Origin of the sequence: Delftia sp. UME58 (assembly GCF_014170385.1) — a bacterium.
Taxonomy (GTDB): Bacteria; Pseudomonadota; Gammaproteobacteria; order Burkholderiales; family Burkholderiaceae_C; genus Comamonas; species Comamonas acidovorans.
Genome location: NZ_LZZV01000090.1, coordinates 1 through 57,059, shown reverse-complemented (window position 1 = coordinate 57,059; position 57,059 = coordinate 1). Strand labels below are relative to the sequence as shown.

At 66.9% G+C, this 57,059-nt stretch carries 48 protein-coding genes (1 of these 48 running past the window's edge); 30 read left to right on the top strand and 18 right to left on the bottom strand.

Annotation, left to right across the window (positions count from 1 at the left end; genetic code table 11):
- The 3 genes from A9976_RS22815 to A9976_RS22805 form a co-directional block, all read left to right on the top strand.
- Positions 1-104: the final stretch of a lytic transglycosylase domain-containing protein gene (locus tag A9976_RS22815; RefSeq protein WP_183020896.1), read on the top strand. It extends 769 nt beyond the left edge of the window; the window shows 104 of its 873 coding nt (coding positions 770-873); its start codon lies beyond the left edge, outside the window; its stop codon occupies positions 102-104.
- A 39-nt stretch (positions 105-143) separates the two neighbouring features.
- Entirely contained in the window at positions 144-2,531 is a 2,388-nt protein-coding gene (gene parC / locus A9976_RS22810) for a DNA topoisomerase IV subunit A (protein ID WP_183020895.1), read from the top strand.
- A 127-nt stretch (positions 2,532-2,658) separates the two neighbouring features.
- Positions 2,659-4,440 carry a methyl-accepting chemotaxis protein gene (locus A9976_RS22805; RefSeq protein WP_183020894.1) on the top strand — a complete coding sequence of 594 codons (1,782 nt, stop codon included), beginning with the start codon at positions 2,659-2,661 and terminating at the stop codon, positions 4,438-4,440.
- Positions 4,441-4,480: 40 nt separating this feature from the next.
- On the opposite strand, the gene A9976_RS22800 is transcribed toward A9976_RS22805, so the two are convergent.
- Positions 4,481-4,939 (bottom strand): RidA family protein, encoded by a 459-nt coding sequence (locus A9976_RS22800; RefSeq protein ID WP_012206880.1) that lies wholly within the window; start codon positions 4,937-4,939, stop codon positions 4,481-4,483.
- A gap of 174 nt (positions 4,940-5,113) precedes the next feature.
- Here A9976_RS22800 and A9976_RS22795 point away from each other — a divergent pair, with 174 nt between their 5' ends.
- From A9976_RS22795 to A9976_RS22785, 3 genes are all read left to right on the top strand, one after another.
- Complete coding sequence (locus tag A9976_RS22795) at positions 5,114-7,603, top strand: DNA internalization-related competence protein ComEC/Rec2 (protein ID WP_183020893.1); 2,490 nt, start codon at positions 5,114-5,116, stop codon at positions 7,601-7,603.
- A gap of 143 nt (positions 7,604-7,746) precedes the next feature.
- Positions 7,747-9,216 (top strand): circularly permuted type 2 ATP-grasp protein, encoded by a 1,470-nt coding sequence (locus A9976_RS22790; RefSeq protein ID WP_183020892.1) that lies wholly within the window; start codon positions 7,747-7,749, stop codon positions 9,214-9,216.
- A complete protein-coding gene (locus A9976_RS22785) occupies positions 9,217-10,185 on the top strand; it encodes an alpha-E domain-containing protein (protein ID WP_183020891.1) in 969 nt (322 codons plus the stop codon). It begins immediately after the preceding gene.
- A 73-nt stretch (positions 10,186-10,258) separates the two neighbouring features.
- Here the strand turns inward: A9976_RS22785 and A9976_RS22780 are convergent, their stop codons facing one another.
- A complete protein-coding gene (locus tag A9976_RS22780; protein ID WP_183020890.1) occupies positions 10,259-10,801 on the bottom strand; it encodes an ureidoglycolate lyase in 543 nt (180 codons plus the stop codon).
- Positions 10,802-11,004: 203 nt separating this feature from the next.
- On the opposite strand from A9976_RS22780, the gene A9976_RS22775 reads away from it, so the two are divergent.
- From A9976_RS22775 to A9976_RS22765, 3 genes are all read left to right on the top strand, one after another.
- A complete protein-coding gene (locus A9976_RS22775) occupies positions 11,005-12,339 on the top strand; it encodes an MFS transporter (protein WP_183020889.1) in 1,335 nt (444 codons plus the stop codon).
- Positions 12,340-12,437: 98 nt separating this feature from the next.
- Complete coding sequence (locus A9976_RS22770; protein ID WP_183020888.1) at positions 12,438-13,157, top strand: FadR/GntR family transcriptional regulator; 720 nt, start codon at positions 12,438-12,440, stop codon at positions 13,155-13,157.
- A gap of 98 nt (positions 13,158-13,255) precedes the next feature.
- Positions 13,256-14,554, top strand: coding sequence for a sensor histidine kinase (locus tag A9976_RS22765; RefSeq protein ID WP_183020887.1), 1,299 nt, complete (start codon positions 13,256-13,258; stop codon positions 14,552-14,554).
- A gap of 94 nt (positions 14,555-14,648) precedes the next feature.
- Here A9976_RS22765 and bfr read toward each other — a convergent pair whose 3' ends face one another.
- The gene (gene bfr / locus A9976_RS22760) at positions 14,649-15,125 is read right to left on the bottom strand and encodes a bacterioferritin (protein ID WP_016447611.1); all 477 of its coding nucleotides are present in this window, start codon (positions 15,123-15,125) and stop codon (positions 14,649-14,651) included.
- Between the two features lie 369 nt (positions 15,126-15,494).
- Here bfr and ahpC point away from each other — a divergent pair, with 369 nt between their 5' ends.
- The 5 genes from ahpC (at position 15,495) to A9976_RS22735 (ending at position 21,967) form a co-directional block, all read left to right on the top strand.
- Entirely contained in the window at positions 15,495-16,058 is a 564-nt protein-coding gene (ahpC, locus tag A9976_RS22755; protein WP_012206871.1) for an alkyl hydroperoxide reductase subunit C, read from the top strand.
- A 103-nt stretch (positions 16,059-16,161) separates the two neighbouring features.
- Entirely contained in the window at positions 16,162-17,718 is a 1,557-nt protein-coding gene (gene ahpF / locus A9976_RS22750) for an alkyl hydroperoxide reductase subunit F (protein WP_183020886.1), read from the top strand.
- A 401-nt stretch (positions 17,719-18,119) separates the two neighbouring features.
- The gene (locus A9976_RS22745; RefSeq protein WP_183020885.1) at positions 18,120-20,381 is read left to right on the top strand and encodes a TonB-dependent hemoglobin/transferrin/lactoferrin family receptor; all 2,262 of its coding nucleotides are present in this window, start codon (positions 18,120-18,122) and stop codon (positions 20,379-20,381) included.
- Positions 20,382-20,447: 66 nt separating this feature from the next.
- Complete coding sequence (locus A9976_RS22740; protein WP_259649276.1) at positions 20,448-20,846, top strand: hypothetical protein; 399 nt, start codon at positions 20,448-20,450, stop codon at positions 20,844-20,846.
- A complete protein-coding gene (locus A9976_RS22735) occupies positions 20,843-21,967 on the top strand; it encodes a hemin-degrading factor (RefSeq protein WP_183020883.1) in 1,125 nt (374 codons plus the stop codon). The genes A9976_RS22740 and A9976_RS22735 overlap by 4 nt, the downstream gene beginning before the upstream one ends.
- Positions 21,968-22,015: 48 nt before the next feature.
- On the opposite strand, the gene A9976_RS22730 is transcribed toward A9976_RS22735, so the two are convergent.
- On the bottom strand, positions 22,016-22,297 hold the full coding sequence (locus A9976_RS22730) for a DUF2798 domain-containing protein (protein WP_183020882.1): 282 nt from the start codon (positions 22,295-22,297) through the stop codon (positions 22,016-22,018).
- A gap of 144 nt (positions 22,298-22,441) precedes the next feature.
- Between A9976_RS22730 and A9976_RS22725 the strand changes: the two genes are divergently transcribed.
- Entirely contained in the window at positions 22,442-23,386 is a 945-nt protein-coding gene (locus A9976_RS22725) for a LysR family transcriptional regulator (RefSeq protein WP_183020881.1), read from the top strand.
- 15 nt (positions 23,387-23,401) lie between these two features.
- Here the strand turns inward: A9976_RS22725 and A9976_RS22720 are convergent, their stop codons facing one another.
- The gene (locus A9976_RS22720; RefSeq protein ID WP_012206864.1) at positions 23,402-24,223 is read right to left on the bottom strand and encodes a pyruvate, water dikinase regulatory protein; all 822 of its coding nucleotides are present in this window, start codon (positions 24,221-24,223) and stop codon (positions 23,402-23,404) included.
- Between the two features lie 209 nt (positions 24,224-24,432).
- On the opposite strand from A9976_RS22720, the gene ppsA reads away from it, so the two are divergent.
- The 4 genes from ppsA (at position 24,433) to A9976_RS22700 (ending at position 30,016) form a co-directional block, all read left to right on the top strand.
- The gene (ppsA, locus tag A9976_RS22715) at positions 24,433-26,823 is read left to right on the top strand and encodes a phosphoenolpyruvate synthase (RefSeq protein ID WP_183020880.1); all 2,391 of its coding nucleotides are present in this window, start codon (positions 24,433-24,435) and stop codon (positions 26,821-26,823) included.
- Between the two features lie 17 nt (positions 26,824-26,840).
- Positions 26,841-27,221 carry a DUF4212 domain-containing protein gene (locus A9976_RS22710; RefSeq protein WP_012206862.1) on the top strand — a complete coding sequence of 127 codons (381 nt, stop codon included), beginning with the start codon at positions 26,841-26,843 and terminating at the stop codon, positions 27,219-27,221.
- Positions 27,214-29,304, top strand: coding sequence for a VC_2705 family sodium/solute symporter (locus A9976_RS22705; protein ID WP_183020879.1), 2,091 nt, complete (start codon positions 27,214-27,216; stop codon positions 29,302-29,304). The genes A9976_RS22710 and A9976_RS22705 overlap by 8 nt, the downstream gene beginning before the upstream one ends.
- 187 nt (positions 29,305-29,491) lie before the next feature.
- On the top strand, positions 29,492-30,016 hold the full coding sequence (locus tag A9976_RS22700; protein ID WP_183020878.1) for a hypothetical protein: 525 nt from the start codon (positions 29,492-29,494) through the stop codon (positions 30,014-30,016).
- A 106-nt stretch (positions 30,017-30,122) separates the two neighbouring features.
- On the opposite strand, the gene A9976_RS22695 is transcribed toward A9976_RS22700, so the two are convergent.
- From A9976_RS22695 to A9976_RS22655, 9 genes are all read right to left on the bottom strand, one after another.
- The gene (locus tag A9976_RS22695) at positions 30,123-30,476 is read right to left on the bottom strand and encodes an FKBP-type peptidyl-prolyl cis-trans isomerase (RefSeq protein ID WP_012206859.1); all 354 of its coding nucleotides are present in this window, start codon (positions 30,474-30,476) and stop codon (positions 30,123-30,125) included.
- A 108-nt stretch (positions 30,477-30,584) separates the two neighbouring features.
- Positions 30,585-30,890 (bottom strand): helix-turn-helix domain-containing protein, encoded by a 306-nt coding sequence (locus A9976_RS22690; protein WP_012206858.1) that lies wholly within the window; start codon positions 30,888-30,890, stop codon positions 30,585-30,587.
- A 220-nt stretch (positions 30,891-31,110) separates the two neighbouring features.
- Positions 31,111-32,184, bottom strand: coding sequence for a tripartite tricarboxylate transporter substrate binding protein (locus A9976_RS22685; RefSeq protein ID WP_183020877.1), 1,074 nt, complete (start codon positions 32,182-32,184; stop codon positions 31,111-31,113).
- A 138-nt stretch (positions 32,185-32,322) separates the two neighbouring features.
- Complete coding sequence (locus tag A9976_RS22680) at positions 32,323-34,899, bottom strand: TonB-dependent siderophore receptor (RefSeq protein WP_183020876.1); 2,577 nt, start codon at positions 34,897-34,899, stop codon at positions 32,323-32,325.
- Between the two features lie 127 nt (positions 34,900-35,026).
- Complete coding sequence (locus A9976_RS22675; protein WP_183020875.1) at positions 35,027-36,040, bottom strand: DUF4880 domain-containing protein; 1,014 nt, start codon at positions 36,038-36,040, stop codon at positions 35,027-35,029.
- A 4-nt stretch (positions 36,041-36,044) separates the two neighbouring features.
- Entirely contained in the window at positions 36,045-36,596 is a 552-nt protein-coding gene (locus A9976_RS22670) for a sigma-70 family RNA polymerase sigma factor (RefSeq protein WP_183020874.1), read from the bottom strand.
- A 66-nt stretch (positions 36,597-36,662) separates the two neighbouring features.
- Positions 36,663-39,179, bottom strand: coding sequence for a TonB-dependent siderophore receptor (locus tag A9976_RS22665; protein ID WP_183020873.1), 2,517 nt, complete (start codon positions 39,177-39,179; stop codon positions 36,663-36,665).
- Between the two features lie 126 nt (positions 39,180-39,305).
- Complete coding sequence (locus A9976_RS22660) at positions 39,306-40,337, bottom strand: FecR domain-containing protein (RefSeq protein WP_183020872.1); 1,032 nt, start codon at positions 40,335-40,337, stop codon at positions 39,306-39,308.
- Positions 40,334-40,885: a sigma-70 family RNA polymerase sigma factor gene (locus A9976_RS22655; RefSeq protein WP_183020871.1), complete on the bottom strand. Its 552-nt coding sequence runs from the start codon at positions 40,883-40,885 to the stop codon at positions 40,334-40,336. Before A9976_RS22655 ends, A9976_RS22660 begins: the two co-directional genes overlap by 4 nt.
- A gap of 190 nt (positions 40,886-41,075) precedes the next feature.
- Here A9976_RS22655 and A9976_RS22650 point away from each other — a divergent pair, with 190 nt between their 5' ends.
- The 8 genes from A9976_RS22650 (at position 41,076) to A9976_RS22615 (ending at position 50,023) form a co-directional block, all read left to right on the top strand.
- Positions 41,076-41,714, top strand: a complete 639-nt coding sequence (locus A9976_RS22650) for a PepSY-associated TM helix domain-containing protein (protein ID WP_183020870.1) — start codon at positions 41,076-41,078, stop codon at positions 41,712-41,714.
- A gap of 20 nt (positions 41,715-41,734) precedes the next feature.
- Positions 41,735-42,262 carry a DUF2271 domain-containing protein gene (locus A9976_RS22645; protein WP_183020869.1) on the top strand — a complete coding sequence of 176 codons (528 nt, stop codon included), beginning with the start codon at positions 41,735-41,737 and terminating at the stop codon, positions 42,260-42,262.
- Between the two features lie 172 nt (positions 42,263-42,434).
- Positions 42,435-43,253 (top strand): DUF4198 domain-containing protein, encoded by an 819-nt coding sequence (locus A9976_RS22640; RefSeq protein WP_012206854.1) that lies wholly within the window; start codon positions 42,435-42,437, stop codon positions 43,251-43,253.
- Between the two features lie 17 nt (positions 43,254-43,270).
- Positions 43,271-44,347 (top strand): FAD:protein FMN transferase, encoded by a 1,077-nt coding sequence (locus A9976_RS22635; protein WP_183020868.1) that lies wholly within the window; start codon positions 43,271-43,273, stop codon positions 44,345-44,347.
- Positions 44,348-44,390: 43 nt separating this feature from the next.
- Positions 44,391-45,776 (top strand): sulfite reductase subunit alpha, encoded by a 1,386-nt coding sequence (locus tag A9976_RS22630; RefSeq protein ID WP_183020867.1) that lies wholly within the window; start codon positions 44,391-44,393, stop codon positions 45,774-45,776.
- Positions 45,777-45,988: 212 nt separating this feature from the next.
- A complete protein-coding gene (locus tag A9976_RS22625) occupies positions 45,989-48,163 on the top strand; it encodes a TonB-dependent receptor domain-containing protein (RefSeq protein WP_183020866.1) in 2,175 nt (724 codons plus the stop codon).
- A 213-nt stretch (positions 48,164-48,376) separates the two neighbouring features.
- Complete coding sequence (locus A9976_RS22620; protein ID WP_183020865.1) at positions 48,377-49,072, top strand: hypothetical protein; 696 nt, start codon at positions 48,377-48,379, stop codon at positions 49,070-49,072.
- Positions 49,073-49,075: 3 nt separating this feature from the next.
- Positions 49,076-50,023 carry a hypothetical protein gene (locus A9976_RS22615; protein ID WP_183020864.1) on the top strand — a complete coding sequence of 316 codons (948 nt, stop codon included), beginning with the start codon at positions 49,076-49,078 and terminating at the stop codon, positions 50,021-50,023.
- Positions 50,024-50,081: 58 nt separating this feature from the next.
- Here the strand turns inward: A9976_RS22615 and A9976_RS22610 are convergent, their stop codons facing one another.
- The 3 genes from A9976_RS22610 to gabT form a co-directional block, all read right to left on the bottom strand.
- Positions 50,082-51,017 (bottom strand): ketopantoate reductase family protein, encoded by a 936-nt coding sequence (locus A9976_RS22610; RefSeq protein WP_183020863.1) that lies wholly within the window; start codon positions 51,015-51,017, stop codon positions 50,082-50,084.
- A gap of 105 nt (positions 51,018-51,122) precedes the next feature.
- Complete coding sequence (locus A9976_RS22605; RefSeq protein WP_183020862.1) at positions 51,123-52,580, bottom strand: NAD-dependent succinate-semialdehyde dehydrogenase; 1,458 nt, start codon at positions 52,578-52,580, stop codon at positions 51,123-51,125.
- Positions 52,581-52,609: 29 nt separating this feature from the next.
- Entirely contained in the window at positions 52,610-53,920 is a 1,311-nt protein-coding gene (gene gabT / locus A9976_RS22600; protein WP_183020861.1) for a 4-aminobutyrate--2-oxoglutarate transaminase, read from the bottom strand.
- A 127-nt stretch (positions 53,921-54,047) separates the two neighbouring features.
- On the opposite strand from gabT, the gene A9976_RS22595 reads away from it, so the two are divergent.
- Genes A9976_RS22595 through A9976_RS22585 form a run of 3 tightly spaced genes read left to right on the top strand, consistent with a single transcriptional unit; the run spans position 54,048 to position 56,807 of the window.
- Positions 54,048-55,577 carry a PLP-dependent aminotransferase family protein gene (locus A9976_RS22595; protein ID WP_183020860.1) on the top strand — a complete coding sequence of 510 codons (1,530 nt, stop codon included), beginning with the start codon at positions 54,048-54,050 and terminating at the stop codon, positions 55,575-55,577.
- A gap of 5 nt (positions 55,578-55,582) precedes the next feature.
- On the top strand, positions 55,583-56,269 hold the full coding sequence (locus A9976_RS22590) for a class I SAM-dependent methyltransferase (RefSeq protein ID WP_183020859.1): 687 nt from the start codon (positions 55,583-55,585) through the stop codon (positions 56,267-56,269).
- Positions 56,270-56,303: 34 nt separating this feature from the next.
- Positions 56,304-56,807 (top strand): GNAT family N-acetyltransferase, encoded by a 504-nt coding sequence (locus tag A9976_RS22585; protein ID WP_183020858.1) that lies wholly within the window; start codon positions 56,304-56,306, stop codon positions 56,805-56,807.
- Positions 56,808-56,838: 31 nt separating this feature from the next.
- On the opposite strand, the gene A9976_RS22580 is transcribed toward A9976_RS22585, so the two are convergent.
- Positions 56,839-57,059 (bottom strand): integrase core domain-containing protein (locus A9976_RS22580; protein WP_183017419.1); only part of this gene is annotated, 221 nt, incomplete at its 5' end.

Genomic DNA, 57,059 nt, shown 5'->3' with positions numbered 1-57,059 from the left:
GGCGCGAGCGCGCGGGCCCTGCAGCGCCTGCAGCAGCGGCGTTGCCGGGCACCACGCCCCGGGTGCGCATGACGCTGCCCACAGGACTGCCCACGCCGCGATGAGCGGCATTCATTGCAATTTTTGAGATCACGAATTTCTTCATGAGCGACCAAACTTCTCTGGATCTGGCACAACAGGCGGCCGGCGATGCACTGGACCTGGGCCAGTACGCGCAACGGGCCTATCTCGAATACGCGCTGTCCGTGGTCAAGGGCCGGGCACTGCCCGATGTGACCGACGGCCTCAAGCCCGTGCAGCGGCGCATTCTGTACGCCATGGACCGCATGGGCCTGAGCTACAGCGGTCCCAACCACAACACGGCGGCCAAGCCCGTCAAGAGCGCACGCGTGGTCGGCGACGTGCTGGGCCGCTTTCACCCGCATGGCGACCAGTCGGCCTACGACGCGCTGGTGCGCATGGCCCAGGACTTCAACCAGCGCTATCCGCTGGTCGACGGCCAAGGCAACTTCGGCAGCCGCGACGGCGACGGCGCAGCCGCCATGCGCTACACCGAGGCGCGCCTGTCCAAGATCACGGGCCTGCTGCTCGACGAAATCGACATGGGCACGGTGGACTTCGTGCCCAACTACGACGGCAGCACGCAGGAGCCGCAGCAACTGCCCGCGCGCCTGCCGTTCGCCCTGCTCAATGGCGCCAGCGGCATTGCCGTGGGCCTGGCCACGGAAATCCCCAGCCATAACCTGCGCGAGGTGGCCGACGCCTGCGTGGCCCTGATCAAGCGGCCCCAGCTCAGCGACGAGGAACTGTTCCAGATCATCCCCGGCCCCGACTATCCGGGTGGCGGCCAGATCATCAGCAGCGCCTCCGACATCCAGGACGCCTATCGCACGGGCCGTGGCAGCCTCAAGCTGCGCGCGCGCTGGAAGATCGAGGAGCTGGCGCGCGGCCAGTGGCAGATCGTGGTGACCGAGCTGCCGCCCGGCGTCTCGGCGCAGAAGGTGCTCGAAGAGATCGAGGACATCACCAATCCCAAGGTCAAGACCGGCAAGAAGGCCTTGAGCCAGGAACAGACCCAGCTCAAGGCCAGCATGCTGGCCGTGCTCGACGGCGTGCGCGACGAGTCCAGCAAGGATGCGCCCGTGCGCCTGGTCTTCGAGCCCAAGACCGGCAAGGTGCCGCAGCAGGAACTGATCACGGCGCTGCTGGCGCATACCAGCCTGGAGTCGTCCAGCTCCATCAACCTGACCATGATCGGCCTGGATGGCCGCCCGGTGCAGAAAAGCCTGCGCCTGATGCTGGAAGAGTGGGTAGCCTTCCGCCAGACCACGGTCACGCGGCGCAGCCAGCACCGGCTGGCCAAGGTGCTGGACCGCATCCACATCCTCGAAGGCCGCCAGGCCGTGCTGCTGAACATCGACAAGGTCATTGCCATCATCCGGGCCAGCGACGAGCCCAGGCAGGCGCTGATCGATGCCTTTGCACTGTCCGAACGGCAGGCCGATGACATTCTGGAAATCCGCCTGCGCCAGCTGGCGCGGCTGGAGGCCATCAAGATCGAGCAGGAACTCAAGGAGCTGCGTACCGAACAGGGCAAGCTCGAAGACATCCTGGGCAGCGAAAGCACCATGCGCCGCCTGATCTGCAAGGAGATCGAGGCCGATGCCAAGCAGTTCGCCGATGCGCGCCGCACGCTGATCCAGGAGGAAAAGAAGGTCGTCGCCGAAGTCAAGGTGGTCGATGAACCCACCACGGTCATCATCTCGGACAAGGGCTGGGTGCGCACGCGCCAGGGCCATGGCGTCGATGCGGGCACGCTGAGCTTCAAGGCCGGCGACAGCCTGCACGGCACCTTCGAGTGCCGCACCGTGGACCAGTTGCTGGCCTTCGGCAGCAACGGCCGCATCTACTCGGTGCCGGTGGCGCAATTGCCCGGCGGGCGCGGCGATGGCCAGCCCGTGACCACGCTCATCGAGCTGGAGGCCGGCACCCAGATCCTGTACTACTTCGCCGGTGCCGAGGGCACGGCGCTGCTGCTGTCGGGGTCGGGCGGCTACGGCTTCGTGGCCATGGTGAGCGACATGGTCTCGCGCCAGAAGGCGGGCAAGGCCTTCGTCACGCTGGCCGACGGCGAGACGCTGTGCGCCCCGTCCACGGCCTACGGCGTGCCCATGGGCGCACGCGCCGAGCCACAGGAGGGCGAGCAGGGCGCGGGCCTGCTGCTGCCGGCCACGCATGTGATCTGTGCCTCCACGGGCGGGCGCATCCTCACCTTCGAGATCGCCAGCCTCAAGCACATGGCCAAGGGCGGGCGCGGACTCATGCTGCTCGACCTGGAGGACAAGGACACCCTGGCCGGTGCCGCCGCCTATACGCGCAGCATCCGCATCGATGGCGTGGGCCGTGGCGGCAAGGAGCGCAGCGAGACGCTGGAGATCCGCAGCCTGAACAACGCCCGCGGCACGCGCGGGCGCAAGGGCAAGTCGGCGGACCTGGGCTTCAAGCCGCACAGTGTGACGCGGGTGGAGTGAGTCCGCGACCAGAATCCCCGCGGCTGCAAAGGTAGCGAAGCGGGGGGGTTCTGTGGGTTTTTCCGGACTCCCGGGGCTATTGCAGGCCTCAACATGGAGTCTTCCAAAAGAATGAGGGGGACTGAAGATGTTGAGACTTCGCATGGCGCACAAGCTATGGATTGCCGTGGCAGCCATCGTGCTGGCGCTGATGGCAGTCGTGGGTGTATCGGGCTACCGCTCGGCCCAGGTGCAGACGCAGTCCGAGGCGGTTGCCAGGGAAATGGAGGCGCGGGTCCAGGCCGCCGTGCGCTGGATGGGGCTGACCGAAACCAATGCGGCGCGCACCCAGGCCGTGGTGGTCAGCAGTGATGCCGCCGTTGAGGCCGAGTTCAAAGACGTGATCCCCGCCACCTCGGCGCGGATCACTGAGGTGCAGAAGTCGCTGGAGTCCATGCCTTTGTCCGATGCCGACAAGGCGCAGATGGCCAGGATTGCGGCTGCCCGCAAGACCATGACCGATCTGCGTGGCCAGGCGCGCCAGCTCAAGGCCGATGGCCAGCAGGAACGGGCCGTGGCCCTGGTCCGAGAGTCCTACAACCCCGCCGTGGCGGCCTATCTGCAGTCGCTGCGCGACTTCGTGCAGATGCAGGAGCAGGCCGCGCGGGACAGCCAGCAGGAGATGGCGTCCTCACGCAGGCTCACCGTGGCCTTTGCCGCCGTGGCCGTGGGGATCCTGTTGCTGTGCATCGTCATCGGCGCGCATTTCCTGATCACCAGCATCCGCAGGCCCCTGGCCGAGGCCAGCGCACTGGCCGAGCGCATTGCCTCAGGAGACCTGAGCACCGGCACGCAGGGGCAGGCGCAGCGATCCGATGAATTCGGCGACCTGCTGCGCTCGCTGCAGGCCATGAGCGAATCGCTGTCGGGCATGGTGCAGCAGGTGCGCCAGAGCACGGACAGCATCGCCATCGCCAGCGCCGAGATTGCCACCGGCAACCACGACCTGTCCGTGCGCACCGAACAGACCTCCAGCAACCTGCAGGAGACGGCTGCCGCCATGGAGCAGTTCACCAGCACACTGCAGCAAAGCGCCAGCAGCGCCCAGCAGGCCAGCAGCCTGGCGGCCGGCGCGTCACAGGTGGCGCAGCGCGGCGGCGAGGTCGTGGCCCGGGTGGTCCAGACCATGAAGGGCATCAACGACAGCAGCCGGCAGATTGCCGACATCGTGGGCGTCATCGACTCCATTGCCTTCCAGACCAACATCCTGGCGCTGAATGCCGCCGTGGAAGCGGCACGCGCGGGCGAGCAGGGCCGGGGCTTTGCCGTGGTGGCGAGCGAGGTGCGCACGCTGGCGCAGCGCAGTGCGGCGGCCGCCAAGGAGATCCGCCAGCTCATCGGTGCTTCTGTGGAGCGGGTGGAGGACGGCGCCCGCCTGGTGGGCGACGCGGGCACCGCCATGGACGGCATCGTGCAGTCCGTGCAGCGCGTGGCCGACACCATCGGCGAAATCACGGCGGCCTCTTCGGAGCAGAGCGCGGGCGTGGCCCAGGTCAACCAGGCCGTGGGACAACTGGACCAGATGACCCAGCAGAACGCGGCCCTGGTCGAGCAAAGCGCGGCAGCAGCGCAAAGCCTGCGGGAGCAGGCCGAGCATCTGTCGCGCACGGTGGCGGTGTTCAAGGTGGGGCACCTGGCGACGCATCCGGTGACACACCTGGCGCCACATCCGGCGCCACGGTCGGCGCCGCAGGCAGCGGTGCAAATGCCCAGGCGCCCTGCGGCGGCCTCTGTTCCTGCGCCTGCTGCCGCACCTGCCCGTTCGGTTGCCGCCAAGCCTGCAGCCGCCAGGGCGACAGCGCCCAAGCTGGCTTCGGCGCCCCGGCCTGCCGCACCGGCGGCCGAGGATGGCCAATGGGAGAGTTTCTAGCCGCCTGCGAGTACCAGGGCACCGTGCGGCGGCATGCCGATCAGGCCAGTTCGGCGATCAGCTCGATTTCCACGCAGGAGCCCAGCGGGATCTGGGCCACGCCGAAGGCGCTGCGCGCATGCGTGCCGGCATCGCCGAAGACCTGGCCCAGCAGCTCGCTGCAGCCGTTGGCCACCAGGTGCTGCTCGGTGTAGTCGCCCGTGGAGTTGACCAGGCACATCAGCTTGACGATGCGGCGCACGCGGCCCAGGTCGCCGCCGGCGGCATGCTGCAGCGTACCCATCAGGTCGATGGCGATGGCGCGCGCGGCCTGCTGGCCGTCGGCGGTCTGCAGATCACGGCCCAGCTGGCCTGCCCAGACCTTGCCGTCCTTGCGCGCGATATGGCCGCTCAGGAACACCAGATTGCCCGTCTGCACATAGGGCACGTAGGCCGCCGCCGGGATGGCAGGCGACGGCAGTTCGATGTTCAGGGCCTTCAGTTGTTCGTAAACGCTCATCGTTGATTCCTTCGAGACATGAAAAATCCGGCACCAGTGCCGGGGTGGCGGACAGTGTGACACAGCCCCTGTGCACCCTGGCACGTCAGGGCCTGGGCGTGCGCCAGTCTGATTGTTGTCTGAATCTGAGGCGGTGCATGGTGGCTGTGCGGCATACGCTCCTAGCATGCGTGGATGCACGCTGCGACACCTGCCCGAACCCTCTGGCCGTCTTCCTTGACCCCCCTGCTGCTCGGTTGCGTGACCGGTGCGGCCTGGCAGGTCACGCAGTCGCACCTGTGGCCGCTGTGGATGTATCTGCTCTTGGCGGGCATGGGGCTGGCAGGCCTGGCCTTGCGGGCATGGGCAGGCCGGCGCGGCCGTGGTGTACACCGCCTGTGGGCCGCCGTCTGCGCCGCCTTGCTGGTGGGCGGGTTGACCGGCTGGAGGGCCCAGGACTTTGCGGGCCAGGCGCTGTCGTCGGAGCTGGAGGGGCGTGACCTGCGCATCGTCGGCGTCGTTGCATCGCTTCCCCAGAACCTGGCCCAGGGCATGCGCTGGCGCATGGAGGTGGAGCAGGCTCGGATCGCCGGCAGCGAAGAGGTCTTGGCGCCGTTTCCTGCACTGATCGAACTGTCCTGGTATGCCCCCCGGGGCCGGCAGTCCAGAGGTGTTGCCATGCTGCCCGACCTGCGTCCCGGCCAGCGCTGGGCGTTGACCGTGCGGCTCAAGCGCCCGCATGGCACGCGCAATCCCCATGGTTTCGACTATGAGCTGTGGCAGTGGGAGCAGGGCGTGCAGGCCACGGGCCATGTACGCGAACAGCCCGCTGCACGCCAACTGGCCGACACCGGCAGCCATGCCCTGCAGCGCTGGCGCCAGCAGATGCGCGACGCCATCTTGGGCCGCACATCCGCGCTTGCGGCATCCCTGCAGCGCATCGGCCTGGACCCTGCCCATGCGCCGCGCATGCTGGGTGTGGTGGCCGCCCTGGCCATGGGCGACCAGCAGGCCATTGCGCGTGATGACTGGGCGCTGTTCCGACATACAGGCGTTGCCCATCTGATGAGCATTTCCGGCCTGCACATCACCTTGTTCGCATGGCTGGCAGCACTGGTGGTGAGGCGGCTGTGGCGCTGCAGCGCACGGGCCTGCCTGTGGTGTCCGGCGCCGCAGGCGGCGCTGCTGGCCGGCGTGCTGTTGGCGTGCGGCTATGCGCTGTTCAGCGGCTGGGGACTGCCTGCGCAGCGCACCGTCTGCATGCTGGCCAGCGTGGCTGCGCTGCGCGGCGCCGGACTGCGCTGGCCCTGGCCCGCCGTGTGGTGCCTGGCGCTGGCCGTGGTCGTGGTGCTGGACCCTTGGGCCCTGTGGCAGGCCGGCTTCTGGCTGAGCTTTGTGGCCGTGGGCGTGCTGCTGGCCACCGATGCGCGCATGCAGGGCGCGCAGCGGCCTTCGCTGCCTGCCCGTGCGCTGGCCTTGTGGGGCGAGCAATGGCGCATCTCGCTGGCTCTGGCACCGCTGGGCCTGATGCTGTTCGGCCAGCTGTCGCTGTCGGGGCTGCTGGCCAATCTGGCAGCCATTCCCTGGGTGACCTTCGTGGTCACGCCGCTGGCCCTGCTGGGGGCCTTGTGGCCGCCATTGTGGACAGGCGCTGCGCTGGCGCTGGCCCCGCTGCTGGAGCTGCTGCAATGGCTGGACCAGTGGGCCTGGGCCGTGGTGCAACTGCCGCAGCCGCCGCTGTGGGCGGGGCTGGCTGCGCTGTGCGGCGGCCTGGCGCTGGTGGCGCCGGTGCCTGCCGGATGGCGCTGCTGGGGCCTGGCCATGTGCCTGCCGGCCCTGTGGTGGCCGTCGCCGTCACCGGCGCATGGCGAGTTCGATCTGATGGCCGTGGACATAGGCCAGGGCAATGCCGTGCTGGTGCGTACGGCGCGGCACAGCCTGCTGTATGACACGGGGCCGCAGTACGGCCTGGACAGCAACGCAGGCGACCGGGTGCTGGTGCCGCTGTTGCAGGCTCTGGGCCTGAGGCTGGATGCCCTGTGGCTCAGCCACCGTGACAGCGACCATACCGGCGGCGCGTTGGCCGTGCGGGCCGCGCAGCCGCAGGCGGAGGTCTGGGGATCGGATTCCGTGATCCTCGACCCTGCGCTGGCCGGCCTGGGCGCTGTGCGCCGCTGCCAGGCGGGCCAGCACTGGGAATGGGATGGCGTGCGGCTGGAGGTGCTGCATCCGCCTGCCGGCGAGCTGTTGCCGCCCGCACGGGCGCTGGCCCATGCCAATGCGGGCAGCTGCGTGCTGCTGCTGCGCTCGGCATCTGGCGTGCAGGCCTTGCTGGCCGGTGACATCGAGGCTGCGCAGGAGCGGTCACTGGCAAGGGCTGGCGCCCTCACGCCCGTGCAGTGGCTGCTGGTGCCCCACCACGGCAGCCGCACTTCATCGAGCACCGCCCTGGTGCAGGCCCTGGCACCTCGCTGGGCCATGGTGCAGGCGGGATATCGCAGCCGTTATGGCCATCCTGTCCCCGAGGTGGTGCGCCGCTATGAGGCCCATGGCGCCGGCGTGGTGCAGTCGGCCCGCTGCGGCGCGGCGCACTGGCGCTCTTCGGACCCCGCGCACCTGGTCTGCGAGCGGGAAAGGGCGCGCCGCTATTGGGATGTGCACGTCACGCAGGGGCAGGGCGGATAGGGCGTGCGCCGATGGCGGAACAGGATGCATATGCTGGATACCGCTTGTCCGGATTGAGGTTACCTATCGCTACACTGGTGCGATACGAGGGCTGGCCCGTAGCTTGCTAGACCCCGTACACATGCAGCGACAGGAGGTGACGAATGCATCCATTTGACGAGATGTACACGATGACGCCGTTCGACGGCAGCGATGTGCGCCTGCACTACAAGGACTACGCGCAATGGCTTGCGCGCCAGTCCGAACAGACGCTGCGAGCGCGCAGCGCCGAGGCCGAGATCATCTTCCGGCGCGTCGGCATCACGTTCGCCGTCTACGGCGACAAGGACGAAAGCGGCGCCGGCAACGAGCGCCTCATCCCCTTCGACCTGATACCGCGCGTCATTCCCGCACATGAGTGGTCGCGCATGCAGGCGGGCCTGGTGCAGCGCGTGACCGCGCTCAACCGCTTCCTGCACGATGTCTATCACGACCAGGAGATCCTGCGCGCGGGCCTGGTGCCGCGCGAACTGGTGCTGAACAACAGCCAGTACCGGCCCGAGATGCGGGGCCTGGCGGTGCAGGGCGGCATCTACGCCCACATTGCCGGCATCGACATCGTGCGCGCTGCCGATGCCCAGGGCGAGGGCGTGTACTACGTGCTGGAGGACAACCTGCGCGTGCCCTCGGGCGTGTCGTACATGCTGGAGAACCGGCGCATGATGATGCGGCTGTTCCCGGACCTGTTCTCGCGCCATCCCGTGGAGCCCGTGGCCCACTATCCCGACATGCTGCTGGAGACGCTGCGCGCCAGCGCGCCGGCCGGCACGCCCGAGCCCACGGTGGTGGTGCTGACGCCCGGCATGCACAACAGCGCCTACTTCGAGCATGCCTTCCTGGCCCAGCAAATGGGCGTGGAGCTGGTCGAGGGCCAGGACCTGGTGGTGGACAAGGACGTGGTCTACATGCGCACCACGCGCGGCCCGCAGCGCGTGGACGTGATCTACCGGCGCGTGGACGATGATTTTCTCGACCCCGAAGTCTTCCGCCCCACCTCCACGCTGGGCTGCCCCGGCCTCATGCGCGCCTACCGTGCCGGCAACGTGAGCATCTGCAATGCAGCGGGCACGGGTGTGGCCGATGACAAATCGGTCTACCCCTATGTGCCGGAGATGATCCGCTTCTACCTGGGCGAGGAGCCCATCCTGCAGAACGTGCCGACCTGGCTGTGCCGCAAGCCCGATGACCTGCGCTACGTGCTCGACCACCTGGACGAGCTGGTGGTCAAGGAAGTCCACGGCGCCGGTGGCTACGGGATGCTGATCGGGCCTGCCGCCTCGCGCGGCGAGATCGAGGATTTTCGCCGCGCGCTCATCGCCAATCCCGGCGGCTATATCGCGCAGCCCACGCTGGCGCTGTCCACCTGCCCCACCCTGGTGGAGCAGGGCATCGCGCCAAGGCACATCGATCTGCGGCCCTTCGTGCTCAGCGGCAACCGGGTGCGCATGGTGGCCGGCGGCCTCACCCGCGTGGCGCTCAAGGAGGGCTCGCTGGTGGTCAATTCATCACAGGGCGGCGGCACCAAGGACACCTGGGTGCTGGGGGCCGGTGAGTCAAACGAGGGAGGACATTGAATGCTCAGCCGTACTGCCGATCATCTGTACTGGATGTCCCGCTACACGGAGCGTGCGGAGAACACCGCCCGCATGCTCAACGTCTCCTATGACACCTCCATGCTGCCCCAGGCGCCGCAGGTGGCGCGCAAGGCCTGGCAGGGCGTGCTGTCCATCAGCGAGCTGATCCCCGCCTACGTCTCCCGCCACGGCGAGGTGCAGCGCGAGGCCGTGCTGCACTTCATGGTGTGCGACGAGAGCAACTCCTCGTCCATCGCCTCCTGCCTGCGCGCTGCGCGGGAGAACGCGCGCGCCGTGCGCGGCGCCCTGACCACCGAGGCCTGGGAGACCCAGAACCAGACCTGGCTGGAGCTCAAGCGCCTGCTGGCCGAGGGCGACTGGGAGCGCGATCCGGGCCAGTTCTTCGAATGGGTCAAGCACCGCTCGCACCTGTCGCGCGGCGTGACGCTGGGCACCATGCTGCAGGACGAGGCCTTCCACTTCCTGCGCCTGGGCACCTTCATCGAGCGCGCCGACAACACGGCACGCCTGCTGGACGTGAAGTTCCACGCCATCGAGCGCGACTACCACGGCAGCGCACGCAACGGCGCATCGGGCAAGGCGGCCACGCCGTTCGACTTCTACCACTGGAGCGCGCTGCTGCGCAGCGTCTCGGCCTTCGAGGTCTACCGCAAGGTCTACCGCGACGTGATCACGCCCGAGCGCGTGGCCGAGCTGCTGATGCTGCGCAGCGACATGCCGCGCTCGCTGCTGGCCAGCCTGCTGGAGGTGGTGGCCAACCTGGAAAGCGTGGCCAACGGCCAGTCGCGCGAGACCCAGCGCAAGGCAGGCCGCCTGCTGGCCGACCTGCGCTATGCGCGCATCGACGAAATCCTGGCCACGGGCCTGCACGCCTATCTCACGCAGTTCCTGGACCGCGTGCACGACCTGGGCCAGGGCATCAGCCGGGACTTTCTGGTGCCGGCCTGAGTCCGCCGGCCGCCATGCAGCGCAAAGCCGCCCTCGGGCGGCTTTGTTCATTGGTTCATTAGGCGGGCCGAATTCAGGCCTGCGCGCTGCCCAGGTCCAGCACAACGCCCTCGGCGCCGCCGATGGGCAGCACGTCGCAGTTGTCGCCAGGGCCGCCACGGTCGATCACGATGAAGCGCGCCGGCGCATTCAACGCGATCAGCGAGTGGTGCCAGACGCCGCGCCGGTAGTTCACGCCCTGGCGGCCGTCGGTGATGAAGGCGCGCAGGTCGCCGGTTGCCACCTGTTCGCCCAGGGGGGCCACCACCACGATGAAGGGCTGCGCATCCAGCGGCATGAAGGCCTGGCTGCCCAGGGGGTGGCGCTCCATGCTGGTCAGCCGCAGGGGCAGCGCATAGGGCCGGGCATGGAACAGGTTGATCAGCCCATGGCCTTCGCTTCCGCCCGTGTCCACGCGGGCCAGGGCGTGGTAGCGCTCGGTCATGCCATCGTTGATGAGCAGCGGCGTGTGGCCTGTGCTGTCCAGGACCTCGCCAAACTCGGCAAAGGCCTCGGCGGTCAGCGGCTGGGCGCGCAGGCAAAGGCTGGCGGGGCGGGTCTCTGACAAAGTGTTCACGAAGTTTGGCCTCTTGTTTTCATACTGGTAATACCAGTTTGCAGTTGGACCGGATTTTTGTCAAACCTCGGGGAATTGGTTTTGCTTGCGTTGAATTGGGGTAAATGCGAGTGCACACGGTAAAGCGCTGGGGGTACCGTTCGCTTCGTAATTTCATACCGGTAATACCAGTTGGTCGCAACTCCTCAACCAAGGACTCCCTGATGTCATCTCTTCCCGCATCTGCCGAGGTCGCCGGCGCGGCGCCGGCGCTGGCCAGCGAAACGCCGGCCGAGGCCGCCGTCTACCGCAAGGTGGCCTGGCGCCTGCTGCCCTTCATCATGGCCTGCTATGTGGCGGCCTACCTGGACCGGGTGAACGTGGGCTTCGCCAAGCTGCACATGCTGGCCGACCTGCAGTTCAGCGAGGCCATGTACGGCCTGGGTGCGGGGCTGTTCTTCATCGGCTACTTCTTCTTCGAGGTGCCCAGCAACATGCTGATGCACCGCATAGGCGCCAAGGCCACCATCTCGCGGATCATGATCATGTGGAGCCTGATCTCGGCGGCCATGATGTTCGTGAGCACGCCCACGCAGTTCTACGTGCTGCGCTTTCTGCTGGGCGCGGCCGAGGCGGGCTTCTACCCCGGCATGATCCTGTACATGACCTACTGGTTTCCGTCGTACCGGCGCGCCCGCATGGTGGCGCTGTTCATGTGCGCGATTCCGGTCTCGGGCATCCTGGGCGGCCCGCTGTCGGGCGGCATCATGGACCTGATGCAGGGCGTGGCGGGGCTGCGCGGCTGGCAATGGCTGTTCCTGCTCGAGGCCATCCCCTCGCTGATCCTGGGCCTGGCCGTGCTCTGGTACCTGGACAACGGCATCCGCGCCGCCCGCTGGTTGACCGAGGCGGAAAAGACCCTGCTGGAGCGCAACATCGCCCGCGAGAACGCCAGCAAGAGCGATAGCTATGTGACGCTGCGCGCGCTGTTCTCCGACCCGCGCATCATCAAGATGGCCCTGATCTGCTTTTGCACCGTCATGGGCCAGTACGGCCTCACGTTCTGGCTGCCCAGCCTGATCCGCCAGTCGGGCGTGGAAGGCGCCTTTCACATCGGCCTGCTGACGGCCGTGCCGTTCTCGGTGGCCGTGGTGTCCATGAACCTGGTCAGCCGCAGTTCGGACCGCATGCGCGAGCGCCGCTGGCACCTGATCGTGCCGTTCTGCGTGGGCGCAGCGGGCCTGATGCTGTCGGCCATCTTCAGCGGCAACGTCTATCTGTCGCTGGCCGCCCTGGCGCTGGCCGCGGGCGGCAGCCTGGCGACCTCGCCGCTGTTCTGGAGCCTGCCCACGGCCATCCTGTCCAGCGCGGGTGCGGCAGCCGGCATTGCGCTGATCAACTCCTTTGCCAACCTGGCCGGCTTCATCAGTCCCTACATGATCGGCCTCATCAAGGATGCGACGCAGAGCACCAATGCCGCCATGTTCGTGCTGGCCGGCGTGCTGCTGTTCGGCGCCTTCCTGACCTATACGGTGCCGGCCAAGCTGGTCAACAAGTAGAGGCACCGACGCCGCACGACCACACGACCATGCGGCAGCGGTGCGCAGTCGCTAAGATCAGCGCACCTGCCGCCCCCGACCCCGAGACCTGCCAACGCATGGAACCCAGCACCGCTTCCAGTCCTTCCTCCAGCACCGCCGTTGCCGGCAATGCCGCCCGCGTGATCCGCGAGTGGATCGAGGGCGGCGTGTATCCGGTGGGCGCGCTGCTGCCGTCGCAGCGCGACCTGTCGGAGCAACTGGGCATCAGCCGGACCTCGCTGCGCGAGGCGCTGTCCACGCTGCAGGGGCTGGGCTTGGTCGTGGCGCGGCCCGGCAAGGGCATGTACGTGACCGAGGCCACTGACGCCCCGGCCTCTGCCGCAGAGGCCTGGCGCTTTGCCGACTCGCATGCGCTCACCGATGTCTATCAGCTGCGCTATGCGCTGGAGGGCTTTGTCGCGCGCCTGGCAGCCTTGGTGGTGCAGCCCGAGGACGTGGCGGCCCTGCAGGCCAACCTGCAGGCCATGCAGCAGAGCATCGAGCTGGCCGATTTCGTGCAGGCCACGCGCCTGGATTTCGAGTTTCACCTGCAGATCGCCACCATCTCGGGCAACCATGCGATTGCCGACGTGCTGCGCGGCAGCGGCGAGGTCATGCAGGAAAGCCAGCGCCTGCCGTACTACAAGCGCGGCGCGCGCCATGCGACCGCCGAGGAGCATGCCGCCATCATCGATGCCCTGTCCCAGGGCCGGCCCGAGCTGGCCCAGCAGGCCATGGCCACGCACATCGTGCAGGCCGCCCAGCGCGCGGGCGTGCACTTTCCCACCGGCCTGTAGGCGAGCCAGCGCGTGCCCGATGGGCCGTGTTTTTGGCCTTACCATCATCGGCGCAACGCATTTTCCCCCTATCTACAGACCGCCACGGATGCCGATCCATGACAAGCCAAGGAAATGAACTCTGCATACTGGCAGATGCCCTCGCGGCGCAGCGCGAAGGACTCTTGCAGACATGGCGCAAGGCCGTCAGGCGGGACCCGGCACTGACCGCCGGCGAGGCGCTTCCCCGCACCCAGTTGAACGATCACATTCCGGCCGTGCTGGCCGCGTTCGAGCAGCAATTGCGGGCCCTCGGCGGTGCCCCGGCAGGCGATGCCGAGCCGCCGGTCGATGGCGAGCAGGCCGCCGCCCATGGCCTGCACCGCTGGCAACAGGGCTATGACCTGCATGAAGTCGTGCGCGAGCTGGGCCTGCTCAACGAAGTCATGGTGGCGCAACTGGAGGCCTATGCCGAGGAGCGTCCCGATGCGCATGGCGCCATGCCCGTTGCGCGCAAGGCCTGGGCCGCCACCTATACGCGCGATGTGCAGGACAGCAGCACCCAGTATTTCCGCCTGCAGCAGCAGGAGGCAGAGGGCCATGTGCGGGACCTGGAAGCGGCGCTGCATGACGTGAGCGCGCTGGACCTGCAGCGCTCGCAGCTGTGGGAGCAGGTCGCGCATGACCTGCGCAGCAACGTCGGCGTGGTGGCCAATGTGACGCATGGCCTGGGCATGCAGCATGCGCCGGCGCACTCGCGCGAGAAACTCCTGCGCATGCTGGACCGCAACGTCCAGTCGCTGCGTCATCTGCTGGATGACGTGACGGAACTGGCCAAGCTGCACGCCGGGCGCGAGCATCGCCAGCTGACCTCCTTTGACGCAGCCGAGGTGATCACCCATCTGTGCGAGGGGCTGCAGGCCCTGGCCAACGATCGCGGCCTGTACCTGCATCTGCAGGGGCCGGGGACGATGCCGGTGGAAGGGGATGCCTTGAAACTGCGCCGCATCGCGCAGAACCTGATACTCAACGCGCTCAAGTACACCCAGGAGGGTGGTGTCACGGTGAAGTGGGCTCTTTGCGATGGGGAGGATCGGCGCCGCTGGATGCTCTCCATCGGGGACACGGGTCCTGGCATGGCGCCTGCGGCGCCCTTGGTTGCCGCCCTCAAGCAGGCCACGGACATGGACCCTTCGGGCCACCTGGCGTCGGGTGCGTCCGGAGAGGTCCGCACCGGGGGCGTGCCGCAGCAAGGCGTTGCGGCGACCAGCTACCGCAGCGGTGCAGGCGAGGGGATAGGCCTGTCCATCGTCAAGCGGCTGGCGGAATTGCTGGACGCCACGATCGAGGTGCAGTCTGCCGCGCAGGCCGGCACGACCTTTCTTCTGTTGTTTCCGCTGCGATATGCCGACGAGTGACCGATAGCTGGGCCAGAAGATGAAAAAACGGGCACACAGGCCCGTCGTTTCGAGTGCGGGGTGCGGCCTGTGCCGCCGCCCCTGAGTCCGATGCTCAGGACTCTTCGTCCATTTGCGACTGCAGGTAGTTCTGGATGCCGACCTTGTCGATCAGGTCCAGCTGGGTCTCCAGGTAGTCGATGTGCTCCTCGGTGTCGTCCAGGATCTTCTGCAGCAGGTCGCGCGAGACGTAGTCGCGCACGCTTTCGCAGTGGGCAATGCCGTCCTTGATGGTCTGCTGCGCGGTTTTCTCGCTGCTCAGGTCGCAAGCCAGGGCTTCGGGCACGTCCTCGCCGACTTGCAGCTTGCCCAGGTCCTGCAGGTTGGGCAGGCCGTCGAGCACGAAGATGCGGTCCATGAGCCAGTCGGCATGCTTCATCTCGCCGATGGATTCCTTGTATTCCTTCTTGGCCAGCTTGTCGAAGCCCCAGTGCTTGTACATGCGGTAGTGCAGGAAGTACTGGTTGATGGCCGTCAGCTCGTTCTTGAGTTGGGCTTGCAGCCAGGTGATGACTTGTGCGTCGCCTTGCATGGGGGACTCCTTTGTTGTGCGTGGGGCGACCGCGCCGGGTGCTGATCGCTATAGGGATGGATTGTCTAGGGTTTCTGCGTCAGATCAAGCAAACCCCTGTTACCGCGCATTGGCTGCTTATGAGGCGCGTTCTCGTTCGCGGCCCTGCAGGCCGACGCGGCTGCGGGGTTGCTGCATTGCCTTGTCATATTTCGGCCCAAAATAGACTCTTCAGGCCGTTAGCGGGTTGGCTAAGCCCGCAGGCCTGGAGACAAGGATGTCCGCATAGTTTTTGGCAATCAAATGAATTCAATCAATTCATTGGATCAATTGACTGCCTGGGCCTAGACTTCGTCCTGTGTTCACTCACCAACCACAAAGGAAACAGCAATGTCCGTGATCAACACCCAAATCAAGCCCTTCAAGACGCAGGCCTTCAAGAACGGCAAGTTCATCGAAGTGACCGAAAAGGACGTCCTGGGCAAGTGGGCCGTGTTCTTCTTCTACCCCGCTGACTTCACCTTCGTGTGCCCCACCGAACTGGGCGACGTGGCCGACCACTACGACGAACTGCAAAAGCTGGGCGTGGAAGTCTTCTCCGTGTCCACCGACACCCACTTCGTGCACAAGGCATGGCACGACACGTCGGACACCATCCGCAAGATCAAGTACACGATGCTGGGCGATCCCACCTGGGAAATCAGCAACAACTTCGAAGTCCTGCGTCCCGGCCAGGGCCTTGCTGACCGTGGCACCTTCATCGTCGACCCCGATGGCGTGATCCAGGCCGTGGAAATCACCGCCGAAGGCATTGGCCGCAACGCCGTCGATCTGCTGCGCAAGGTCAAGGCTGCCCAGTACGTCCGCAACCACCCCGGTGAAGTCTGCCCCGCCAAGTGGGAAGAAGGCGACAAGACCCTGGCTCCCTCGCTCGACCTGGTCGGCAAGATCTAAGCGGTACACCGCTTCCTGTTCACAGTTGAACTGTTGAAGACGCCCGGGTGCCTGGCGCCCGGGCTTTTTTTTCCGAAAATTCGTATTTCCCTAGGAGTCCGACATGCTTGACAACAACCTGAAAGCCCAATTGCAGGCCTACCTGGAGCGCCTGCAGCGTCCGGTGGAGCTGGTGGCTTCGCTGGATGACAGCCAGGGTGCGCGCGAGCTGAAGGAACTGCTGCTGGAAATCCGCGAGCTGAGCGACAAGATCACCGTCGTCGAGCACAACGACGCCGAGGTGCGCAAGCCCTCGTTCCTGATCACCAATCCCGGCGTGGACAGCGGCGTGCGTTTCGCAGGCGTCCCCCTGGGCCATGAATTCACCTCGCTGGTGCTGGCCCTGCTGCAGGTCGGCGGCCATCCGTCCAAGGAATCGGCCGAGCTGCTGGAGCAGGTGCGCAATATCGACGTGCCGCTGCACTTCGAGACCTATTACTCGCTGTCCTGCCACAACTGTCCCGACGTGGTGCAGGCGCTGAACCTGATGTCCGTGCTCAATCCCAAGATCAGCCACACCGCCATCGACGGCGGGCTGTTCCAGAAGGAGGTCGAGCAGCGCGAAGTCATGGGCGTGCCCACCGTCTTCGTCAACGGCCAGCGCTTCGGCCAGGGCCGCATGGAACTGGCCGAGATCGTGGCCAAGGTCGACACCGGCGCCGCTTCGCGTGAAGCGGCCAAGATTTCCGCCAAGGACGCCTTCGATGTGCTGATCGTCGGTGGTGGCCCCGCCGGCGCGGCCGCTGCCATCTATGCGGCGCGCAAGGGCATCCGCACCGGCATTGCCGCCGAGCGCTTCGGCGGCCAGGTGCTGGACACCGTGGACATCGAGAACTTCATCTCGGTCTCCAAGACCGAAGGCCCGCAACTGGCCGCCGCCATGGAGCGCCATGTGCGCGACTATGAGGTGGACATCATGAACCTGCAGACGGCGTCCAAACTGATCCCGGCTGCCACGGAAGACGGGCTGATCGAGGTGCAGACCGCCTCGGGCGCCAGCCTCAAGGCCAAGACCGTCATCCTCTCGACCGGCGCGCGCTGGCGCAACATGAACGTGCCGGGCGAGGACAAGTACCGCACCAAGGGCGTGACCTACTGCCCGCACTGCGACGGCCCGCTGTTCAAGGGCAAGAATGTGGCCGTGATCGGCGGCGGCAACTCGGGCGTGGAAGCGGCCATCGACCTGGCCGGCATCGTGCGCAGCGTGACGCTGCTGGAGTTCGCCGGCGAACTCAAGGCCGATGCCGTGCTGCAGAAGAAGCTCAAGAGCCTGCCCAATGTGACCGTCATCCTCAACGCCCAGACCACCGAGGTCAACGGCGATGGCAAGAAGGTCACCGGCCTGACCTACAAGGACCGCACGACGGAAGAGGTCAAGACCGTGGCGCTGGAAGGCATCTTCGTGCAGATCGGCCTGCTGCCCAACACCGACTGGCTCAAGGGCACGGTGGAGCTGACGCGCTTCGGCGAGATCGTGATCGACGCCAAGGGCCACACCAGCGTGCCCGGCGTGTTCGGCGCAGGCGACTGCACCAACGTGCCGTACAAGCAGATCATCATCGCTGCCGGCGCCGGCTCCACCGCCGCGCTGTCGGCCTTCGACCACCTGATCCGCCACTGACCAGCTGCTGACCAGCCGCTGCTGCGCCATGGCGCGGAGCAGGCCATGGAAAGGGCCCGGATGCCAAGGCATCCGGGCCCTTTTTTCATTGCCCGGCCAGGGGCAGAAGACCTTGCGCGGCAAGGGGAGTGCGGGTTCCATTTTTCATGCCTGCGGCTTCAGGCGCGGGCCTTGTCGCTGCGCGTGTCGTACCGATGGCTGCCTGGCGGCACGCGGCGCCAGCAGGGTTTGTTCCGGGTTCCATGCGCCAAGTCAAACCAATAAATGAGAACTATTCGCATATAATTTTTCTTCATCCAGCCAGCACATGACGCGCCAACGGCTGGCGGGCCGTCCGCCAGCTGCTGCAACCAGAAGCCAGCTCTCGCAAATCCATGTCGATCAGAGAGAGGGTTTCTGGAATGGCTGACATCTTCGCGACGCAACCACGCGCCTTGCTGGCGCGCCGTCCACTGGCCGCAGCCTGTGCGCTGCTGTGTGCCTCCATCGCCGTGGCACAGGAGCCGGGGCAGGCCGCCGCAGACGCCGAGACGCAATTGCTGGCGCAGGCCGCGTCCGGGGCACGGACCCGTGCCCCGGCCCTCAAGGAGATGGTGATCAGCGCCTCGCGCGAGGTGCAGGACCCCGACATCCTGCCCATGAGCATCGACGTGATCGACGCCGACCGCATGGAACGCGAGCAGGCCAGCGACATCCGCGAGATGGTCAACCTGCTGCCCAATGTGGAGGTGCCGCGTGCCCCGGCCCGCTTCTCGCTGGCGGCCTCTCCGGCCGGGCGCGACCAGAACAGCGGCTTCAACATCCGTGGCCTGGATGGCAACCGCGTGCTCATGCTGGTCGATGGCGTGCGCCTGCCGCGCAGCTACAGCTTCAGCGCCAACAGCTTCGGCCGCGACTACCTGGACCTGGGCCTGGTGCAGCGCGTGGAAATCCTGCGCGGCTCCACGCCCGCGCTCTATGGCTCGGACGGCATGGGCGGCCTGGTCAACTTCGTGACCGTGCAGCCGGACGATCTGCTGGGCAAGGACAAGCGCATCGCCGGCCGCGTGGCTGCCGGCCATGACGGCTCGGACAACGGCCGCAAGCTGGGCGCCACCGTGGCGGGCCGTGCCAGCCCCGAATGGGCATGGCTGCTGTCGGCGGGCCTGGGCCGCTCGCACGCGCTGGAGAACATGGGCACGAACAACGTGACGGGCGCGGCGCGCACCACGCCCAATCCCGAGAAAGACCGCAGCGAATCGCTGATGGGCCGCCTGGTCTTCACGCCCAGTGCCGTGCAAAAGCATGTCTTCACCTTCGAGAACGTGGACAAGCGTGCCGACTACGCCCTGCTGTCCGCGCGCTCGGCCACCGTGGCCAACTCGGATTCGCGTACCGACATGAAGCGCTGGCGGGCCAGCTGGCAGGGCCAGTGGCAGCAGCTGGGCACGGCGCTGGCCGACGAACTGCAGCTGATGGCCAGCTACCAGAAGTCCGACGCGCGCGAATTCGTCACCGAGACGCGCATCGGCCTGCCCTACCGCGAGCGCGACGTGACCTATGACGAGGACGCGATCCAGCTGCACGCCCAGGCCAGCCGCCTGCTGCGCTGGAGTTCCTCGGCCAGCGGCAAGTTCACCTACGGGCTGGACTACCTCCGCAACAAGGTGGTCAACGAGCAAAACGGCATCACGCCGCCCGTGGGCGAGAGCTTCCCGCTCAAGCGCTTCCCCGACACCACCGAAAGCGCCACCGCCCTGTTCGCCCAGGCCGAACTGCACAACGGCCCCTGGAGCGTGACCCCGGGCCTGCGCGCCGAGCACTACAGCATCAAGCCCCGGCAGAACGGTTTTCTGCCCACCGTGGTCAGCAACTCCGACTCCGCGCTCTCGCCCAAGCTGGGCGTCATGCTGCAGGCCAGCCCGGCCTGGTCCGTCTATGGCAACTACGCGGCAGGTTTCCGGGCGCCCAATGCCGGCCAGATCAACGCCTTCTTCGAGAACCCGGTGGCGTTCTACCGCAACATCCCCAACCCCGACCTGCGGCCCGAAAAGAGCCAGACCTTCGAGCTGGGCCTGCGCGGGCGCATGGACAGGCTGCGCATGGATGCGGCCGTGTTCACTGGGCGCTACAAGGACTTCATCGTCGACCAGCAACTGGTCTCGGGCCAGCCCGGCAACGCGGCCAACCCCGCCATCTACCAGTCCATCAACGTGGGCCGCGCCCGCATCAGCGGCTTCGAACTCAAGGCCGACTACGACTGGGGCCGCTGGGCCGGTGGCGACTGGCAGACGCGCCTGGCCTACGGCTATACCGATGGCAAGGACACGCAGTCCGACAAGCCGCTGGACACCATCTCGCCCCAGCAAATTGTGCTGGGCGTGCGCTACGAGCACTCTGCCGTGGGCGTGCAGTTCAACGTCTCGCACTGGAGCGGCAAGAAGGCCGGCGACGTGTCCAACGGCAGCGCCGCCTGGCTCAGCCCCTCGGCCACCGTGGCCGACCTGAGCGCCCAGTGGCGCATACGCCCCGACCTGCGCCTGAACGCAGGCATCTACAACCTGACCGACAAGAAGTACTGGCGCTGGGCCGATGTGCGTGGCCTGGCTGCCAGCACGGCGATTGCCGACGCCTACAGCCAGCCCGGCCGCCATGTGCGGGTGTCGATGGTCAAGGATTTCTGAAGCATGCGCCTGGGGCGCGGGCGCATGCATGTGCAACGCTGCCAACTGAAACGCAAGGAGAACCCCATGCATCCATCCAAGAGTGAGAACCTTGCCCAGGACGAGGAATACCTGCTGCCCGAGAACGAGGCCGCGCTGGCTGCCACGCTGGCCCTGATGACCGGCTTCGGCCACGGCTGCTGCGACACCCATAGGCCGGCCATGGCCGCCCGGGTGGCCGAGCAGCTCGAAAACCTGGCCTGCGCGGGCGGCTTGTCCCACGACATGCGCGCCCTGCTGGGGCGGCTGCAGCAACGCTGGCAGGCGGTGGCCGATGCGGGCGCGCCGTCGCGCTCGCACCGCGCCGTGCCCGAGGCCGGAGTGCCCCTGCCCGGAGCCCATGCAGCCGATTTAGCCCATGCAGCCCATGCAGCCCAGCCGGTGCCCCATGCGCTCTGGCACGCACCGCTGGACACCCTGCAATGAGCAGCGCCGTCCACGATGCCGAGGAGGGCGGACGCCTGATTCCCGTCGATGCCCCCGCAGTCCGCCAGCGCTTTGCGCGGGCGCGCCAGGATGGCCTGCGCGCCAAGGAGGCCGCCGATTCCCTGGGCCTGCCGGAAGGCGCCGCCATTGCCGCGCATGCGGGCCAGCATGAGGGCAACCTCCAGGCCGTGCCGCTGCGCGCCGAATGGCTGGCCATCCTGAAGGGCTTGCAGGACTGCGGCCCCGTGATGGCGCTGACGCGCAACGAGTCCGCGGTCCACGAAAAGACCGGGGTCTACCAGAAGCTTTCGGCCAACGGCGGCGTGGGTCTTGCCCTGGGCCGCGACATCGACCTGCGAATGTTCTTTGCCCAATGGCATGCCGGCTATGCCGTGACCGAACAGGCTGCCCAGGCCGGCAGGCCGGCCATGCGCAGCCTGCAGTTCTTCAATGCGCAGGGCCGTGCCGTGCACAAGGTCCATGCGCGCGAGTCCACCGACCTGCAGGCATGGGAGGCGCTGGTGCAGCGTTTCGCCGAGCCCAGCGCTGGCTACCTGTTCCGCCATGCTCGCCCGCGTGCGCTGCCGCAGGCCGACGAGGCCATCGACGTGCCCGGCCTGAGCACTGCCTGGGCCGTCATGCAGGACACGCATGAATTCTTCGACCTGCTGTGCCGGTTTGGCGCCGAGCGCCAGCAGGCCTTCCGCCTGGTGCCCGGCCACTGCGCGCGGCTGGCGCCCGAGTCCGTGGCCCAGTTGCTGGGCGATGCGGCCATGGACGGCCTGCCCATCATGGTCTTCGTGGACAGCGGCGGCTGCATCCAGATCCACACCGGCCCCGTGCACAACATCCAGCCCATGGACACGCCCGGCGGCGCACAGTGGATCAATGTCATGGACCCGGGTTTCAACCTGCATCTGCGCTGCGACCTGATCGCCAGCGTCTGGGCCGTGCAAAAGCCCACGGCCGATGGCGTGGTCACCTCGGTCGAGGCCTTCGATGCCCAGGGCGACCTGATGGCCATGTTCTTTGGCGAGCGCAAGCCGGGCCGGGCCGAGCTGCCCGGCTGGCGCGAACTGGTGGCGGGCCTGCCGCGCCTGGCAGCGCAGGCGCTGGCCTGAGCGCACCCAGGCCCTGAAAAGAAAGGTCCGGCCCAGCGCCCGGCCGCATCAGGGATGCACGGTGGCGGCCACCAGCTTGCCCACCAGCGGGCGCACCACCATCACGCAGACAAAGGCCACGGGCATGGCCAGCACATAGGCCTGTATCACGCGCCGCAGGTAGTCGGCGCCCAGGCCGCTGTTGGCGCCGACGATGGCGCAGCACATCAGAAACGCCATGATTGCCGACATGTAGAAGGCAAAGACGATGGGAGCGAAGCGGCGGTGCAGCTTGCGGCGGCTCGGCGCTGATGGGGTTGCGGGAGCGATGGAGGCAGAGGTATCTGGCATGAAGGCAGGTCCGGTCGGGCCGCTCGTCGATTCGGCGCGGCAAGTGCGCAACTGTAGGCAAGGCCCGGGCCGCCGTGTAGAGGGCCGCAGCTTGGTGTACTCGTAAGCTATATTGATGAATTGATTTTTCATCCATAGGTTTTTGTGCCTAATCTGCGCTCCATCGAAACCTTCGTCAAAGCCCTTGAAGGCGGCTCCATTGCCTCGGCCGCGCGCCAGCTGGGCATTTCTCCGGCGGCGGCCAGCCAGAACATCGCCCGGCTGGAGCGCGAGCTGGGGACGCGGCTGATCACGCGCACCACGCGTTCCATGGCGTTGACCGAGGCGGGCGAGCGCTATCTGGCGCGCGTGGGCCCCGTGCTGCAGGAGCTGGAAAAAGCGCAGTCCGACCTCTCCCAGCTGCACGGCCAGTTGCAGGGCCGACTGCGCATCGCCTGCATGGCTGCCTTTGGCCGCCATGTGCTGGCGCCGCTGCTGCCGGCCTTTGCCGCCCAGCATCCCCGGCTGGAGCTGGAATTGCTGGTGGTGGATCGGCAGGTGGATGTGCTCAAGGAGGACGTGGACATCAGCGTGCGTTACCGCGATGTGCTGGAGCCCGGCATGGCCGTGCGCCAACTGGCGGCCGTGCCGCGCGTGCTGTGCGCCTCGCCGGCCTACCTGCAGGCCCACGGCAGGCCGCAGACCGCGCAGGACCTGCTCGGCCATGCCTGCCTGCTGTACCGGCGCGAGGCCGATGGCCGTTTCATGCGCTGGCCGTTTTCGCGCGATGGCAAGCGCGTGGACCCGCAGCTGCGCGTGACCGCCATCGCCAGCGACGTGGATGCCCTGACCGAGATGGCCGTGGCCGGGGGCGGCATTGTCTGGATCGGCAGCTTCATCGCCCACCGCTACATGCGCGAGGGGCTGCTGCAGCCGCTGGCCCTGGGCCCGGCCCGCAAGGGGCAGCTGCATTTCGAGGACACCACGCTGGATTTCTTCGCCTGCTTTCGCGACCGCCAGTACGTGCCGACCAAGGTGCGTGCCCTGGTGGACTACCTGGTCGAGACGCTGCCGCAGCAGCCCATGCTGCGCTGGAACGTCCCGGCCTGAGCAGCGCAGGGGAGGCTAGTGCCCCAGGTGCTGGGGCAGCACCTCCTGCAGGATGGTGGTGGCGATTTCCTCGATGGACTTGGTCGTGCTCGACAGCCACGGTATGCCGCTGCGGCGCATCATGGATTCGGCCTCGGCCACCTCGTAGCGGCAATTGACGAGGCTGGCGTACTTGGAGTCGGGCCGGCGTTCGTTGCGGATGCTGGACAGGCGCTGCGGATCGATGGTCAGGCCGAACAGCTTCTTGCGCGAGGGCACCAGGGCGGGCGGCAGTTGCTTGCGCTCGAAATCCTCGGGGATCAGCGGGTAGTTGGCCACCTTGAGGCCGAACTGCATGGCCAGGTACAGGCTGGTGGGGGTCTTGCCGCTGCGCGAGACGCCCACCAGGATCACGTCGGCGCCCGTCAGGTCCTGGTGGGTCTGGCCGTCGTCATGGGCCAGCGTGTAGTTGATGGCCTCCATGCGCTCCAGGTATTCCTTGCTCTCGCTGATGTCGGCGAAGCGGCCCACGCGGTGCAGCGATTTCTGGCCCAGCTCCAGCTCCAGCGGCCGCACGAAGGTGCCGAACATGTCGAACACCTTGCCCTTGCACTGGCTCTCGATCAGGTCGAGCATGTCCTGGTTGACCAGGGTGGTGAAGACGATGGGCTTGTGGCTTTCCGACTCGGCCACATGGTTGATCTGGCGCACGGCCTGGTGGACCTTGTCCATGGTGTCCACGAAGGGGATGCGGACCAGGCGCGACTTGGTGTCGAACTGGGCCATGATGGCCGTGCCGAAGGTCTCGGCTGTAATGCCAGTGCCATCGGAGATGACGAAGATGGTGTGGGTGTGCATGGTGGTCGGACTCTGGACAGGGGGGCTGCCGTCGGTTCACGGCAAACGCCTACAATGGCGCCCATTATTCCCAATTTCCCATCCATGCTCGCTGCCGGCCTCCAACCAGAACAGCAAAGCCTCGCGCATGCCTGCGTGGGTGGATCGACCGTGCCCGGCTTTGGCAGCCGGGGCGGCGCACGACGGTTTTCAACTTCTGGAGCTTTCCCATGTCTCAACTGTTCGAGGCCACCGCCCTCGTCGTTCCGTTTGAACAACTGAGGATGACCGATGTCGAGTCCGTAGGCGGCAAGAACGCCTCGCTCGGCGAAATGATCTCGCAGCTGCCGCAGGGCGTGCGCGTTCCCACGGGCTTTGCCACCACGGCCCACGCCTTCCGCCAGTTCCTGGCCCATGACGGCCTGGCCGACAAGATCAGCGCCAAGCTGGCCGCCCTGGATGTGGAAGATGTCCGCGCCCTGGCCCAGGTCGGTGCCGAAATCCGTGCCCTGGTCGAGAACCAGCCCTTCCCGGCCGATCTGGAGCAGGCCATCCGCGAGGAATTCGTGCGCCTGCAAGGTGGCAACGAGGCGGCCTCGTTCGCCGTGCGCTCCTCGGCCACGGCCGAAGACCTGCCCGACGCCTCGTTCGCAGGGCAGCAGGAAACCTTCCTGAACGTGGTGGGCATCGAGTCGGTGCTGCACAAGATGAAGGAAGTCTTCGCCTCGCTGTACAACGACCGCGCCATCTCCTACCGCGTGCACAAGGGCTTTGCCCACGACGTGGTGGCCCTGTCGGCCGGCGTGCAGCGCATGGTGCGCTCCGACCTGGGCGCGGCCGGCGTGATGTTCACCATCGACACCGAATCGGGCTTCGAGGAAGTGGTCTTCATCACCTCCAGCTACGGCCTGGGCGAGACCGTGGTGCAGGGCGCCGTCAATCCTGACGAGTTCTATGTGCACAAGCCCATGCTCAAGGCCGGCAAGAAGGCCCTGATCCGCCGCAACCTGGGCTCCAAGCTGATCCAGATGGTCTTTGCCTCGCCCGAGGAAAAGGCCGCCAGCGGCCGCCTGGTCAAGACCACCGACGTGGCCCATGAGCTGCGCAACCGCTACTCGCTTTCCGATGAGGACGTGCAGCAGCTGGCCCACTATGCCCTGGTCATCGAGCAGCACTATGGCCGCCCCATGGACATCGAGTGGGGCAAGGACGGCACGGACGGCCAGCTCTACATCCTGCAGGCCCGCCCCGAGACCGTGAAGAGCCAGGCCAAGGGCCAGGCCGAGCAGCGCTACGCGCTCAAGGGCACGGGCAATGTGCTGGCCGAAGGCCGCGCCATTGGCCAGAAGATCGGCACGGGCCCCGTGCGCCTGGTCAATGACATCGCCAACATGGACCAGGTCCAGCCCGGCGATGTGCTGGTGACCGACATGACCGATCCCAACTGGGAGCCGGTGATGAAGCGCGCCTCGGCCATCGTCACCAACCGTGGCGGCCGTACCTGCCACGCGGCCATCATTGCGCGCGAACTGGGCATTCCGGCCGTGGTCGGCTGCGGCAACGCCACCGACCTGCTCAAGGACGGCACCCTGGTCACCGTGAGCTGCGCCGAAGGCGATACCGGCAAGATCTATGACGGCCTGATCGAGACCGAGGTCACCGAGGTGCAGCGTGGCGAGATGCCCGCCATCAAGACCAAGATCATGATGAACGTGGGCAACCCCCAGCTGGCCTTCGACTTCGCCCAGCTGCCCAACGAGGGTGTGGGCCTGGCCCGCCTGGAGTTCATCATCAACAACAACATCGGCGTGCACCCCAAGGCCATCCTGGACTACCCGGCCGTCGATGCCGACCTCAAGAAGGCCGTCGAGTCCGTGGCCCGCGGCCATGCCTCGCCGCGCGCCTTCTACGTGGACAAGGTCGCCGAAGGCGTGGCAACGATCGCCGCGGCCTTCTGGCCCAAGCCCGTCATCGTGCGCATGTCGGACTTCAAGTCCAACGAGTACCGCAAGCTCATCGGCGGCAGCCGCTACGAGCCCGAGGAAGAGAACCCCATGCTGGGCTTCCGTGGCGCCGCGCGCTACATCTCCGAGGACTTCGGCGAGGCCTTCCGCATGGAGTGCGAGGCACTGCGCCGCGTGCGCGAGGACATGGGCCTGACCAACGTGCAGATCATGATCCCCTTCGTGCGCACGCTCAAGCAGGCCGAGCGCGTCACCCAGCTGCTGGCGGCCAACGGCCTCAAGCGCGGCGACAACGAACTCAAGCTCATCATGATGTGCGAGGTGCCCTCCAACGCCATCCTGGCCGACGAGTTCCTCGAGTTCTTCGACGGCTTCTCCATCGGCTCCAACGACCTGACCCAGCTGACGCTGGGCCTGGACCGCGACTCCGGCCTGGAGCTGCTGGCTGCCGACTTCGACGAGCGCGACCCGGCCGTGCGCAAGATGCTGTCGCGCGCCATCAAGGCCTGCCTGGATCAGGGCAAGTACGTGGGCATCTGCGGTCAGGGCCCTTCGGACCACCCGGACTTCGCCCAATGGCTGGCTGACGAAGGCATTGCCTCCATCTCGCTGAACCCCGACAGCGTGGTCGCCACCTGGCAGCGCCTGGCGCAGTAAGGGCTGGCAGCGTCGCCATGCATACGCCGAAAGCGCACTTGCATGACGACGCGGTCGGGGGACCGTCCGAAGGCGAGACCTTCGCCCCCGACCTGCACGACATCCGCCATCTGTGGCTCAAGGCCGTGCTGTTCGCGGTCTGGGTCGCCGTATCCTTTGGCGCCTGCTACTACGCACGCGACCTGCAGGCGCTGATGCCCGACTGGCCGCTGGCCTACTGGTTCGCGGCCCAGGGGGCAGTCCTGATGTTCCTGGCCATCGTCATCGTCTATTGTCTGTCCATGGACCATTTCGAGCGCCGCGAGGCCCGGGCCGCTTTTGCGACGGCACCGGCTCCCGCATCCCCATCGGCCGATACGCAACCGTCCGCACCGCCATCGCCTCCCGGCCATGGCTGAGCGCGCACCGCTGACGGCGGCCTCCCACTGGCGGCTGCACCGCATCGTGGCCCTGTACACGCTTGGTGTACTGGGCTTTCTGGCCCTCATGTTCTGGGCCGAGCAGCAAGGCCTGTCCCGCCACTGGATAGGCCCCATCTTCCTGTTCTTCACCGTCATGGTCTACGCGGCCATCGGCGTGTACCTGCGCACCAGCGACCCCGAGGAGTACTACGTCGCTGGCCGGCGCATTCCGCCCTTCTACAACGGCATGGCGGCTGCGGCGGACTGGGTCAGCGCGGCCTCGTTCATCAGCCTGTCGGGGGCGCTGTACCTGCAGGGCTTTGCCGGCGTGCCGGGCCAGGCCGGCGGGCTGGCCTACCTGCTGGGCTGGACGGGCGGCTTTTGCCTGGTTGCCATGCTGATCGCGCCGCACCTGCGGGCGATGCAGCTCTACACCATTCCCGATTTCTTCCAGCAGCGCTACGGCGGGCGCTGGCCGCGCGTGATCGCGGCGCTGGCGGCCGTGATCTGCTCGTTCACCTATGTGGTGGCGCAGATCTACGGCGTGGGGCTGATCGCTTCGCGGCTGACGGGCGTGCAGTTCGAGATCGGCATCATGCTGGGCCTGGGGGGCGTGCTGCTGTGCTCGTTCCTGGGCGGCATGCGTGCCATCACCTGGACCCAGGTCGCGCAGTACGTGGTCATCCTGCTGGCCTTTCTGATCCCCGTGTCCTGGCTGGCCTACCGGCAGATGGGCAATCCCGTGGCGCCGCTGGCCTATACGGCCCAGCTCAGCCAGATTGCGGAGATGGAGCAGCGCCTGCTGGACTCGCCGGCCGAGCAGGAGGTGATCGCCGCCTACCGCCTGCGCGCCGAGGTGCTGGAGGACAAGCTCAAGGACGTGGCGCGCGTGCTGGCCGCCGAGCGCCAGGAGCTGGCCGAGCGCATACGTGATCTGCGCACGCGCAGCGGCGATATCGGCGCCATCATGACCGCCAGCCGCGAACTGGCCGCCATGCCGCGCGACGAAGCCGCCGCGCGCGCGCTGTGGACACGCCAGCTGCTGGAAATGCGCGAGCGCGAGAAGCCGCTGGGCGGCATTCCGCTGCACAGCCTGCCATTCGCCGGCAATCCCGACGGATCACCCCAGGAACAGCAGATCTACGAGGACAGCCGGCGCAACTTCCTGGCGCTGATGTTCTGCCTCATGGCCGGCACGGCCGGCCTGCCGCACCTGCTCACGCGCTACTACACGGCGCCCTCGGTGTCGGGGGCGCGGGCTTCGGTGGGCTGGACGCTGTTCTTCATCGGCGTGCTGTACATGAGCGCGCCGGCCCTGGCCGTGCTGGTCAAGTTCGAGGTCATGAACAACCTCGTGGGCATCCGCTTTGATGAGTTGCCCAACTGGATGGCGCAGTGGGCCCGGGTGGATGCTTCATTGCTTGCGGTGGAGGATGTCAACGGCGATGGTGTCCTGCAGTTCGGCGAGATCCGCATGGGCGCCGACCTCATCATGCTGGCCACGCCCGAGCTGGGCGGCATGCCCTACGTGGTCTCTGGTCTGGTGGCGGCCGGCGGCCTGGCAGCGGCGCTGTCCACGGCCGATGGACTGCTGCTGACCATCAGCAACGCGCTGGTGCGCGACCTGTACTTTCGCGAGCGCCGCCGCCGCGCCTCGCCCGAGCAGCGCGTGATCCTGTCCAAGTTCGCGCTGCTGGTGATGGCGCTGTCGGCCGCCTTCGTGGCCTCGCGCCGTTCCTCGGACATCCTGCCCATGGTCACGGCATCGTTCTCGCTGGCGGCCTCGGCCTTCGTGCCCGCCATGGTGCTGGGCATCTTCTGGCGTGGCACCACGCGCCGGGGCGCCGTGGCCGGCATGCTGGCCGGGCTGGGCGTCACGCTGTACTACATGGTCTCGCATGTGCCGGCACTGCAGCCCGTGCTGCCCGAAGCGCTGCACGCCCGCCTGTGGTGGGGCATACAGCCGATTTCCTCGGGCGCCTTCGGCGTGCCGGCCGGCCTGCTGGTGACCTGGCTGGTCAGCTGCCTGGACCCGCGCCGCCGGGCACCGGTGCGTTCCGTGCCCGCAAACGTGTCCTGACAGGCAGCGGGCGCCTGGCGTGGGGACGGCCATTTTCTGTCCCGTTTTTGTGCTTATGGCAGATCTGGATCATTGCCGGCCCCACTGAAGCCCTCGCGTGCTGGAAAACCCGCTTTTGGGAGCCGGAGGCTCATGACACGCTGCGAGCCGTGTCCGATCCGATCCCTTGCAGAGAATCCCGTCCGCCATGCATTTTGTGAAAACGTCCGCCGGCCAACAGGCATTCAAGGAACGCCATGCCGATCTCTCGCCCCGGTTGCGCTCGGCCTTTTTGCTGTTTGACGGGCAACGCAGCCTGGCGCAGGTGCTGCAGGCCGTCGCCGGAATGGGCGTGACTCAGGACGAGATCCTGGCGCTGGTGGAGCGCGAATGGCTGGCTCCGCGCGACGCGGCCGAGCCCCGGCTGGGCGTGGTGGCCGTTGCGGTGCCGTCGGTCCCTGCCGCGCCTGCTGCAGCGGCTTTGTCCACCGATTCCGCTGGCGAGGCCCCCGCGCAGTCCGAGCCTTCGCTGGCCGCGCGCTATCGCAGCGCCTATCCGCTGGCCGTGGCCATCACGGCCAACCTGGGCCTGAAGGGGTTCCGGCTCAACCTTGCCGTGGAAGCGGCCATGGGCTACGACCAGCTGGTGGCACTGGCGCCGCGCCTGCGCGAGGCGGCCAGCCCCGCCAGCTACCTGCCGCTGCACGAGGCGCTGTTCGGCAAGGCACCTTGAACGAGGAATGGCCCCCACGCGCCCCGAGAGGGCTTGGGCGGCCCGGCAATGAAAAAGGGCAAGGCGCCTTCGCACCTTGCCCTTGCATGAACCTGTGGGTGCAGGCTCAGACGGCCAGCAGCTCCACGTCGAACTTCAGCGTGGCGTTGGGGGGGATCACGCCGCCGGCGCCGCGGGCGCCATAGCCCAGCTCGGCCGGGATGATCAGGGTGCGCTGGCCGCCCACCTTCATGCCTTGCACACCTTCGTCCCAGCCCTTGATCACCATGCCGCCGCCCAGGGGGAAGACGAAGGGATCGTTGCGGTCCTTGCTGGAGTCGAACTTGGCGCCCTGCACGCCGTTGTTGTAGAGCCAGCCCGTGTAGTGCACGGTCACGCTGCGGCCGCGCTGGGCTTCGGCGCCGTCGCCCACGACGGTGTCTTCATACTGCAGGCCGGATGCGGTGGTGGTGAAAGCCATGGTGGTATTCCTTGAGAGAGAAACGGTAGGGGAAAGGAGACGACCCGGCGGGCCGGATGCCCTGCGCGGGAAGAGGCCGTGGCGCCTGGTGCCGCGCCCGGCCTGACATCACTTCTTGGCGCGCGCGGCCACCCAGCGGTTGGCAAAGGCCTGCACATCGGACAGGCGCTTGAGCAGGTCCTGGCCGGCCAGCGTCACGGTGTAGCCGTCGGAACCATGCTCCAGCAGCCCGCACTCGCGCAACTCCTTGATGCGGGTGTTCAGCGTGTTGGGCGTGATGCCGCCCACGCTGTCTTGCAGCAGTCGAAAGGTCTGAGGATGGCCGTCACGCAACGCCCACAGCACGCGCAACGCGTAGCGGCATTCGAGTTTCTCGAACAGCTGGTTGATGGCGGCGTTTTCCTTGGAGCTCATGACGCTTCTCCTTGCGCAATGGTGTGGGTGGGCCGGCGGGTGCGTCCGGGTGGAACGCGCGCCGAGCCAAGTCCCGGGGAACTATAGCTCTGGATCCATTTTGCTACAAGTTTGGTAGCTCAAAATCCACAGCGGCAATGCCCCACGCTAGAGGAATACGCGTATGACCAAGCCAGTGTTGCAGGCCCGCCACGTAGCCTGCCCGCTGCGCGGCGGTTTCTCAGCTCTTGAGTTTGAGCAGATAGGTCATCACGCTGGCGGTGGTGTGCTCCAGCTCCAGAAAGCCGCTGAAATCGCGGCCCGCCAGCCAGGAAGGCTCCCAGCGGTTCTGGCGCAGGGCTCGCTGCCAGCTCTCGTGCTGGGTGGCCTGCTCCACGGCGCCAAGCAGGGCCTGGGCACGTGCGGCGCTGACCTGCTTGCCGGTGAAGACGGCGCGCCAGTTGGCCATGTCCGCATCCAGCCCCTGCTCGCGGAACGAGGGCAGGCCGAACAGGCTGCGGCGCGAGGACACGCCGATGGCGCGCAGCTTGCCGCTGGCCAGCGCCTCGCCGAACTCGCTGTAGCCGGACACGCCCATGCGCGCATCGCCATTGAGCAGGGCCTCCACCACCTGGGCGCCGCCCGGAAACGGCTTGTAGACCAGTTGCTCGGGCGCAGCCTTGGCCGCTCGCGTGAGCAGGCCGGCGAACATGTGGTCCACGCCGCCCGCCGAGCCGCCTGCAAACGACTGGTGGGCCAGGTCGCTGCGCAGCGCAGCCACCAGATCCTTGGCATTGCGGATGGGGGAATCGGCCGGCACGGCCACGACCAGGTAGTCGCTGGTCAGGCGGGCAATCGGCTGCACATGCGACATGTTGACGGCCGGCTTTTGCAGTGCCACCGCGCCGACCATCACCATGCCACCGATCAGCAGCGCATCGGAGTCCTTGCCATGGCGCTCGGCAAACTGGGCCAGGCCGATGGTGCCTCCCTTGCCGCCCAGGTTTTCATACTCCACGCGCTCGGCCGCGCCGCTGGCCACCAGGGCTGCGCCCAATGCGCGGCCGGTCTGGTCCCAGCCGCCGCCGGCATTGGCTGGAATGACGATGCGCAGGCTGCTCGCCACGCGCTGGGCGCCACCGGCGGCGCGCGGCGCATGGGCTGCAGGCGCTGCAGCGGGCGGCGCGGCATGCGCCAGCGGAGAGCACAGCATGGCCAGGGCAGCGCCCTGGGCCAGCATCTGGCGGCGGCTCGGGCGCGTGCCGTCAGCGGTGGGGGTGGCGTCGGCGGTTTGCGAAAAGCTCGGAAGGCGCATGCAGTCTCCAATCGGGTTCGCGCGCCATTGTGGGCGCAAATGAATCAGAAAAGCAGATTATGTAAGCATATGCGTCAGCAACTTGACACAACACGGTAGCGCGCAGTTCGACCCAGCCCAGCCAAAGGCCTGTCCGGATCAGAACCTGCCGCGCAGCGTCAGCGCCATGCTGCGCGGCTCGCCGTAGTAGTTGCCCGACACCGAGGTGCCCACGGTGCGGTAGTAGGTCTTGTCCAGCACATTGTTGAGGTGGGCGACGAGCGTCCAGCGCGGATCGATCTTGTACTCGGCCATGAGATTCCAGACCGCATAGCCGCCCTGCGTGTACTTGTAGGGGACGCTGGGGCCGTCGTACCTGGCGGTGGCGTCGTTCCACGTGGCGGCCGTGCCCGAGACATATTGCCGGCTCTGCACGGTGGCGCCTGCCCCCAGCTTCCATGGCGACGCCTGGCCCGGCAGCTGCCAGGTGCCCCAGAGCTTGAGCAGGTGCCGGGGCGTGATCGTGCTGAACGCGGTGTTGCTCGCCCGGTTGCGGTTGTGGTTGTAGGTATAGCCGGCATGGAGATTGACGCCGCGCGCCAGCTCGCCGCTGACCTCCATGTCCAGGCCCTGGCTGAGCACCTTGCCGCTGGACACATAGCAGCACTGCCCCGAGCGCCAGGTGATGCCCTGCAGCGGATAGCCGGGGTCCAGCACGGCCTGATCGTTCTGCTCGGTGCGGTACAGGGCAAACGCAGTGTTGAGCCTGCCTTCCAGCAGATCGCCCTTCACGCCCAGTTCGGCCGTGGAGCCATGCATGGGTTCCAGGCCCGTGCCGGGTGCGGGGCCGGCCTTGTATTCGGCCTGGGGCTTGAAGATTTCGGCATAGCTGGCATAGGCCGTCCATTGGGCGTTCAGGTCGTGGACCAGCCCGGCAAAGGGCACGGCCTTGGTGGGCTCGGAATAGCCCGTGGTTTCCTGCCCGGCCCAGGCGCCGGAAGCCTCGCGCTCGCGGTAGGCCGCACTGTACTTGTAGCGGTTGAAGCGCGCACCCACGATGAGCTTGGTGCTCTCGGTCAGCTCCATGCGCAGCGTGCTGTAGAGGCCATACTGCTTTTGCCCGTAAGGGCCATAGCTGCGCAGCGGATCGGTGTTCAGCTGTGGCTCGGGCCAGGGCGTTGCGCCCGGATTGAAGACGTCCAGGGGGCGGCCTATGGGATTTGTGCGGTAGCTGTAGTCGTACTGGCGGCTGTTGATGTCCTGCATGTCCGAGCCCACCAGCAGCTCGTGCGTGCGGCCCAGCAGCTTGAAGGCGCCGCTGAGGTTCACGTCCAGCAGGTTCTGGCGGTTCCAGTACTCGGTGGGAATGCCCAGCCAGCGCGTGCCCTGGCCGGTCAGCGGGTCCACGGCCACGGCGCCGAAGGCGGCCTTGGTCATGCCGTGCTGGCGCGCCTGGGTGGCGTTGGCGCGCAGCGTCCATTGGGGAGCCAGGCGCCAGGTGAGCTTGGCGAAGGCTTCTCTGGAGTAGCCTTCCATATGGGCCCAGTCCGTGGTCAGGCCGGTGTTGCGCGGCAGGCCCAGGTCGGCGCCGTTGCTGTAGCGCGGCAGGCCCGCGCCGTTGCCTTTCTCGTGCAGGCGCTGGTCGCGCAGGCGCTGGTCGCGCAGGCCCAGGGCCAGCGTGGCGGCGGGACCGATATCGGTCTCTAGCACGCCGTAGAAGAAGGGCTTCTCGCTGGAGCGCCGGTCCGTGAAGTAGTTGCGCTTTTCATAGGCCACGATGGTGCGGCCGCGCAGCTTGCCGTCAAAGGCCAGCGGGCCGGAGGCATCGAATTCCGTGCGGTAGTTGTCCCAGCGGCCTGCGCTGGCCGTGAAGCTGAACTGCGGCGTGGCCGTGGGCATCTTGCGCACCAGGTTGACGGCACCGCCCGGGTTGCCCGTGCCGTTGAGCAGGCCGGCCGCGCCGCGCAGCAGCTCGATGCGGTCGTACTCGGCCAGGTCATAGGCCACGTTGGCATACAGGCCCGTGTCCATGGGCGCGCCGCCGTCCAGCTGGATGCTGTTGATCTGGAAGCCGCGCGAATAGATGTTGGGCAGGCGGTAGTTGTTGTCGGTCACCGTGATGCCCACGGCCTGTTCGGCAGCCTTGCCCAGGTCGGTGATGTTCTGGTCGTCCAGCCGCTGCCGCGTGAGCACGGCCACCGACTGCGGCATTTCGCGCATGGCCTGTGCGGTCTTGCCCACGGTGATGGCATCACTGGTGTAGGAGCCCGTGCCCTCGGTCTCTCCCAGGCGCCGGGCGGAGACACGCACTTCGCGCAGCGTGTAGTCGGCGGCCGCGTCCTCGCTCGTGTCGCTGGACACCGAGGCCGCAGGGCGCCGCATCAGGGTCAGCGCACCGCTGCCCGAGCGGACCAGGTCCAGCCCGCTGCCGGCCAGGGCTGCGCGCGCGGCCCGCTCGGGCGTGTAGCTGCCGCGCACGGCTGGCGCCGTGATGCTGCGCACCAGCTCCGCATCGATGGATACCGGCTGTCCGCTCTCGGCCGCAATGCGGGTGAGCGTCTGTCCCAGGGGCTGGGAGGGAATGTCGTAGGCCTGCGGGGCCGGACTGGTCTGGGCCCATGCGGACTGTGGTGGGTGGACGGCAGCGCCCAGCAGGGCGAGGGTGGCGGCCACGACCGTGGGCTGCAGGTTGAGCACGGGTCGTATGTGGTGTGCGCGATGGAGTGTTGCTTGCATGGCAGAGGTTGGCGGATGGCAGATGAGGGGCAGGCCTGCCCATGCAGGCCCTCATCCCTCATGTGCAACAAGCGGTGAAAAGCGTCAGTGGTGGCGAGAAAAATGTTCGCCAGGCCTGACGTCCGCCTCAGGCCCGCTCCACCCGCACCAGCCAGCCCGCCGAATGCACATGCACGGCCACGGGCAGCGTGTCCCCGATGATGGCCAGGGCGCGGTCGCTGTCGTCCAGAGGGTAGATGCCGTGCACGCGCAGGCGGGCCGCTTCGTCCGAGATGCGCAGCAGGCCGGCTCGGTAGGGGCGAAGCGCTGCAACCACCTCGCCCAGCGGGCGGTCGTTGACCACCAGCCGCCCCTGCTGCCAGCTGGCGGCTGTGGCATCGGCCGCTGCAGGCGTGATGCCAGCGGGCGATAGCCATGCCGCTTGGCCTGTGTCCAACGGCTGCTGTGCTCCGCCCACGCTGACCAGCACCAGCTGCCCCTGCAGGGCGACGGCCAGACTGCGATCGTCCTGCTGGCGCAGCAACAGGCGCGCGCCCTGCGTTCCTGCCGCCACCTGCACATGGCCGTGACGGCAATGCACGCTGAACGGGCGCAGCGCATCCGGCTGCACGCTGGCAATGCATTCGCCGCTGCGCAGGCGCAGGCTGCGCGAGCCGGCGCTGTATTCCAGGTCCACGGCCGAGCGGGCATTCAGCAGCAACTGGCTGCCATCGGCCAGCTCGAAGCTGCGGCGCTCACCCGTGCCGGTGCGCAGGTCGGCCAGCATGTCCTGCAGCGGCGTGAAGCGCTGCGCGACCAGGGCCGTGGCCGTGCCCACTCCGCCCACGGCCAGGGCGCCGCGCAGCAGGCGCCTGCGCTGCAGCGCGCTGCTGCGTGCCGACGACAGCGCCTGTGCCAGCGCATCCGCATGGCCCGGTGCACGCTGGTTGAAGGCGCGCGCTGCGGCAAAGGCTCCGTCCACGGGTGCGGCCAGGCGCTGCCATGCCAGGCGATGCGCGGGATGGAGGTTCAGCCAGTCGTCAAAGGCGCTGCGCTCGGCTGCCGTGGCCTCGCCGGAGCGCAGCAGCACCAGCCAGTCGATGGCCTCGTCGGTCGCGTTGCCGGGGGCGTTGGCGGGAGCTTGGGGGAGGGCGTTGTCCATGGGCTCAGCCTTGCTCGTCCAGCGCCCGTGCGCAGGCCTGCCAGCCCTGGACCATATATTTGCGCACCATGCTGGCGGACACGCCCAGCTGCTTGCCGATCTCGGCATAGGTCATGGCGTCGAGCTGGCTCATGAGAAAGGCGCGCTGCGCCTTGTCCGGCAGGCCGTCGAGGGCGCGCGCTATGCCTTGCAGCGATTCGAGCAGCAGGGCGCGTTCTTCGGGTGAGGGCGCCACGGCCTGCGGCAGGTGGGTGATGGCGTCGAGATAGGCGCGCTCCAGATCGCGGCGTCGCCAGAAGTCGAACAGCACGCGCTTGGCGATGGTGGTCAGAAAGGCGCGTGGCGTGCCCACGCCGCTCAGGTCGGGCTGGGCCACCACGCGCACAAAGGTCTCCGAGGCCAGGTCCTCGGCATCTGCACGGTTGCTCAGCCGCTGGTGCAGGCGGCCCAGCAGCCAGGGATGGTGGTCGGTGAAGAAGGCCTGGGCCAGCGGGCGTTCGGGCGAGGCCGCCGCCGTGGCGGCGCTGCCGTTGCCGGCAGGCAGGGAGGGCGACATGGATGGAGAGATTGGAGGAATGAGAATTATTCCTATTCTAGTGACTCCATCCATGCGCTTTCACGCTCAGAAGTCGTAACGCATGCTCACGTTGACGCTGCGTGGCGCGCCCCAGGTGTAGTACAGGCCCTGGGCATTGAAGTTGGTCACGCCAGAGAAGTAGTGCTTGTCGAACAGGTTGTTGACGTTGGCCGCGATGCTGAGGTGGCGGTTGATCTGGTAGCGCGCCATCAGGTCCATCACCCAATAGGCATCCTGGCGCAGCGTGGCGGCGCCGCGGCTGGTGGAGATGGCGCTCTGCCAGCGCGCGGCGCCACCCACGGTCAGGCCGGACAGCGCGCCCTGCGCGAAGCGGTAGGTGGTGCCCAGCTTGAACTGGTGGCGCGGGCTGGTGGCGGCGTTGTCCAGATTGCTGTTGATGGTCACGTAGCTGCCCTGGGCCTGCCAGCCCTTGGCCAGCTCGCCCGACAGTTCCAGTTCGAAGCCGCGCCTGCGCGCGCCCTGGACCGCGCGGTAGGCCGTGTCGCCATTGGGCATGAGCCCGTCTTCCACGGCCGTGTTGTCGGTGCGCATCCAGAAATGGGCGACGCTGGCGTTCAAACGCTTGTCGAAGAATTCGCCCTTGGCGCCGATCTCGTAGGTCAGGCCCTCCTCGGGCGGCAGGGTGCGTTCCTGCAGATCCTTGGCGCTTTGCGCCTTGAAGATGCTGGCGTAGCTGCCATACAGCGAGATGTTCGGGCTGACGTCATACACCAGGCCCGCATAGGGCGTGACCACGCCATGCTCGCGCATGTTGTAGTTGTACCAGCTGATGTCGGTCACATCCTTCTGGTCGTAGTTGGTCACGCGCAGGCCGGCGATCAGCTTCAGCGGATCGGCCAGATTGAGGCGTGCCGCGCTGTAGAGATAGCTGCGCTTGTTGCTGAACAGGTCGTTGGAATAGGGGATGTTGTCCGCCGGCGCCGGGATGGCTGCGCCGCCCTGGCTGAAGTCCACCTGCGGCAGGTCCACGCCGGGGCGCGCGCCGCGCAGCAGCGTGGTGCGGTTGCGTGCGGCGCCCGCGCCCACCAGCAACTCATGCTGGCGGCCGAACAGCGTGAACGGGCCCTGCACGTCGATGCTGATGTTCTGGTTGCGGGACTCGATGTCCTTGTAGGCCGCGAACTGGGCCGAGCTGGGCAGGGCGTAGCGCAGCAGGCCGATCTGCATGTCGGGCGTCTTCACCTCTTCATGCGACATCTGCAGCTTGGCCTTCCAGCCGCTGGCAAAGCGGTGCTCCAGGCGCGCGAAGCTGTTGAGCGACTCCTGTTCGTAGCCCGACCAGGGCGCGGCGATGTTCAGCGAGCGCGGCATCCAGCCGACGAACTGGCCGGCGCCCGTGTAGCCCTGGATGGGCGTGGTGCCGCCCGAGCCGCGCAGCTCGCGCTGGCGGTAGGTGATGCCGGCGCTCAGCAGGGTGTCGGGGGTGAGGTCGTATTCCAGCGTGCCGTACAGCATGGAGCTGTTGCTGTGCTGGTGGTCGCGGAAGCTGTCGCCGCTCTTGCGCGAGGCCACCAGGCGGCCTCGCAGGCTGCCTTCCTGGTTCAGCGGGCCGGCAATGTCGGCATCGGCACGGTAGGTGCCCCAGCTGCCCGCGCTGGCCATTGCGCTGGCCTGGAAGTCGCGCGTGGGGCGCTTGCGGATCAGGTTGACCGTGGCTCCGTAGGCGCCGTCGCCATTGATAAGGCCCGACGAGCCCTTGAGCACTTCAACGCGGTCGATCTCGGCCAGATCGTCCAGCGAGTACATGATGTGCGTGTTCCAGCCCCAGCCATTGGTGAGCTGGCGGCTGCCATCGGTCTGCAGGTTGACGCTGGAGCCGCGCACGTTGAAGGTGGTCATCTCGCTCTGGCGGACCACGGCCACGCCGGGCGTCTGCTCCAGCAGGTCGGTCAGCGTCTCCAGCTTGAAGTCGTCCATGCGCTGGCGCGTCATCACGCTCACCGACTGCGGCGTCTCGCGCAGCGACAGGCCCAGGCCCGTGGCCGTGCTGCTGGGCCCGGTCGCGGTGTAGGCGCCCGTGCCTTCCGTGGCGCTGCCGACCTCGGCCTTGGCGGTGACGCGCACCTCGCCCAGCGTGGTGGCGCCCACGGCTGAGGCGGCAGGCGATGCCTGCGAGCGGCGCAGCGTATAGCCGCCGTTGCCCGAGGTCGCGGCCGCCAGGCCCGAGCCCGCCAGCAGGCGGGTCAGCGCCTCGGCCGGCGCATGGCTGCCCTGCAGGCCCGGGCTTTGCAGATCGCGCACCAGCTCGGGCGTATAGGCCAGCAGCACGCCCGAGGCCTTGGCGAAGCGCGTGAGCGCGGCCTCCAGCGGTCCTGCCGGAATGTCGTAGGCCTGGGCGCGCTCGGTACCTGTCTGGGCCTGGGCCTGGGCCTGGGCCTGGGCCTGGGCATTCGCGGGCAAGGGCAGGGCGGACAGGCTGGCCAGTGCGGCGGCCAGGGCCAGGGTCAATGCGGACCGGTGGAACGCGGGCGCAGGCTGCGCGGGGCGGAGGACGCGTGCCGCCGCGGTAGCGAGGCGGCGCTGGTGATGGAGGTCGGACATGTTGGTGCGGTCTTTGGATCAGGGAGGAAACATGGCGCCGCAAAGCGCCTCTCCCCTGCTTGTCACGCGAGATGAGAAAAGGTACAGACCGATGTCACCGGGCCGGGTTGTCCCGCCGCCTTCTCTTCATGCCGGACCTATGCGCACCCAGTAGCGCACCGGCACATGGATGCGCACGGGCAGCACCTGTACCAGGGACTGCAGGATGCGGTCCGTATCGGCGAGCGGGAAGACACCCGACAGGCGCAGCCCGGCCACCTCGGGTGCCAGCGTGATCAGCCCGGGTCGGTAGCGGCGCAGTTCGTCGATGAAGCGGTCCAGGCGCATGCCCGAGGCCACGAGCACGCCTTCGTCCCAGCCCGGCCCCTCGCCGGCCGCGCCGGCCGGCAGGGCCAGCGTGGCACTGAGCCTTGCGGCTTCGCCGCTGTCGACGCGCAGCAACTCGCCCGCGCGGCTGCGGGCCTCGACCGCGCCCTCGAAAACGGCCACGCGTGTATCCGCAGTCTCCATGTCATGGCGCACCGTGAAACGCGTGCCCAGGGCGCGCAGCCTGCCCGCGGGCGTGTCCACCACAAAGGGGCGCGCAGGCTGGGCCGTGTCATGGGCGGTGGTGACCATCAGCTCGCCGCGCAACAGCAGCACGCGGCGCAGCCGGTCGTCGAAGGCAAGGTCCACGGACGTCTCGGTGTTGAGCAGCAACTGCGTGCCATCGGGCAACTGCAGGGAGCGCCGCTCGCCCTTGGCGGTGCTGACATCGGCATTCCAGGCCTGCCAGGGCAGGCGCTCATGCGCAGTCCATGCCGCAGCACCTGCGCCGGCCAGGCCAGCGACGCTGGCCAGCAGGCGTCGGCGTGACTGGGCGGTCTTGAGGCTGCGCGCCAGCGTGGCCGTGGCAAGGGGTCCATTGAGGGGACCGCTGTTCGAGCGTGCGTCAGGCAGCCTGAGCCGCGCATTCGTGGCCTCGATGTGCTGCCAGGCCCGCTCATGCAGCGGATGGGCCGCGCGCCAGTCCAGCCATTGCGCGCGTTGCTCCTCTGTGCACTCGCCTGACCACAGCTGCACCAGCCAGTCCACGGCGCTGTGGACCACGTCAGGCGGCAGCGCGGGGCCGATACTATCGGCGCCATGGACGCGCCCGGCAGCGCAGCGCTGTGTCATGCCGCATGTTCCGGGAAGTAGCAATGCCGGATGGCGCGCGCCATGTACTGCTTGACCGAACTGACCGAGACCTGCAGCAGCAACGCGATCTCGGCATAGGCCATGCCGTCCAGCTGGGCGTGCAAAAAGGCCGCGCGCACCTTGGGCGGCAGGCCGTCGAGCAGGCGGTCCAGCTCGCACAGCGTCTCCAGCACGATGGCGCGTTCCTCGGGCGAGGGCGCCAGCGGCTCGGGCTGCAGCGCCAGCGTGTCCAGATAGGCACGTTCAATTTCTCGGCGGCGCAGGTGGTTGGCCATCACGCGCTTGGCCACCGTGGTGAGGAAGGCGCGGGGCTCCCGGATCTCGGACAGTTCGGTGCGGGACTCCATCACGCGCACGTAGGTGTCCTGTGCGAAATCTGCCGCATCGCCTGCATGGCCCAGCCGGCGCTGCAGCCAGGTGCGCAGCCAGCCATGGTGCTGCTGGTAAAGATGGGCAAGGGCCTGGTGGGGAGTCACGGCGGGACAGGACACGAAGGGTGAAGAGGGGGCGATGCAAGTGATAAGCATTCTTATTTTACTTTGGGTGGTGCTGGCACGGCCTTGGCGTGGCGCACGATTAAGCCGGTAAAGCTTGTGTAAATGCGATCAATTCTTATTTGTGGGCGGTAGAATCCGCTGGCCTATCCCTTCCTGTGCTCCCGTGGCCGCCATCCATGATGGTTGGCGCCGCGTGGCGCTGCCGCCTTTTCCTGTTGCGATGACACCCCCCAAACCGGACCCTCGGCGCCGTTCCTACTGGCTCAAGACACTGCACGAGTGGCATTGGGTCAGCTCCGCGCTGTGCCTGATCGGCATGCTGCTGTTCGCGGTCACGGGGTTCACGCTCAATCACGCGGGGCAGATCGAGTCCAGGCCGCGCATCGTGCGTGGCGAGGCGGCCTTGCCCGATGCGCTGCGCGTGCAACTGGTCCGGCAGCAGGCCAGCCAGTCGCGCGACCGGGCGCCCGTGCCTGCGCCGTTTGCGGACTGGGTGCGCGGCCAGTGGGGCCTCGAGGCCGAGGGCCGCGAGGCCGAATGGACGGACGACGAACTTTATGTCTCCCTGCCGCGCCCCGGCGGCGATGCCTGGGTGCGCGTTGCCCTGGCCGATGGCGAGGCCGAATACGAGCGCACCGACCGGGGCTGGATCGCCTATCTGAACGACCTGCACAAGGGCCGCAACACGGGCGCCGCCTGGAGCTGGTTCATCGACATCTTTGCCGCAGCCTGCCTGGTGTTCACCGTCACGGGCCTGTTCATCCTGAAGATGCATGCGGGCAACCGCCCCTTCACCTGGCCCATGGTCGGCATGGGGCTGGTGATTCCCATGCTGCTGGCCCTCCTGTTGATCCACTGAGAACCGAAAGAGCCTTGCCAATGAATCCGCACTTCTCTCTGCGCTACACCATGGCGCTTGGCGCCTGCCTGGGCGCGGTCCCGGTCTTTGCCGCCGGCCTGAACGTGGGCGTGGAAATTCCGCGCCTGGATGTCGCCGAATACCACCGCCCCTACGTGGCCGTGTGGATCGAGCGCGCCGACGCCTCGGTGGCCTCCACGCTGTCGGTCTGGTACGACGTGAAGATGCGCAATGCCGAAGGCACGAAGTGGCTCAAGGACATGCGCCAGTGGTGGCGCCGCACGGGCCGTGACCTGACGTTGCCGATCGATGGCATGACCAGCCCCACGCGTCCCGTGGGCAAGCACCAGCTGAGCTTCACCGAAGGCGCCAACCCCTTCGCCAAGCTGCCGCCCGGTGAATACAAGCTCGTGGTCGAGGCCGCGCGCGAAGTCGGCGGCCGCGAAGTGGTTACCGTGCCCTTCAAGTGGCCCGCGGCCAAGGCCGAGCAACTGAGCGCCAAGGGCAGCAGCGAGCTGGGCGAGATTTCGCTCGAACTCAAGCCTTGAAATTGAAACCCCCTGAGGCGCTGCGCGCCTTCCCCCTCACGAGGGGGACGACGCCCTCGCTGCGGGGCGGCCCTGGCTCGGCATCCCTGAGCTGGGCCCTGCATGTTGGTGGGCCACGCATCTTGCGGTGTACCCACGTGCCAGACCCATCCATGAACCAAGGAGATTCTTCATGAAGTCCAAGACCCGCTTTGCCGTCCGTCTGGCTGCCAGCCTCGCCATTGCCTGCGGCGCCTTCCAGGCCGCGCAGGCGCACAACCTGTGGCTGCTGCCCTCGACCACGGTGCTGTCCAAGGCCGAATGGATCACGGTGGATGCCGCCGTCTCCAACGACCTGTTCTTCTTCAACCACGTGCCGCTGGGCCTGGACAACCTCGTCGTCTCGGCGCCGGACGGCTCGGCCGTCGCGCCGCAGAATGCCCATCGCGGCAAGCTGCGCAGCGTGTTCGACCTGGACCTGCAGCAAAGCGGCACCTACCGCCTGGCCATCGTCAACGACGGCCTGTTTGCCTCCTGGAAGGACAAGGCCACGGGCCAGAACCGCCGCTGGCGCGGCTCGCCCGAGAAGTTCGCCGCCGATGTGCCCGCCGACGCGCAGGACCTGAAGGTGACCCAGTCGGTGGGCCGCATCGAGACCTTCGTGACCGTGGGCAAGCCCAGCGCCGTCAAGCCTTCCGGCAAGGGGCTGGAGCTGGTGCCCGTGACCCATCCCAACGACCTGGTCAAGGGCGAGAAGGCCACCTTCGCCTTCCATGTGGACGGCAAGCCCGCCGCCAACCTGGAAGTCGTGCTGGTGCCCGGCGCCACGCGCTACCGCGACAACAAGGGCGAGATCAAGGCCACGACCGACGCCAAGGGCGAGTTCAGCGTGACCTGGCCCACCGCCGGCATGTACTGGGTGGATGCCGATGCCCAGGACAGCAAGACATCGCTGCCCCAGGCCAAGGAGCGCCGCCTGTCCTACGTCGGCACCTTCGAGGTCCTGCCCTGACCTCGCCGGCCCCTCCCGTGCGCGTGCGCTTCGCGCCGGCCCTGTTCCAGGGCGGCGCGGGCCGGGGCCCTGCCGCGCCCGCCCCGGTGGGCGCGGCGTCCTTTGCCGTCTCCGGCCACGCGCCGCAGGCAGTGCGGCGGGCAGACCCCGCCGCACTGCAAACACTCACCGGCGAGACCATGGGCACGACCTGGAGCGTGCGCCTGCACAACCCGGATTTCCGCCCGCTCGATGAGGCGCGCCAGGCCACGGAGGCCGCGCTGGCCCTGGTCGTGCGCCAGATGAGCAACTGGGAGGCCGACTCCGACATCTCGTGCTTCAACCGCGCCGAGCCCGGCAGCTGGCATGCATTGCCGCCCGAATTCTTCACCGTGCTGACCTGTGCACTCGACTGGGCACAGGCCAGCGGCGGTGCCTGGGATCCGACCGTGGGGCCGCTGGTCGATCTGTGGGGCTTCGGCCCGCGTGCGGAAAAGGCGCAGGGCGCCGGCATCCCTGATGCCGATGCGCTGCTGCGGGTGCGCGAGCACGTGGGCTACCAGCGCATCGTGCTGGACCTGGAAGGCCGCCGCGCGCTGCAGTCCGGCGCCGTGCATGTGGACTTCAGCGGCATTGCCAAAGGCTATTCGGTGGACCTGGTCGCCCAGCGCCTGCAGGCGCTGGGCCATACCGATTTCCTCGTCGAGGTGGGCGGCGAGCTGCGTGCCTGCGGTCAACGCCCTGGCAACCAGCCCTGGCGCGTGGCCGTGGCCAGCATGGCGGACCAGTCCACGCCGCTGGTGCTGCCGCTGCGCGACATGGCCATCGCCACCTCGGGCGACCACTGGCATGCCTTCGAGCAGGGCGGGCGTCGCTACTCCCACACCATCGATCCGCGCAGCGGCGAGCCCGTCGCGCATGGCCTGACCAGCGTCACCGTGCTGCATGCCGAGTGCATGCAGGCGGACGCCCTGGCCACCGTGCTCACCGTGCTGGGTCCGCGCGAGGGCCTGGACTTTGCCGAGCAGCGCGGCGTGGCGGCGCTGCTGTGCGAGCGCACGGCGCAAGGCCCTGCCATGGCGATGACAACGGCTTTTGCCGCGCTGCTGCCGTGAGCGTTTCCCTCCCTTTCCCGCCGTGCAGATTTCCGGTCCTGCCATGACCTTGTCCGAACCCGGGCTGCGCGTACTCGCAGCCGCCGTGCTGGTCCTGTTCTATGCGGCCATGTGCGCCGCCATCTGGTGGCGCGAGCGCCGCCAGCGCATGCGGACCCTGCAGGAAGCGGCTGCGCTGACCAGCGCACGAGAGGGCGCGCTGCCCCTGCTCGTGGCCTATGCCAGCCAGACCGGCCAGGCCGAGGAATTGGCGCGCGAGACCGCCCGGCTGCTGCACACGGCCGGAGAAAGCGTGCACCTGTGCGCCCTGGACGCTGTGGATGCCGACCTGCTGGCGCGCACGCAAAGGGCGCTGTTCATCGCCAGCACCTATGGCGAAGGCGACCCGCCCGACAATGCGGCGCTGTTCCTGGTGCAGGCCATGGCCGATGCACAGCGGCTGTCCCATCTGCAGTACGGTCTGCTGGCGCTGGGCGACCGGCAGTACGCGCAGTTCTGCGGCTTTGGCCGCGCGCTGGACAGCTGGCTGCGTGCCGGTGGCGCCAGGCCCTGGTTCGAGCGCATCGAAATGGACAACGGCGCGCCGCAGGCACTGACCGCCTGGCAGCACCAGCTGACCCAGATCAGCAGCCTGGGCGACATGCCGGCATGGGAGCAGCCGGTCTTCAGCGAATGGACGCTGGCCGCGCGTCGGCACCTGAACCCGGGCAGCGCAGGCGAGCCGGTGTTCCACATCGAGCTGCAGCCCCCCGCGTCGGAGCCCACGCTGTGGGAGTCCGGCGACCTGGCGCAGGTCTGCATTCCTGCGGACCCGCAGCATCCGCGCGAGTACTCCATCGCCTCGATCGCCCAGGACGGCTGCGTGCACCTGCTGGTGCGCCAGGCGCGGCGCGAAGATGGCTCGCCGGGCCTGGCCTCGGGCTGGCTCACGCAGGGCGCGCCCCTGGGCGCAGCCATCACCCTGCGGCTGCGTGCGCACCGCAATTTCCGGCTCGAAGACAACCTGCAGCGCCCGCTGGTGCTGATCGGCAACGGCACGGGCCTGGCCGGCCTGCGCAGCCACCTGCGCGCGCGTGCTGCAGCGGGCCTGGGTCCCAACTGGCTGCTGTTCGGCGAGCGCAATGCGGCGCACGACCGGCTGTACGGCGACGAGCTTCAGGCATGGTGCGATGGCGGCGTGCTGCAGCGCCTGGACCTGGCCTTCTCGCGCGACCGCAGCCAAGGCGCGCCGCGTGCCTATGTGCAGGACCTGCTGGCGCAGTCCGGCGATGTCTTGCGCCAATGGGTGGAGCAGGGCGCGGCCATCTACGTGTGCGGCAGCCTGCAGGGAATGGCCCAGGGCGTGGACCAGGCGCTGCACGCCGTGCTGGGCGAGGTGCAGATAGAGTCGCTGGTGCGCAGCGGCCGATACCGGCGCGATGTGTACTGAACGCAGCTTGCGCCAGCGCAAATACGGGCACGGTTTGCTCCTGGGAACGTAGCATCGGCACGACAGATAAATCCTATTGTGCTCGTGAGAATGGAAATGATTCTCAATGTTCATATAATTTCGTTACATATCCCCATCCCATCGCATAACCAAACATTTCAAAGCGAGTTTCACGGGCCCCACAGCCCGTTTTCCGTTTCTGGAGTGTTTGCATGTCGTATCGCGATCTGCGCGGAGTTCTTCCGTCGCGTCCCTCCCATCTGGCCCTTGTGGTGGCTGCCGTCTGCGCTTCGGGTGCCGTCTCTGCACAGACGGCAACAGGCAATGCCGCGCTCGCCACGGAGCTGCGCGAAGTCGTGGTCTCCGCCTCGGGTTTCGAGCAGGACATCAAGGAGGCGCCGGCCTCCATCACCGTCATCCCGCGCGAGGAACTGGCCAAGGGCCGCTTCGGCAGCCTGACCGATGCGCTGGAAAGCGTGGAAGGCATCGACGTGGGCGCTGCGGCCGGCAAGACCGGCGGCCTGAACATCAGCATCCGCGGCATGCCCAGCGACTACACGCTGGTGCTGATCGACGGCCGCCGCCAGAATTCGGCCGGCAACGTCACGCCCAACGGCTTTGGCGAGACGCAGACCAGCTTCATGCCGCCCATCGGCGCCATCGAGCGCATCGAGGTCATCCGCGGACCCATGTCCACGCTCTACGGCTCCGACGCCATGGGCGGCGTGATCAACATCATCACGCGCAAGGTCGGCAAGACCTGGACGGGCAGCGTCAGCGCCGACTACACGCTGCAGCAGGAGTCGGAGTTCGGCGACGTGAAGACGGGCAAGTTCTACCTGAGCGGCCCGATCAAGGAAGAACTGCTGGGACTGTCGGTCTGGGGCAGCATGCAGCGCCGCGATGCCTCCGACATCTTCATGCCCGCCAACAATGGCGTGGCCCCGGTCACCATGGGCGGCAATCCCGTGAAGTCCGACGTGGACAGCCTGGGCCTGCGCCTGGCGCTGACGCCCAACCGCTATCACGACATCACGCTGGACATCGATGCGGGCCGCCAGACCTATGACAACTCGCGCGGCCAGCTCGGTACGCTGGGCCTGCAGGGCGGCTATGGCCCCGAGCAGAAGTACAACCGCGACCAGTTCACGCTGGCCCATACCGGCCGCTACGGTTTCGGAACCTGGGACACCAGCTTCATGGTGAACCGCACCGAGACCCTGGGCCGCACGATTCCTCCGGGAACGCCGGGCGCGACACCGGGCGCCGCGCGCACGCTGGAGGTGGAAAGCAAGGTGCTGGACAGCAAACTCGTCCTGCCCTGGGGCAGCCACCTGACCACGCTGGGCGGCCAGTGGTGGGACGCCGAGATGAAGGACGGCGTGGCACCGAACAAGTTCACCTTCACGCAGAAGGCCCTCTTCGCCGAGGACGAATGGAGCCTGACCGATGCCTTCAAGCTCACGCTGGGCGCCCGCTACGACCGCCACAGCCTGTTCGGCGGCAAGCTCAGCCCGCGCATCTACGGCGTCTGGAATGCCGCGCCGCAGTGGACCGTGAAGGGCGGCATCAGCAACGGCTACAAGACGCCGCGCGTGGAGCAGCTGGCTCCCGGCATCAACGGCTTCGGCCAGCAGGGCCGCCTGCCGCTGGTGGGCAGCCCCAATCTCAAGCCCGAGACCAGTCGCACCACCGAGCTGGGCGTCTATTTCGACAGCCCCACGGGCTTTGCGGGCAGCGCCACGGTGTTCAACAACGAGTTCAAGGACAAGATCACCAGCGGACCGGGCCTGCTCAACTGCAGCTTCGAGGCAGCCCCCGGCCGGCCTGGTTGTGTGGATTTCGGCAAGTGGCCCAATGTGGATACCTTCGGCCAGTCCATCAACGTGGACGAGGCCGTCACGCGCGGCCTGGAGCTGAGCACGCGCGTGCCGCTGGCCCAGGGCTGGAATGCCACGGCCAACTACACCTTCACCAAGAGCGAGCAAAAGAGTGGCCCCAACCAGGGCCACCCGCTGACCGACACGCCCAGGCACGCGCTCAACGCCCGCCTGAACTGGGCGCCCAGCGCCCAGTGGAACCTGTGGCTGCGCGCCGAGTATCGCAGCGAGCGTTTCCGCGATCCCGGCACCAGCGCCGGCTCCCAGGCGGCCAAGGCCGTGTTGGGTGACTTCAAGCCCTACACCCAGTTCCACCTGGGCGGCAGCTACCGCGTGAACAAGCAGTTCACCATCAACGCGGCCATCTACAACCTGTTCAACAAGGACTTCCTGGACTACCAGCCGTACACGGTGCCGGGCCAGCGCCCCACCGTGGAATGGCGCAACCGCTACGTCAACAACATGGAAGGCCGCCGTCTCTGGGTTTCGGCGAACTACGAGTTCTGATCCGAGGGTGTATGAGGTGAGGTCGAATTACTCGGCCTTGATTTGCGTATTTAATTTTCTTATGAATTAACTATTTAAAAGTGTTTATGGGAATTTTTCTATATTGATTTATTTTGATAAATAGTTAAAGGAGTGCAAAAGAATTTATTAAATACTATCGTTTTATTTTACGTGACCAAACATATTTAACATCATGTTAATAGGGGTTATTAAATGAGGCTGGTGATTAATTTTTTCTTTTGTGCTATGACGCTCTTGTCATTCTCTGCAAGTGGGGGTTACGCGGACGAATGGTTTCCTGGTTGTTCGGTTAAACCACAATTTTCTGATGCCGTGTACACTGAAGAAATGCGTTGCCGACGCGACGGCATACACAATTGCGATATGAATCCGGACTGGTTTGACTGCGGCGATTTGCCTAAATTGCCCACGTATCAACTGCCAGAGGTTACTGTTAATGGAGCCTATGAGCCTAATTATGCATATTTGAGAGGTTGGGCTATTTCTAATGGTTATAGTGTTGAGTGGGTTAATCCGAATTATTTTGAGATTTCACCATGGTGGTGGAATAATAGTGTCTGGGTTGAAGAGAGTGTTGCAAAGGCTGCTATTAAAGAGCTAGACTCTCGTTGTACAGGGGCTAATGCAAATCATAGCTCTCCGCCGCGTGAGCGACTGGCTGCGGCTCAGATGATGTATGACCAATTGGCTGGACGGGTTAGAGAAGGCGTTTTTTCCACGGCATTCAGGGCTTACTTTGGCTGGGCGAGAAGAATAACTGTGACGTTTGACGACGGATCGATGGAGACATATACAGTAACGAACTTGCACGCTAGCGTTACTTTGACAATGGTCCCCGGGACACTTCTCGGCCCAGGGAGCGCCGGACCAGTTGTTTGCTTGGGGTAAAGCATGAAAAAATATATTTATCTCATTTTTGGTTTATTGGTGATCGTCGCTATATTGGCGGTATATCGGATAAAAAATGAAGGCGGTGGAGATGGGCGAGAAATTGTTGCGGAAAAGAGCGTAAATGCCTCATTAAATGCTGAAGGTTTAGATGCTATAAAGAATGAGGCTGATCAGGTAGGAGGTCACGGTCTTGGAAGAGCGAAGCCTGGGGAGGGAGGGGGAATATATGATACGAAAAACCTTAAAGAATATTATGAAAGGGTAAAGAAAAATCCCCAGAATGGCGGGTATTTTTATGCACAAGCGGCGATCACTTCTTGTCGACAGAAGGTATCGCTACTTACAATGCCGCAATCTGGATTTAGCTCAGAAAATATTGTGAGAGAGAAGCAAATTTTGGCTCAAAATAAATTGAGGGAGTTGTGTCAAGGGTTTTCTGATGCTGACATAAAAGAATCATATATTGATTTGCAGAGAAACGGGCGAAACCTTGGTGATCCATTGATCATTGCGCAACAGGATATGATCGATTCATCTACGAAAGAGGAATTCGAAAGTTCTTTGAAAAACATATTCGCGAAGAAGGATGTTTATCTGGCTTCTTCGGTTTGGCCGAACTTTGGAAAAATCAGAGGATTTGATGGTTCTGGCAAGAATGAATTCTTTTTTGAAGGAGAGAGTTACTCGACCGATCGTGAGTTGACGATCTATCAAGCTGCGTGGCAAATTGTCCCTTGCGTCAGCGGCGTCCGCTGTGAGATGGGCAGCGATACAGTCCTTATGGCTACCTGTGTGGATGAGGGGGTTTGCATGGAGACGCGAGAGGGGCTGGTGGAGCACCAGTTCGGATCGGATAAGGCTTCGTACAGAAAAGCGGTAGATTTGGCTCGAAAACTATCCAATGCAGTGGAACAGGGGCGCTATCAATTATTTTTGCCACCTCAGTGATTCCCGGTTGTTGCGAAGCTCAATCTGGCGGCGCAACACAGGCGCAAGATGTCGTCATTTAGGAGGACTTCGCCAGCCTGACCAGCACCTGCAGCGCGCGGTTCAGCGGCGTGGGCACGCCCAGGGCCTGGCCGCGCCGCACCACGTAGCCGTTCAGGTGGTCGATTTCGCTGGGCTTGCCCAGCGCCAGGTCCTGGGCGGTGGATGAGAACTGGCCCGGCATGGTGGCCGGCAGGCCATGCACGGCAGCGGGCACGTCGCCGGGCAGCTCCACGCCGTCGGCCCTGGCCACGGCCAGGCATTCGGCCACCACGTCGTCCACCACGTGCGTCACGCCGGGCGCCTGCACCAGCGGGCCGTAGGGCAGCTGGCACAGCGCCGACAGCGCGTTGTACGCGCAGTTGATCACCAGCTTGGCCCACAGCGCGCCGCGCACATCGGGCGATACCTGCACGGCAATGCCCGCCGCGCCAAATTGCAGGGCCACCTGGTCGCTGAGTGCAGAGGGCGCGATGACCAGCTCGCCACGCCCGAAGTGGCGCACATGGCCCGGACCGGCCATGGCCGTGGCCACATAGACCACGGCGGCGGCCACGGCCACGGACGGGCCCAGCACGGCGCGCACGCGCTCGTCGTTGTCCACGCCGTTTTGCATGGTCAGCACCAGGGTGCCAGGCGCCAGGTGCGGCTGCATTTCGCGGGCTGCCTCCTCGGTGGCCGTGGACTTGACGCAGAACATCACCACGTCGGCATCGCGCACGGCGCTGGCCTCGGTCGATGCCTGCATGGGCACCTGGATGTCCAGCGCCGCCGTCTCAAGCCGCAGGCCATGCTGCTGCACGGCCTGCACATGGGCGGGCCGTCCGATCAGCGTGACCTGGTGCCCGGCGCGTGCCAGCAGCGCGCCGAAATAGCAGCCCACGGCGCCTGCGCCCATGACGGCGATGCGCAGCGGCTCGGTGGGGGAGGAGGGGCGGGCGGAAGAAGCGTCCATGGTGCAAATGGGATAGGCCTTTGATGGCGCCCAGTCTAGCCAGGCTGCCGTCAAAGGCCCATGCCGTCCTCCCTGCCGGGGACCATTGCGGACTTCAGGCAGTCCTCAAGCCGTCTGCAGGCACAGGTACTTGGTCTCCAGGTATTCCTCGATGCCGTGGCGTGAGCCCTCGCGGCCCAGGCCTGACTGCTTGACGCCACCGAAGGGCGCGACCTCGTTGGAGATCAGTCCGGTGTTGATGCCCACCATGCCGTACTCCAGCGCGCGCGACACGCGCCAGATGCGGCGGTTGTCGTTGGTGAACAGATAGGCGGCCAGGCCGTAGATGGTGTCGTTGGCGCGGCGCACGACTTCGTCCTCGTCGTGGAAACGGAACAGCGGCGCCAGCGGGCCGAAGGTCTCTTCCTCGCAGACTTGCATGCTGTCGTTCACATCGGCCAGCAGCGTGGGCTCGAAGAACAGCTGGCCCGGCACCGGGCGCCTGCCGCCCGCCAGCAGGCGCGCGCCCTTGGACAGCGCATCGGCCACATGGCTTTCCACCTTCTGCACGGCGGCCTCGTTGATCAGCGGGCCATGCGTCACGCCGGGCTCCAGGCCGTTGCCGACCTTGAACTCCGCCATGGCCCGCGCCAGGCGGCGGGCCAGTTCGTCATGGATGCGGTCGTGCACATAGATGCGGTTGGCGCATACGCAGGTCTGGCCCGCGTTGCGGAACTTGGAGGCCAGGATGCCGGCCACCGCCTGGTCGATATCGGCATCGTCAAACACGATCAACGGCGCATTGCCGCCCAGCTCCAGCGACAGCTTCTTGACCGTGTCGCTGCACTGGCGCATCAGCAGCCGCCCGGTGGCCGTGGAGCCCGTGAAGCTGAGCTTGCGCACCACGGGGCTTCGGGTCAGCGCCTGGCCGATGTCTTGCGGGTGGCCGGTCAGCACCTGGAAGACGCCGGCGGGAATGCCGGCCTCCTGGGCCAGCACGCCCAGGGCCAGGGCGGTAAAGGGCGTGCTTTCGGCCGGCTTGACCAGCATGGTGCAGCCGGCGGCCAGCGCCGGGCCGGCCTTGCGCGTGATCATGGCCGCCGGGAAGTTCCAGGGCGTGATGGCTGCGCACACGCCAATGGGCTCGCGCAGCGTCAGCAACTGCTGGCCGGCCGTGGGCGACTGCAGCAGCTCCCCGTCCACGCGCTTGCCTTCCTCGGCAAACCATTCGATGAAGGAGGCCGCGTAGGCGATCTCGCCGCGCGCCTCGGCCAGGGGCTTGCCCTGCTCCAGCGTCATCAGGCGCGCCAGATCGTCCTGGTGGGCCAGCATCAGGTCAAACCAGCGGCGCAGGATGCCGGCGCGCTGCTTGCCCGTCAGCGCGGCCCAGGCGGGCAGGGCGCGCTGTGCGGCGGCAATGGCGGCTTCGGTCTCGCCGGCCTGCAGGGCAGGTACCTGGCCCAGGCGCTCGCCGGTGGCGGGATTGAAGACATCGATGGCGGGGCCGGAGCCCACGGGGTGCCAGCCCTGGGCAAGCAGGCAGGCCTGGCGGAACAGATCGGGGCGTTGCAGTGAAAGACTCATGGTGCAGCAGGGTATGGCTGGGATGGGATTCAGGCGGCGACCGGCTGGGACGCGCTCTGGGTGATGGCGCTGTCGATGATGTCCAGCGCCCTGGCGAACAGCGGCTGTGGAATCGTCAGCGGATAGAGAAAGCGGATGGCGTTGCCGTACAGACCGCAGGTCAGCAGCAGCAGGCCCTGCTCCTGCGCGTGCCGGACGATGGCGGCCACGCGCTGCGCATCGGGCTCGCCGCTGCCGGGGAGGCGGAACTCCACGGCCAGCATCGAGCCCAGGCCGCGCACGTCGGCAATGCCGGCATCGTGCGTCTGCAGAGCCTGCAGGCGCGCGCGCAACTGGTTGCCCAGCGCGTGGGCGCGCTCGCACAGCCGTTCTTCATCGATCACGTCGAGCACGGCATGGGCCGCAGCCACGGCCAGCGGGTTGGCGGCATAGGTGCCGCCCAGGCCGCCGGGGTGGGGGGCGTCCATGACGGCCGCGCGGCCCACCACGCCGGAGATCGGCAGGCCGCCGCCCAGGCTCTTGGCCATGGTGATCAGGTCGGGCTGCACGCCGTAGTGCTCCATGGCGAACAGCTTGCCCGTGCGAGCGAAGCCGGTCTGTACCTCGTCGGCGATCAGCAGCATGCCGTGCTGGTCGCACAGCTGGCGCAGGCCGGTGAACAGGGCGGCAGGCACGGGGTGGAAGCCCCCTTCGCCCTGGACGGGCTCCACGATGATGGCGGCCACGCGCTGCGGGTCCACCGAGGTCTTGAGCAGCATGGCGATGGCGTCCAGCGACTGCTGCACGCTCACGCCCGTCTGCTCGCCGGGGAAGGGCGCGTGGAAGACTTCGCCCGGCATGGGGCCGAAGCCCTGCTTGTAGGGCGCCACCTTGCCCGTCAGCGCCATGCCCAGCTGGGTGCGGCCGTGGAAGGCACCCTGGAAGGCGATCACGGCCGAGCGGCCCGTGGCATGGCGCGCGATCTTGACGGCGTTTTCCACGGCCTCGGCGCCCGTGGTGAAGAAGGCGGTCTTGGCGGGGCCGTCGATGGGCGCCAGCGCATTGATGCGCTCGGCCAGCGCAATGGCGCTTTCGTAGGGAACGATCTGGAAGGCCGTGTGCGTGAAGCGCTCCAGTTGCTGCTGCACGGCCTGGACCACGCGCGGATGGCGGTGGCCCGTGTTGAGCACGGCAATGCCGGCCGCGAAATCGATGTACTGCCGGCCCTCGGCATCGGTCAGCAGGGCGTTGTCGGCCTGCACGGCGTGGAAGCCGCACATCACGCCCACGCCGCGTGGCATGGCGGCGGTGCGCCGGCTCTGGAGTTGCTGATTGAGGGACGGGGTGGCGGCGCTGGACATGGGAGGTCTCCGTTGATGTGGCAGGCTTCCCGTTATAGTGGCGATTGGTTCCATGAATGGATCCATCTTTTGAAAAGATGATGGTGCCAATTGCGAGCGCCATCATTTCCGCTCCATCAAGACAGACATGGCAAAACCTTCCGTGTGCGCAGACCTCATCCTGCAGATGGACTGGCGGGCGCTGGGCGGGGGCCGCGCCCGACTGAACCGGGTCCTGTACCTGGCGTTGCGCCAGGCCATTGACAGCGGTGCCCTGTTGCCGCGCAGCCGTCTGCCTGCGTCGCGTGACCTGGCGCGCGAGCTGGGTGTGTCGCGCAACACCGTCAACCACGCCTATGAGCAACTGCAGGTAGAGGGCTATGTGCGCAGCCAGGTGGGGCGGGGCACGCATGTGGTGGACACCCTGCCTGCGGCCTTGCTGCTGAGCGGCGGGCGTGCGCCCGCACGCCGCGCCACCGCCGCGGCGCCCGCCCCGGGCGGCGGCCTGTCTGCGCAGGCGCAGGCCCTGCTGAAAACGGCCCAGGCCTCCGAGCAGCAATGGGGCGCCTTCATGCCCGGCGTGCCCGACGTGACCGAATTTCCGCGCGCCACCTATGCGCGCATCCACAACCGCCTGCTGCGCCACGCCGGGCCGCAACTGCTGACCTACGGCACGCGCGGCGGCATGGACGCGCTCAAGCAGGCCCTGGCCGAGCACCTGCGCGTGGCGCGCTCGGTGGACTGCGGGCCGGGCCAGGTGCTGATCACCGAAGGCGTGCACCAGGCCATCGACCTGGTGGTGCGCAGCCTTGCCGATCCCGGCGACTGCGTGTGGATGGAGGAGCCCGGCTACTGGGGCATTGCCAACGTGCTGCGCATGCAGCACGGGCTGCACCTGCACAGCGTGCCCGTGGACGCGGAGGGCATGCAACTGCCCGAAGGCCTGCCCGCGCCCCGGCTGATCTTCGTCACGCCCTCGCACCAATATCCCTTGGGCGCCGTCATGAGCATGGCCCGGCGCCGTGCGCTGATTGCCTATGCGCGCCGCGTGGGCGCCTGGATCGTGGAGGACGACTACGACAGCGAATTCCGCTTCTCCGGCAGTCCCGTGCCTAGCATGCAGGGCATGGAGGAAGGTGCGCCCGTGATCTACATAGGCACCTTCAGCAAAACCCTCTATCCGGGGCTGCGCATGGGCTACATGGTCCTGCCACCGGCCCTGGCCGAGCCCCTGCGGCGCATCCATTCCGAGCTGTACCGCGAGGGGCACCAGTTGCCCCAGCAGGTGATTGCCGAGTTGATCACCGAAGGCCACTACGCCGCCCACATCCGCAAGATGCGCCTGCTCTACGGCAAGCGCCGCCGCATGCTGCTGGCCCTGATCGAGCGCTACCTGGGCACCGAGTGCCTGCCCCGTCTGGAAAGCGATGCAGGCCTGCACTTCGTCATGCCGCTGCCCGATGGGGATGACGACGTCGCCCTGGCCGAAGCGCTGGGCCAGGCCGGCATCTGGGTCAAGCCCCTGTCGCGCTACTACGCCGGGCAGGACCGGCAGCGCGGCCTGCTGCTGGGATATGCCAGCGTCACGGAACAAGAGATAGGCACGGCGTTCTTCAGGATGCTGGAGGTGCTGCACTCAACCAGGCGCCGGGGGCATTTGCCCGGCACGACACAATGACCCCCATGCAAGACCAGACACACGATCCCTTCAACGACCCCCAGGCCGTTGCCAGCTACGCCCAGGGCCCTGCGCGCAACGTGCCCGGCTGGGCCGACATGATGCGCATGGCCGACCTGCTGTTGTCCGAAAGCGCGCCCGAGGATGCCAGGGTGCTGGTCGTCGGCGCAGGCGGCGGGCTGGAAATCAGGCGCTTTGCCGAAGCACATGCGGGCTGGCGCTTTGCGGGCGTGGACCCGGCAGGTGAAATGCTCAAGCTGGCCCGCGCCACGCTGGGGCCGCTGGCCGAACGCGTGGACTGGCATGAAGGCTATGTGGATGGCGCGCCGCAAGGCCTCTTCGATGCCGCCACCTGCCTGCTGACCCTGCACTTCGTGCCCCTGGACCAGCGCCTGTTCACCTTGCGCGAGATCCGCCGCCGCCTGCGCCCGGGGGCCCCCTTCGTGGCGGCCCATCTGAGCTTTTCGCAAACGCCCGGCGAGCGCGAAACCTGGCTGTCGCGCTATGCCGCCTTTATTGCGTCCTCCGGCGTGGAGCCCTCCAGGGCCAGGGCGGCGGCCGAGGCCGTGGGCGCGCGGCTGCCGGTTCTCTCGCCCGCGCAGGATGAGGCGCTGATGCGCGAAGCCGGCTTTGGCGGGCTGCAGCTGTTCTATGCGGGCATGGCGTTCCGGGGCTGGGTGGCCAGTGCCTGAGGCCCTTGCATCGATGCCCGGTGCCGGAGACGCCATGATCACCATCCGCGCGATCGATCCCTCCGAATGGGCCCTCTACCGCGACATCCGGTTGCAGGCGCTGCAGGATGCGCCTGACGCCTTCGGCAGCACCTGGAAGGCGGAGGCGGCAAGAGCGGACGAGAACTGGTCGGCACGCATTGCGGCCGCCACCATCAGCGGCCAGGACCGCGCGCTCCTGGCCTGGGATGGCGACAAGGCCTGCGGCCTGGTCTGGTGCAAGCTGTCGGCCACCGACCCTGGCGTGGCCGATCTCTTTCAGATGTGGGTGGCTCCCGCTGCACGTGGCCGGGGCGCAGGCCATGCCCTGCTGGCCGAAGCCATCGCCTGGGCAAGGCGCATGGGCGTGAGCCGCGTGCAGTTGGGCGTTACCGATGCCGATTCACCGGCCATGCGCCTTTACAAGGCACACGGTTTTCAGGCCGTGGGCGCTCCCGAGCTCTTGCGCGAGGGCAGTGCGCTCATGGCGCGGAGCATGGTGCTGGAGTGGAGCGTTTGACAGTCTGACCCGTCCTGCCATAGGTTGACACCTATGAAGGACACCGATCCGGCGTAATCCAGCCGGCCAGAGACGCCCGATGAACCTCATCGGGCGTTTTCAATTTTAGGGACAGGTGCGGTCTTTCCTGGTTGTAGATCTGCACGGCCTGCTGGACCATCCGGCTGGCCTGGGCCAGATCGGCAGGCCGATGCAGCAGGAACTCCATCTTCAAGATCCCGTTGACGCGCTCGGCCAGCGCGTTCTGATAGC

Bases quoted from the DNA above. Each gene is read 5' to 3' on its own strand.
- parC (WP_183020895.1), top strand. From the start codon at position 144: ATGAGCGACCAAACTTCTCTGGATCTGGCACAACAGGCGGCCGGCGAT.
- A9976_RS22805 (WP_183020894.1), top strand. From the start codon at position 2,659: ATGTTGAGACTTCGCATGGCGCACAAGCTATGGATTGCCGTGGCAGCC.
- A9976_RS22800 (WP_012206880.1), bottom strand. From the start codon at position 4,939: ATGAGCGTTTACGAACAACTGAAGGCCCTGAACATCGAACTGCCGTCG.
- A9976_RS22795 (WP_183020893.1), top strand. From the start codon at position 5,114: ATGCACGCTGCGACACCTGCCCGAACCCTCTGGCCGTCTTCCTTGACC.
- A9976_RS22790 (WP_183020892.1), top strand. From the start codon at position 7,747: ATGCATCCATTTGACGAGATGTACACGATGACGCCGTTCGACGGCAGC.
- A9976_RS22785 (WP_183020891.1), top strand. From the start codon at position 9,217: ATGCTCAGCCGTACTGCCGATCATCTGTACTGGATGTCCCGCTACACG.
- A9976_RS22775 (WP_183020889.1), top strand. From the start codon at position 11,005: ATGTCATCTCTTCCCGCATCTGCCGAGGTCGCCGGCGCGGCGCCGGCG.
- A9976_RS22770 (WP_183020888.1), top strand. From the start codon at position 12,438: ATGGAACCCAGCACCGCTTCCAGTCCTTCCTCCAGCACCGCCGTTGCC.
- A9976_RS22765 (WP_183020887.1), top strand. From the start codon at position 13,256: ATGACAAGCCAAGGAAATGAACTCTGCATACTGGCAGATGCCCTCGCG.
- bfr (WP_016447611.1), bottom strand. From the start codon at position 15,125: ATGCAAGGCGACGCACAAGTCATCACCTGGCTGCAAGCCCAACTCAAG.
- ahpC (WP_012206871.1), top strand. From the start codon at position 15,495: ATGTCCGTGATCAACACCCAAATCAAGCCCTTCAAGACGCAGGCCTTC.
- ahpF (WP_183020886.1), top strand. From the start codon at position 16,162: ATGCTTGACAACAACCTGAAAGCCCAATTGCAGGCCTACCTGGAGCGC.
- A9976_RS22745 (WP_183020885.1), top strand. From the start codon at position 18,120: ATGGCTGACATCTTCGCGACGCAACCACGCGCCTTGCTGGCGCGCCGT.
- A9976_RS22740 (WP_259649276.1), top strand. From the start codon at position 20,448: ATGCATCCATCCAAGAGTGAGAACCTTGCCCAGGACGAGGAATACCTG.
- A9976_RS22735 (WP_183020883.1), top strand. From the start codon at position 20,843: ATGAGCAGCGCCGTCCACGATGCCGAGGAGGGCGGACGCCTGATTCCC.
- A9976_RS22730 (WP_183020882.1), bottom strand. From the start codon at position 22,297: ATGCCAGATACCTCTGCCTCCATCGCTCCCGCAACCCCATCAGCGCCG.
- A9976_RS22720 (WP_012206864.1), bottom strand. From the start codon at position 24,223: ATGCACACCCACACCATCTTCGTCATCTCCGATGGCACTGGCATTACA.
- ppsA (WP_183020880.1), top strand. From the start codon at position 24,433: ATGTCTCAACTGTTCGAGGCCACCGCCCTCGTCGTTCCGTTTGAACAA.
- A9976_RS22710 (WP_012206862.1), top strand. From the start codon at position 26,841: ATGCATACGCCGAAAGCGCACTTGCATGACGACGCGGTCGGGGGACCG.
- A9976_RS22705 (WP_183020879.1), top strand. From the start codon at position 27,214: ATGGCTGAGCGCGCACCGCTGACGGCGGCCTCCCACTGGCGGCTGCAC.
- A9976_RS22700 (WP_183020878.1), top strand. From the start codon at position 29,492: ATGCATTTTGTGAAAACGTCCGCCGGCCAACAGGCATTCAAGGAACGC.
- A9976_RS22695 (WP_012206859.1), bottom strand. From the start codon at position 30,476: ATGGCTTTCACCACCACCGCATCCGGCCTGCAGTATGAAGACACCGTC.
- A9976_RS22690 (WP_012206858.1), bottom strand. From the start codon at position 30,890: ATGAGCTCCAAGGAAAACGCCGCCATCAACCAGCTGTTCGAGAAACTC.
- A9976_RS22685 (WP_183020877.1), bottom strand. From the start codon at position 32,184: ATGCGCCTTCCGAGCTTTTCGCAAACCGCCGACGCCACCCCCACCGCT.
- A9976_RS22680 (WP_183020876.1), bottom strand. From the start codon at position 34,899: ATGCAAGCAACACTCCATCGCGCACACCACATACGACCCGTGCTCAAC.
- A9976_RS22675 (WP_183020875.1), bottom strand. From the start codon at position 36,040: ATGGACAACGCCCTCCCCCAAGCTCCCGCCAACGCCCCCGGCAACGCG.
- A9976_RS22670 (WP_183020874.1), bottom strand. From the start codon at position 36,596: ATGTCGCCCTCCCTGCCTGCCGGCAACGGCAGCGCCGCCACGGCGGCG.
- A9976_RS22665 (WP_183020873.1), bottom strand. From the start codon at position 39,179: ATGTCCGACCTCCATCACCAGCGCCGCCTCGCTACCGCGGCGGCACGC.
- A9976_RS22660 (WP_183020872.1), bottom strand. From the start codon at position 40,337: ATGACACAGCGCTGCGCTGCCGGGCGCGTCCATGGCGCCGATAGTATC.
- A9976_RS22655 (WP_183020871.1), bottom strand. From the start codon at position 40,885: ATGCTTATCACTTGCATCGCCCCCTCTTCACCCTTCGTGTCCTGTCCC.
- A9976_RS22650 (WP_183020870.1), top strand. From the start codon at position 41,076: ATGACACCCCCCAAACCGGACCCTCGGCGCCGTTCCTACTGGCTCAAG.
- A9976_RS22645 (WP_183020869.1), top strand. From the start codon at position 41,735: ATGAATCCGCACTTCTCTCTGCGCTACACCATGGCGCTTGGCGCCTGC.
- A9976_RS22640 (WP_012206854.1), top strand. From the start codon at position 42,435: ATGAAGTCCAAGACCCGCTTTGCCGTCCGTCTGGCTGCCAGCCTCGCC.
- A9976_RS22630 (WP_183020867.1), top strand. From the start codon at position 44,391: ATGACCTTGTCCGAACCCGGGCTGCGCGTACTCGCAGCCGCCGTGCTG.
- A9976_RS22625 (WP_183020866.1), top strand. From the start codon at position 45,989: ATGTCGTATCGCGATCTGCGCGGAGTTCTTCCGTCGCGTCCCTCCCAT.
- A9976_RS22620 (WP_183020865.1), top strand. From the start codon at position 48,377: ATGAGGCTGGTGATTAATTTTTTCTTTTGTGCTATGACGCTCTTGTCA.
- A9976_RS22615 (WP_183020864.1), top strand. From the start codon at position 49,076: ATGAAAAAATATATTTATCTCATTTTTGGTTTATTGGTGATCGTCGCT.
- A9976_RS22610 (WP_183020863.1), bottom strand. From the start codon at position 51,017: ATGGACGCTTCTTCCGCCCGCCCCTCCTCCCCCACCGAGCCGCTGCGC.
- A9976_RS22605 (WP_183020862.1), bottom strand. From the start codon at position 52,580: ATGAGTCTTTCACTGCAACGCCCCGATCTGTTCCGCCAGGCCTGCCTG.
- gabT (WP_183020861.1), bottom strand. From the start codon at position 53,920: ATGTCCAGCGCCGCCACCCCGTCCCTCAATCAGCAACTCCAGAGCCGG.
- A9976_RS22595 (WP_183020860.1), top strand. From the start codon at position 54,048: ATGGCAAAACCTTCCGTGTGCGCAGACCTCATCCTGCAGATGGACTGG.
- A9976_RS22590 (WP_183020859.1), top strand. From the start codon at position 55,583: ATGCAAGACCAGACACACGATCCCTTCAACGACCCCCAGGCCGTTGCC.
- A9976_RS22585 (WP_183020858.1), top strand. From the start codon at position 56,304: ATGATCACCATCCGCGCGATCGATCCCTCCGAATGGGCCCTCTACCGC.